Raw genomic sequence first — 56,986 nt, 5'->3', positions numbered from 1 at the left:
GACATCGTCGGCACCTACGATGTCTACGGCCAGTCGCTGGAGGTGCCGTTGAAGGAATCCATCCAGTTGCCGGTCAACGACCCTCTGCTGCTGGTGTCCGCCATGGCCGCCGTTACCCGCAACCTCGGTTTCGGCCTCACGGCCAACCTCACGTATGAAGCGCCTTATCTCTTCGCTCGCCGCCTCTCGACCCTGGATCACCTGAGCAATGGGCGAGTCGGCTGGAACATCGTCACCGGTTATCTGGACAGCGCTGCGCGCGCCATGGGCCTGACCCAGCAGCCCGAGCATGACCGTCGCTACGACCAGGCCGATGAATACCTCAAGGTGCTGTACCAGCTGCTTGAGGGAAGCTGGGCCGATGATGCCGTGCTGGCTGATCGCGGCCAGCGCATCTATGCGCGCCCCGACAAAGTGCGCAAGGTTCGCCACCACGGGGAGTTCTACGATGTAGAGGGCTACCACCTGTGCGAACCGTCGCCACAACGGACACCGGTACTGTTTCAGGCTGGCAGCTCACCGCGCGGGCTGACGTTTGCGGGCAACCATGCCGAGTGCGTGTTCATCAGCGGCCAGGACAAGGCTTCAACCCGCGCCCAGGTGGACAAGGTGCGCGCCGCTGCCAGAGCTGCGGGTCGCGACCCAATGGCAGTCAAGGTCTTCATGGGCATCACGGTGATCGTGGCGCCCACCGAGCAACAAGCCCTGGCCAAGCACGCTGAATACCTGCGCCATGCCAGCCCCGAAGCCGGCGTCGCGCATTTCGCCGCCTCCACCGGCATCGACTTTGCGGCCTTCGATCTGGACGAGCCGATTGCCTTTAGCCAAGGCAACGCCATCCAGTCGGCCACTCGCCAACTTCAGGACAATGCCTGGACCCGACGCCGCCTGCTGCAACAGCACGCCTTGGGTGGTCGCTACGTCACCTTGATCGGCGACCCCGCGCAAGTGGCTGCTGAGCTGATTGCGTGGGCCGATGAAACCGGCCTGGACGGCTTCAACCTGACCCGCACCGTTACACCGGAAAGCTTCGAGGACTTCATCGACCTGGTGATTCCGCAATTACAGGCGCGCGGCTGCTACAAGACCGCCTACGCCGGCGGCACGCTGCGCGAAAAGCTGTTCGCAACCGACCATCCCTACCTGCCAGCCGACCATCCTGGCTCGGCCTACCGCTTTGCGCCTGCCCCCGCTTTCACCGGAGCCCTGCACCATGCTTGAAAAACTAATTCGTCCCGTTGCGGCCGTCGTTATTGCCTTGGGCTTCTCGAGCGCAGCCCTGGCCGATCAGCCGCTGAAGATCGGCACCACGTCAGCCTTCGCCATCCCGCTGGAAGCCGCCGTCGAAGAGGCGCACAAGCAGGGGCTCGAGGTGAAGCTCATCGAGTTCAGCGACTGGATAGCGCCCAATGTCAGCCTCAACAGTGGCGACATCGACGTGAACTACTTCCAGCACATTCCCTTTCTGGAAAACGCCAAGGCTGCTGCCGGTTTCGATCTGGTGCCCTACGCCCCAGGCATCATTAACAACGTGGGCCTGTATTCCAAGCGCTACAAAAGCTTCGCCGACCTGCCCGAAGGGGCGAGCGTCGCAATCGCCAACGACCCGATCAACAGCGGGCGAGGCCTGCAACTGCTGGCCAAGGCCGGCTTGATCACGCTAAAACCTGGCGTGGGCTACAAGGCCACAGAACAGGACATCACGGCCAACCCGAAGAAGCTCAAGATCATTCAGGTCGAAGCGGTCCAGTTGGTACGGGCGTATGACGACGCGGACCTGGTGCAGGGCTACCCCGCCTACATTCGGCTGGCCAACAGTTTTGACGCCACCTCGGCCCTGCTTTTCGATGGTCTGGAGAACAAGGAATACGTGATTCAGTTCGTCATTCGCCCACAGAGCAGGAATGACCTTCGCCTGGCCAAGTTCGTCGACATCTACCAGCACTCGCCGGCCGTGCGCGCGGCCTTGGACAAGGCTCATGGCACGCTCTACCAGGCCGGTTGGGAGTGACAGCGATGAGCCAGTCCACTGCACGAGCACTCGAATCCCCTGCCCCACCGCGTCAGGCTGAACACGTGGACCTGCGCCCCGACGTCAGCCAAGCCCATGTGCGGTTCATCGGGTTGGGCAAGACGTATCCAGGTCAGAGCCAGCCGGCGTTGCAAGGCATCGATCTGAACATCCGGCGCGGTGAAATCTTCGGCATCATCGGCCGCAGCGGGGCGGGTAAGTCTTCGCTGTTGCGCGTCATCAACCGGTTGGAGCAGCCTACGCAGGGCCGGGTGCTGATCGACCAGGCGGACATTGCCCGCTACGACGAGGAGGCACTGGTGGCGTTGCGCCGAAACATCGGCATGATTTTCCAGCACTTCAACCTGATGTCAGCCAAGACCGTGTGGCAGAACGTCGAACTGCCCCTGAAAGTGGCCGGCGTTGCCAAGGCGCAGCGCCAGCGCAAGGTACGCGAGCTGCTGCAACTGGTTGGCCTCGAGGACAAGCACGACGTCTATCCTGCGCAGCTGTCCGGCGGCCAGAAGCAGCGCGTGGGCATTGCCCGCGCCCTGGTGCACGACCCAAGCATCCTGCTGTGCGACGAAGCGACCTCGGCGCTGGACCCCGAGACGACCGCCTCGATTCTGGGGCTGCTACGCGACATCAACCAACGCCTGAGCCTGACCATCGTGCTGATCACCCATGAAATGGCCGTGGTGCGCGACACCTGCCACCGGGTTGCGGTACTGGAGCGTGGCCAATTGGTCGAGCAGGGAGAGGTCTGGCAGGTGCTCGGCGCGGCGCGGCACGCCACTACGCGCACGTTGCTGGCGCCGCTGCAACCCACGTTGCCAGAAGCCCTGACCGCGGACATCAAGGCTGCCCCATCGAGCCCCGACAGCGCTATCGTGCTGAAGCTGACAGCGTTCGGCGAGCCCGATCTGACGGCGTTGTTCGCCGAGTTGGGCGGACGTGTGCGGCTGCTGCAAGGGGGTGTGCAGTCCATCGGCGCGCGTACACTGGCGCAACTGATCGTTTCGGTGCAGCACTCGCCCCATGACGCCAGCCGCCTCCTGGAGCGCACTCGGCGCTGGGCCGAAGACGTGGAGGTGCTGGGCCATGTGGGTTGATCGTCTACTGGAGGGTTTGCTCGACACGCTGTTGATGGTCGGCGTTTCTTCGCTGATCGCCTTGCTGGTGGGCGTACCGATGGCCGTCATGCTGGTGACCAGCGACAGGGGCGGCATCTATGCGGCACCGCTGCTCAACCGGGTGCTGGCCGCCTTCGTCAACCTGTTCCGCTCGGTGCCGTTTCTGATCCTGATGGTTGCCCTGATCCCCTTCACGCGGTGGGTGGTCGGCACTACCTATGGGGTCTGGGCGGCCATCGTGCCCCTTACCATCGCAGCTACGCCCTTTTTCGCTCGCATCGCCGAAGTCAGCCTGCGTGAGGTCGACCATGGCCTGGTGGAGGCAGCCCAAGCCATGGGGTGCCGACGCTGGCACATCGTCTGGCACGTGCTGCTGCCAGAAGCCCTGCCGGGCATCGTCGGCGGCTTCACCATCACCTTGGTGACGCTGATCAATTCATCCGCCATGGCAGGCGCCATCGGTGCCGGAGGGTTGGGTGACATCGCCTACCGCTATGGGTACCAGCGCTTCGACAGCCAGATCATGCTAACGGTGATCGCCATGCTAGTGGCCCTGGTGGCACTGATCCAGCTGGGTGGCGACCGGCTGGCCCGAGGGTTGAACAAGCGATGAGCGCAGGGTGCGGGCTGGCGCCAAGCCAGCCCCTGGCCTCATTCCCAGCGCAGGTGTTCTGCGGCGACCGGCCGGCCGAACCAATAGCCCTGCCCCAGCTGGCACTGCTCCTGCAGCAGGAAGCTGGCCTGCTCCTGCTGCTCGATGCCTTCGGCATGCACTTGCATGCCCATGCTGCGGGCCAGGGCGATGATTACCCGCACGATCGCGACATCATCTTCATCGCACGGCAGCCCGGCCACGAAGCCCTGGTCGATCTTGAGCTTTTGCACGGGCATGCGCTTGAGGCGTAGCAGCGAGGAATAGCCGGTGCCGAAATCATCGATGGCCAAGGTCACACCCAGCTCGCGCAGACGGTGAAGCTGCTCCAGGGCCACTTCCGGGTCTTCCATCACCGCACTTTCCGTCACCTCCAGTTCAAGCAGCGCTGGCGCCAGGCCTGTTTCGTGCAGCACATCGGCCACCTGCCGGTACAGCTCATGCTGGCCAAACAGCCGGCTCGAGATGTTCACGGCCACGAATGCCAGGGGGCGGCCTTCTCGCTGCCAGCGCACCATCTGCAGGCACGCCTGGCGTAGCACCCAGGCATCGATTTCGGCAATCAGCCCGGTGCGTTCGGCAATCGGGATGAACTCACCGGGGGGCACCAGGCCCCGCTGGGGATGCTGCCAGCGGACCAGTGCCTCGACCCCCACCTGACTGCCCGAGGCCAGGTCATGCACGGGCTGGTAGAACACGCGTAGCTCGTCCTGCTCGAGGGCGCGGCGCAGTTCTCCCGCCGTTTCCACACGCAACTGGGCGTGCGCGGTCAGCTCTTCGGTGTACAGGGCATAACAGGCGCGGCCGTTGGTCTTGGCCTTGTACAGCGCCGAATCGGCATTGCGTAGCAACTGCTCGGCACTCAGGGCGTCGCTTGGGAACAGGCTGATGCCTGCGCTGACACTGATGAACAGGCGATGACCCTCGAAGAGGAAGGGCTCGCGCATGCGTTCGATGATGCGCTGGGCCAGTTTTGCCGCCTGCCCCAGATCCTGGCAGTGCTCGGCCAGGACGCCGAACTCGTCGCCGCCCAGGCGCGCCAGGGTAACCCCGCTGCTCACGACTTCACCCAGGCGCACGCCCACCAGCTTGAGCAGCTGATCGCCAATCGTATGGCCGAGCCCGTCGTTGATGCTTTGGAAATGATCGAGGTCCAGAAGCAGCAGCGCACAACCGCGCTTCTTGGTCTGGGCCGCTGCCAACGCCTGCTGGACCCGGTCGGTGAACAACAGGCGATTGGGCAGGTCGGTCAGGGGATCATGGTGGGCCAGATAGGCCAGCTCCTGCTCCGAATGCTTGATGGCACTGATGTCACTGAATACCGCCACGTAATGGCTCAGTTCGCCTTCGTCATCGCAAATGGCGCGGATGGTTTGCCATTGAGGATAGATTTCACCGCTTTTACGGCGGTTCCAGATCTCGCCGCTCCACTCCCCCGTCTCGGTCAGGGCCGCGTAGATTTGCTGGTAGAACGCGGCGCCATGACGCCCCGACTTGAATTTGCTGGGGCGCTGGCCAATGACCTCATCCTGCTGATAGCCGGTGATGCGCATGAACGCGCGGTTGACGTGCACGATCACCCCCTGCCGGTCGGTCACAAGGACGCCTTCCAGGGTGCAGTCGAACACCGCAGCGGCCATGCGCAGGCGCTCACGGTCCTCCCCGCGCAGGCGCGCACCGGCGCCTATGAAGTTCAACAGCCGCACGCGCGAGACGTAGATCAGCAAGGCACTGAGCAACACCCAGACCACGATGTTGATCTGACGCCCCACGGTCAGGGCCAGGGGGTCATCAGTCATGCTCTGCAGCACCACCTCGGCCAGCACCAGCCAGAGGATCGAGAGCACCACATAAAGCGCTGCCATGCGCAAGGCGTCGCGAACGGAAACAGACATGTCGGGTGCAATTGCCCATGAAAAATGTTGGGGGATTATAAAGCTTCTGCTGCCCGACGTGCGGTTAGCGCTTCGCAAAGGCCGCGCGTCAAGGTATGCCGGGCACCGACGCCCGGCTGAAACATGGCGTGGTCAGCTTTGACTGGTTTTATTTCCCGACCCAGGGATAATCGCACCTTTCCCCTGAATCTCGAGGGTATCTCTACCTATGTGGTACAACGGCCTGCTCGACTTGTCGGCCTGGCAACTGGTCGGCATCACTTTGTTGATGACCCATGTGACCATTGTCAGCGTCACGGTCTACCTGCATCGCTATTCCGCGCATCGCGCGCTGGAGCTCAACACCGGGCTCAAGCATTTCTTCCGCTTCTGGCTGTGGCTCACCACGGCGCAGAACACCCGTGAATGGACCGCTGTCCATCGCAAGCACCACGCCAAGTGCGAAACCCCGGAGGACCCGCACAGCCCAGTCTACAAGGGCTTGAGTACGGTGCTGCGCAAAGGGGCCGAGCTCTATCGCGAAGAGGCGCGCAACCCCGAGACCTTGCGCATCTACGGCAAGAACTGCCCGGACGACTGGGTCGAACGCAACCTCTACTCCCGCTACAAGCTGGGCGGTATCGTGCTGATGGCGCTTATCGACCTGCTGCTGTTCGGCACCGCCGGCATCACGATCTGGGCCGTGCAGATGATGTGGATCCCCTTTTGGGCAGCCGGGGTGGTCAATGGCCTGGGCCACGCCGTGGGCTATCGCAATTTCGAATGCCGCGACGCGGCGACCAACCTGGTGCCTTGGGGCATCGTCATTGGGGGCGAAGAGCTGCACAACAATCATCACACCTACCCCAACTCGGCCAAGCTTTCGGTCAGGCGCTGGGAATTCGACATGGGCTGGGCGTGGATTCGCCTGTTCTGCCTGCTGCGCCTGGCCAAGGTCCAGCGCGTGGCCCCCATCGCCCACCGCGTTGCCGGCAAGGCCAGCCTGGACATGGACACCGCCATGGCCATCCTGAACAACCGCTTCCAGATCATGGCCCAGTACCGCAAGCTTGTGATCGGCCCGCTGGTCAAACAGGAGCTGGACCGCGTCGATACCTCGGTCAGCCACCACTTCCGCCGCGCCAAACGCCTGCTGTCCCGTGAAACCAGCTTGCTGGAGGATCGCCACCATGTCCGTATCGAGTCCATGCTGGCGCACAGCCAGGCATTGAAGACCATTTACGAGAAGCGCCTGGCCCTGCAGCAGATCTGGGCGCGGACCAGCGCCAATGGCCACGACATGCTTGCCGCCATGAAGGATTGGGTACACGAGGCCGAGACCAGTGGCATCCACGCCCTGCGCGACTTCGCTTCGCAGTTGAAAACCTATTCCCTGCGCCCGACCGCTGCCTGACCTCCGTTGATCGATACGCCCCGTTCTGGGGCGTAAGCTCAGGAACTTCAACCCTCTGTTTCGACTCGAACTGCCCACATCGGCCGGAAGGTGGCCGCACCTTTACCCGTCGAGCGCGCGCTGTGCACATGGCCAAGAACAATCCCAAGATTCTGACCGGTACTCCTCCCCCCGACGCTGCCCAAACCCTGCTGGCACTGATGCATGCCCAAGGCGAAGTCGCCCGACTCAGCGAACGTGAGCAGCTATTCAGTTCGTTGCTTGAAAGTGTCAACGCCGTACTGTGGGCCTTCGATTGGGAAACGCGGCAAGTGCTGTACGTAAGCCCTGCGTTCGAGCGCATCTTTGGTCGCCCTGTCAGCCGGGTCATGGCCGATTTCAACGTATGGCGCGACAGCATCTATCCGGATGATCTTGAATTTGCCGAACAGAGCCTGGCGCAGGTACTGTCCACAGGCTCCGTGGAACACCGCGAATACCGCATCCTCAACGGCGATGGCGAGCTGCGCTGGCTGAGCGACAAGTGCTACGTCAGCCAGCAGCCAGGTAGCGATCGGGTGACCATCGTCGGCATCGCCGAAGACATCACCGACAAGAAACGCCTCGAAGGCGAGCTTCAGCGTCTGGCCACCACCGATGTCCTGACCCAGAGCAGTAACCGCCGCCACTTCTTCGAATGTGCCAAGCAGGCCTTCGACAAGGCACGGGAGGACGGTACACCGCTGACGTTCCTGCTTCTGGACATCGACGATTTCAAGAACATCAATGACAGCTACGGCCACCAGGAAGGTGACCAAGTGCTGCAGCGCATTGCCCACAGCGGCAGGACGGTACTGCGTCGAGGTGATCTGTTCGGCCGCATCGGGGGCGAAGAATTTGCCGCAGTATTCCCAGGCTGCACGGCCAAAGTGGCAGAACAGATCGCCGAACGGTTGCAGCGGGAGGTGCAGCGGCTGAGTTTCGGCCAGGAGGGCCAGACCTACAGCGTGACGGTGAGCCAGGGCCTGACGGGTTTGATGGAGGACGACGACACCCTGAACAGCTTGTATGCCCGTGCCGACGCAGCCATGTATCAAGCGAAGCGCCAAGGCAAGAATCAGATCGTTCAGGGATGAGCATCGGCGCCCACCGTCGGTAAATTGCTGACATGAAAAAACCCGCCGAAGCGGGTTTTTTTAAAGCCAGCTACATCAAGCGAGTTCAGCGAAGCACTCTTCGATGATGGCCAGGCCCTTGTCCAACAGAGCGTCTTCGGCGGTCAGCGGCACCAGAATACGCAGGACGTTGCCGTAGGTGCCGCAGGACAGCAGGATCAGACCCTTGTCGCGCGCCTTGGCAACGACTTGGGCGACAGCTGCAGCGTTAGGGGTATGAGTGCCTTTCTCGAAAACTTCGACGGCAATCATCGAACCCAGGCCACGCACGTCACCGATGATCGGATGCTTCTGCTGGATCTCACGCAGACCGGCGGTCAGGCGCTCGCCCACGGCCTTGCTGCGGTCCAGCAGGTTCTCTTCTTCGAATACATCGATGACGGCCAGGGCCGCAGCACAGGCGATTGGCGAACCGGCATAGGTGCCGCCCAGACCGCCCGGTGCAATGGCATCCATGTATTCGGCCTTGCCGCACACACCGGCCAGCGGGAAACCGCCGGCGATGGACTTGGCGAAGGTCGTCAGGTCAGGCGCAACGCCCATCTGCTCCATGGCGAAGAAGGTGCCAGTACGGCCTGCACCGGTCTGCACTTCGTCGGCGATCAGCAGGATACCGTGCTGGTCACACAGGGCACGCAGACGCTTCATCAGCTCTCTAGGCGCTGGCAGGAAGCCGCCTTCGCCTTGTACGGGCTCGAGGATGATGGCGGCGATGTCACGTGGCTCGGCGTCGTTCTTGAAGATGCGCTCGACCGAAGCGATGGCATCGTCGACGCTGACACCGTGCAGCTCGCTCGGGAACAGTGCACGGAAGACACCACCTGGCATCAGGCCCATGCCTGCAGAGTACGGCACGACTTTACCAGTCAGGCCCAGGGTCATCATGGTACGGCCGTGGTAGCCGCCGGTGAAGGCGATCACGCCGGCGCGGCCGGTTGCAGCACGGGCGATCTTGACGGCGTTCTCGACCGCTTCGGAGCCAGTGGATACCAGCAGGGTCTTCTTGTCGAAGTCACCTGGCACCAGCTTGTTGATCTTTTCGCACAGCTCTACGTAGGGCTCATACGCCAGTACCTGGAAGCAGGTGTGGCTGACCTTGGTGAGCTGCTCTTGCACCGCTGCAACCACTTTTGGGTGCAGGTGGCCGGTGTTCAGCACGGCGATACCACCAGCGAAGTCGATCAGTTCGCGGCCTTCGACGTCGATGACGGTGGAGTTCTTGGCCGATTCAACGAAAATCGGGTGGATCTGGCCGACGCCACGTGGGACAGCGGCGACACGGCGTTGCATCAAGGATTCGTTGGTCTTGCTCATAATGCCCTCATTGCGCCGTTGAACATGGCGCTTTTATTCGGGGGTAGCTGGGGTTGCCCGCAGTCAGTATTCGTTGATCGACTGCCGCGAACGCCCTGGCCACCAGGTGCTGCAATGTAAAAAAGGCCAGCGGGACGTCGCTCTCGCGCCCCGCTGGCAGAGGTAAAGCCTTTACCGTGCGATCAGACGCTGATGCACAGGTATTTGATTTCGAGGTAATCCTCGATACCGTACTTGGAGCCTTCGCGGCCCAGGCCAGAAGCCTTGATACCGCCAAATGGCGCCACTTCGTTGGAAATCAGGCCGGTGTTGATGCCTACCATGCCGTATTCCAGCGCTTCGGCGACACGGAACACACGGCTCATGTCGCGGGCGTAGAAGTAGGACGCCAGGCCGAACTCGGTGTCGTTGGACATGGCGATGACTTCGGCTTCGTCTTTGAAGCGGAACAGCGGCGCCAACGGGCCAAAGGTTTCTTCCTTGGCAACGGCAGCGGTCTTGGGCACGTCGACCAGAATGGTCGGCTCGAAGAAGTTGCCTTCGATCAGCTTGCCGCCGGACAGGACCTTGGCGCCTTTGCTCACCGCGTCTTCGATGTGCTCCTGCACCTTGGCCACGGCCTTGCCGTCGATCAGTGGGCCAGTGGTGGTGCCGTCTTCGAGGCCGTTACCGATCTTGAGCTTGGCCACAGCGGCGGCCAGCTTCTGCGCGAACGCGTCATAGACGCCGTCTTGCACGTAGATGCGGTTGGCGCAGACGCAGGTCTGGCCGTTGTTACGGTACTTGGAGATGATCGCGCCTTCGACTGCCTTGTCCAGGTCGGCGTCGTCGAACACGATGAACGGGGCGTTACCACCCAGCTCCAGGGATACTTTCTTGATGTCCTTGGCGCATTCCTGCATCAGCTGGCGACCGATTTCGGTAGAGCCGGTGAAGGAGAGTTTGCGCACCAGGGCGTTGCCGGTCAGTTCGCCGCCGACTTCGCCTGCGCTGCCGGTAACCACGCTCAGCACGCCTGCCGGAATACCGGCACGGTTGGCCAGTTCGACCAGCGCCAGGGCGGAGTACGGGGTTTGCGAGGCAGGCTTGAGCACCATGGTGCAGCCAGCGGCCAGGGCCGGGCCAGCTTTACGGGTGATCATGGCAGCCGGGAAGTTCCACGGGGTGATGGCCGCGGTGACGCCAATCGGCTGCTTGATGACGATCAGACGCTTGTCAGGCTGGTGGCCTGGGATGGTGTCGCCATAGACGCGCTTGGCTTCTTCGGCGAACCACTCGATGAAGGAGGCGGCATAGGCGATTTCGCCCTTGGCTTCGGCCAGCGGCTTGCCTTGTTCGGTGGTCATCAGGCGAGCGAGGTCGTCCTGGTTTTCGATCATCAGTTCGAACCAGCGACGCAGCTTGGTCGAGCGCTCCTTGGCGGTCAGGGCACGCCAGGCCGGCAGGGCCTTGTCGGCTGCCTCGATGGCGCGGCGGGTTTCCGCAGTACCCATCTTCGGCACGGTACCAATGACTTCGCCCGTGGCAGGGTTGGTCACATTGATAGTCTGGCCGCTGTCCGCATCCAGCCATTCACCGTTGATGAAGGCTTGCTGGCGGAACAACTGAGCGTCTTTGAGCTGCATGTCGGCTTCCCGAATTGTTGATTGTTGAAAGCGCCCAGCGCAGGGCTCCGAGCGTTTGAAATCTCAAACGAATGCTAAGCGTCTGCTGGGGTGTTGGACAATAGGCTGTTCGAAAAAAAGAACGAGCGGTTGAACACCTTATCTGAAATCGGCTCGCTGGTAGGGCGTGATGGGCCCTGGCTACCCAAGGCGAGCACGAACCGAAAGCGTAGCCCCAGGCAGAACCGCCATGGAGGCGAACATGGCAACTGGTAAAAAGGGCTACAGATCAAGGCGATGGACGCAGACGAACGAGATAGGTATCATGCGTGCGCGTTGCACTCGTAGCTCAGCTGGATAGAGTACTGCCCTCCGAAGGCAGGGGTCGTGGGTTCGAATCCCGCCGAGTGCGCCATACATGAAAAGCCCCAGGCCAACGCCTGGGGCTTTTTCGTTTGTGCGCCATGTCACACGCCTGGTACTGCCGTACCACAGGTCATTGGTGTTAGCGTGAGGGCCTTCCCGCACGACGGGGCCTCATCAATGATTGGCGAAGGAATGCGTACACTCATGCATCTGAAAAAGCTCACCTCTGTTTCCCTGCTGGCAGCCAGCATCGGCTTGTTCGCGTTGCCTGCCCAGGCCAACCTCACCCAGCAGCAGTCTGCGGCGATCGTCAAGGCGTTCGACGGCAGCGATCCGCATGACTTCAAGCAGTTTCTCGGCAAGCTCAAAGGCAGCGAACTGGCCCAGGCCGATGACCTGGGCACCACCTTGGACACCTACCTGGCCGGTAAGCCGCTGGGCGCCGAGCAGCAGAACGAGATCAATCGCCTGCTCGGGCTCTACACCCGCATCAAGTACGGCAAGGCTGCCACCCAGACCCTGCGCGAACTGGTGGCCATTCCCACGGTCACCGTCGAGGGCACGCCTCAGCATGAAAACCCCGAGTTCCTGAAGATCGCCGACAAGATCAAGGCACTGGCCGACGGGTTTGGCCTGGCTTTTCGCAACGTCGACAACCGTGTCTACGAAATCTCCCTGGGAAGCGGCAAGGAAGTGGTCGGTATCCATGCCCATGCCGACGTGGTCCCTGTCACACCGGAAAACTGGAAGCTGGCCGACGGCACGCGCCTGGACCCGTTCAAGGTCACCCTGGTCGGTGATCGCATGTACGGCCGTGGTACCGAGGACGACAAGAATGGCATCGTCGTAGCGCTGTATGCCCTGAAGGTCGCCAAGGATGAAAACCTGCCCCTGGCGCGGCAATTCAAACTGCTGATCGACACCACCGAAGAAACCAGCGGCGATGCCATCCCGTACTACTTCGAGCGCAACCCTACGCCTGACTACAACCTCGCCCTGGATGGCGGCTATCCGGTGGTCATCGCGGAAAAAGGCTACGGCACCGTGATGGCGAATTTTGCCAAGCGTGCGGCCAGCGGCCAGGGTGTCGAAATCGTCAACCTTACCGGTGGGCTTGCTACCAATCAGATCCCGTCCACCTCGGTAGCGACCTTGCTCACCGACGACGCCAGCGCACTGGCGCAGCGGTTGAACACGGCCGGTGCCGAGTACGTGAAGCAAAACGGTGGCGACTTCAGCATTGCCGCCAAACCCGACGGCAAGCAAGTGGTGCTCACCGTGACCGGTGTGTCAGCTCACTCCTCGGAGCCCGAATCGGGCGTGAACCCTGTCGCGCGCATGCTGGACTTCATCAATGGCGTGGGCAAGACGGCGCCGTTGAAGCGGAACCAGTTCACCGATGCTGCCCACTATGCGGCGGACAACTGGGGCCTGGACTACCTGGGCAAGAAGCTGGGCATCGCCTATGACGATGCATTCATGGGGCCGCTTACCGCCTCGCCAACCTTCATCGGTGTGGATGACAAAGGCTTGAAGCTGGCGATCAACCTGCGCATCCCCAAGGGCAAGGCGGTCGCGACGATCAAGGATGAAATCGCCGACAAGCTCGGTAAGTGGTCGCAGCAAAGCCATATCACGCCCGCCTACGACTACAGCCTGGACGAGCCGATGTACCGCAACCCAGAAGGCGAGTGGGTCAAGGCCCTGCTGGCTGTGGCCAGCGAAAACCTGGGCATGAAGCACGCGTTCGGTACGTCCGCCGGAGCCACCTCAGTGCATGACCTGCCCAACGGCGTGCAGTTTGGTCTGGCCATGCCCGGTGTGAAGTACACCGGGCATAACGACAACGAGTTCAAGACCGTGGACCAGTTCATGCTGGACCTGCAGGTGGTCAGCGAAATGGTGGCGCGGATCGGGCAGATGCCGAAGCTCTGAGATCCGCCTCTGCCTTTGGCATCGCTACCCGGCCTGGCAGGCCGGGCTAGCGCGCCCGGTGATCCCTGCACAGCCCTGAATCATGTCAGGCTGTGCATCACCTGCAGGGTCTTTTCAATGTCCTGGGGCGTGTTGGTGATCCCGGCAGAGAAGCGAACCGAGGTATGGCGGTAAGGTGTTGCGCTGGCAATGATGTTCTGCGCTTTCAACTTCGCCACCACGTCCTTGGGCGCCTGACCCTTAACGTCGCAGCACACGATACCCGCCGAAAACTGCGCGTCTTGGGGCGTGAGCAATGAAACATTGGGCAGTTTGGCCAGCCCTTCCTTGAGTTGGCCATTGAGTTCGGCAACGCGCTCGGCAATGCGCTTGCGGCCAATTTGCTCGATGAATCGGAACGCCTCGATCATCGCCCACTGATTCTCGAACGCCAGGAACCCTCCGGGGCTTACCCATGCCGCTTGCGTATCGCCCTGCGGCGCACGTTCCTGGCGCCAGGCATTGGCAGGCTCGGCCGCCATGATGGTGGGAATGGTCGGCATGACGTGGCGCCATTGCCCTTGGCGCCCCCACACCAGACCGGTTCCGTGCGGGCCGAGGATCCACTTGTGCGTACCGGCACTGAAGAAATCGCATCCCAGGCTGGCGACCTGCGCCTCGGAGCAGCCGAAACCATGCACCCCGTCAATCACGTACAGGATTCTCTGCGCCTCGTCACGGCCTTTGTTGAGCCGGGCCACCAGGTCGCCGATCTCCTTGACCGGCAACCGTACGCCGGTGCCTGAATGGACCCAAGTCATTGCCAGAATGCGGGTCGAAGGGCGAATGGCGGCTTCGATACGCGTCACGATGGCATCGACGCTGACGTCCTGCGGACCTTGGTAGAGATCGATGCGCCTGATGCTGCCACCCCACTTGACCACAGCCAGGCGCATCGCTTCGTCATGGGTGTACCACTCATGGTGGGTGGTGAGAATTTCCTGATCGGGATTGAGCTTGATGCCGTTGTAGATCATTGCCAGGCCCTGGGTCGTGCTGGTGGTCAGGGCAATGTCCTCTGCGCGCCCGCCCGTATAGGCGGCCGCGGTTTCGCAGACCTTGCGCCAGACCATGTCTTCGGGTTTGGCGAACATGTGGTCTTCGAGGTAGGTATAGGGGTTCTGGTCGAAGGCCTCCCGGTGCCGCGCCATGGCATCGCGCACCGGCTTGGGGTTGGATGCCAGGAAGAAGTTGGAGATATGCACATACCGTGGCGACAGCTGAAACTGCGCCCGTACCGATGCCCAGTCGGCAGGATCGAATGCCGGGGTTTCTGGCTCGGGCGCCGCAACGGCGCCTGCGCTGGACAGGCTGGCGATCATGCCGCCGCCAACCAGGGTGGCGCCCACAGCGCCCCCCATGAATCCACGTCTTCCCAAACTCATTTCGACTTCCTATCGATTCACAGTGAGGTCCGCGCAGTGCGCGCGGACAAAGCATTGAAGATGCGCTGCCCATACAGGCCGACAGCCAGACCCAGCACGATCAGGACAACGGCCAGTACCTTGCTGGTGGGCACGCTCTCGTTGAACACCAGTACCGAGCCGAGCATGCCGAAAATCGGCACCAGCAGCGAAAGCGGTGCGACGGTCGATACCGGGTACGTCTTGAGCAGCGAATTCCAGATCCAATAGGCAAACAAGGTGTTCGGATAAACCTGGAACAGAATCGACAGAATCGCCGTGCTGTCCACCTGATGGACCAGCGCGGTGTAGCCGGCACTGCCATTGACCGCGTAGTCGAGCACGAACAACGGGATCGGTGCAAAAGCGCTGGACCACACCAGGAACGCGAACACGTCCTTGGTCTTTGCCTTCTTGTTGATGACGTTGGCCACGCTCCATGCGCCAGCGCCCAGGAGTACCAGCAACACACCAGGCAATGTCACCGAGCCGTCGCTGATCGTGATGATGCACAGCAGCCCCGCTAAGGCCACCAGCATGCCCAGCACCTGAAAGCGCGTCAGTGCTTCTTTGAAGACCAACCCGCCCAGCAGGATGGTGAAGAATGCACTGAACTGCAGCACCAGCGAGGCAATGCCGGCAGACAGCCCAGCCTTGATCCCGAGGTTGACCACACCCCATAAGCCGATGCCGAACACCAGGCCGTAGCCAATGATGTAGCGCCAGGCCACATCGGGTTTGCGGATGAAGAAAATCGCCGGCAGCGCGCACAGGCTGAAACGAATCCCGGCGAGGATCAGTGGGTCGACAGTGGCCAGCCCCAGTTTGATGACAGAGAAATTGATGCCCCAGATGGCCGTGATCAGAACGGCCAGCACTACATGCTGTGGTTTCATTGGCAGGCTGCCTTGAAGAAGAAGTTAAGCAACGGATGTCAGGTGCCGGGCCAGTGATACCCGCGAGAAAAGATCAACCATCCAGTCGCGGGTACGCTCGGGCTCGGCGGTCTTGACGATGCCCGCCAGCGGCGCTTCGAATGCCGAGTAGGTCACGTGCCCAGGCAATGGTGCACCCGGTTCGAGCTCGTTCCACTGCACGATACAAGGGCTGTTGCGCAGTTCACCTGCGCCCTCGAGCCCAAGGAACGTGCGATGCGGGTGAGTGTGCCCAGGGAACACGAACCATCCGTAGCCCAGGTCCGCCTGCCGGCCGCTCAGCGTCGAAAGGTCCAGTTCGCCGTCGACATAGATGCGCAGTTCCAGCGAAGGCAAATGAATCCCCGTGGCCATCTCATACGTCGCCACCACGTCAGCCCCGCCGACCCGGTTACCCACTTCGAGGAAGACCGGCCCGTCGGCGTCCATGATGGCTTCCAGGTGGAAGGCGCCGTGGGTGATCCGCACCGCGTTCAGCGCCTGCCCCACCCACTCCCGCATGGATGCGCAGCTGTCCACATGCCAGGAACCCAGCGGCGCACCCCGCTCCATGTAGTCCAGGCAGGTGCCTACGTATTCACTGGCCTGCATCGTGACGATTCGACCGTCGAGCACCAAACCGTCGAAATGGCGGATGGGGCCTGCAACGTACTCCTCGACCTGAAAATCATCGATGTGCAACGACTGTTCATGGATTTTGCGCCGGATTTCGGCGTGGGCCTGGGACGGTAAAAGTACGCTGACGTCCGCGCTCGAAGCGCCGCTGTGGGGTTTCAAGACCGTTTTGCCTGCCCAAGGCACCTGGCCTTGCGCGTCCAGGTAACAGGCCAGCGACATGAACTGCGGTATGCGCAAGCCGTTGGCCTGCACCGCTTGCTTCATCAGCAGCTTGTTGCGCGCCAGGGTCACGGTCTGTAATGAAGCCCCTTCAACGCCCAATGCTTCTCTCAAGCGTGCTGCATCGAGCAGTTCGTATTCGGACATTGAAATGATGCGATCAAAGCGCTGGGGGCGACCAGACAGCCATGCCAATGCTTCCTCACTAGCGCTGGCGGTACCCGCTCGTACCACCCGCTTGCACTGCAAATCGGCAGGCAGCGTGTCGATTGCAGCTTGCTTGCCGAAATAGGTGACTTCGTGCAGCGCATGATCGATGCCACGGTGGTATTCGATTCGGGGGTAAGGCACACGGTGGAGGATCAGAATCTTCATATTATTGTTCTCGAAGCGTGGATGGCGTCGCTCAGCAAGCGGCTTTGAGCAGGGGTTCGGCAGCCAGGCTGCGCGCCATGACCTCCAGCCACTGTTCGCGCAGCGCGCTGACCAGATCACGGATATCGGTCTGGGCATCGTGCAGCGTCACGCAGGCCTGCGCCACGAAATCGCCATTATCCCGGGGCGTGGCATGGACGAGACGGCGCGCACTGGTCACCCAAGCGCATTCGAGCAAGACGACAGCGTCCTGTGCAATGCCCAGCCGCTGTGCTGCGCAGGCAATGGTTTCCACCACCAGGGCATGAACGTCGCCTAGTCGGGCCACATCGACGGTCATGTCCTGAGGCACGCCGAACATGAGGGTGGCCGCGCTACAGCTAGGCTCTGGCAGCTCCTTGGGTATGGCTGCCGAAAATACCGAGTCGATCCAGGCTGCATACAAGTCAAGCCCGTGGACAGCTTGAGCCAGCGTCCAGATTTTCATGCCTGCAGGGCGCCGATTGGGTTCGACCACGGCCGTGTTGCAGTCTTTCTCGCTGAGCTTGATCTCGTTGTGGAACGGCCCGATGCGCTGGCCGACCAATCGGTTGACCTGCTCGCCCACCACACGGATGGCCATGCGTTCCTGATGATCGAGCCGGGCCGGCAGGATCTGCGCCACTTCTACCGGGTAGCGCCCGGTGGCACTCACTTTCTCGGTGATGAACCACAACTCGCCCAGCCCGTCGTAGGAGTATTCACGGTCAAAGGGTATCAAGGCTTCGGCCAGCACGCCGCTCGCCAGGTACGGCTCTACTTCGGCAAACGCCTGGTCGCAGTCTGTACCCGGGGCGACCAGGACTACGCCCCGGTTATTGCCCTCGGTCGTGGGTTTGATGACGAAGCCGTGAGCCTGACGCCGGGCGAAGTTCTGTACGTCTTCAAGGCACCTGATGCGTTCGAAATCCGGCACCATCACGCCGAGCTGTGTAAGCAGCGGCCCGATGCGCTGCTCGCTTATCCGATAGGCCAGCTTGTCGAACGCCCCCAGTGCCAGGCGGGCGTCGTCAACGGGCAAACCAAGGCGCTCAAGCAGCGCAGCGCCACTGGCCACGGCATTGTCGGAAAACACGATGCCAGCACTGACACGCGCGGCCTCGTCGCCTAATTGCTCAAGCACGCGCTGGATGAAGTCCGGCGCCAACGGGTCTGCGTCGATAAGCCGATCGCTGATGCGCAGATCGTGCGCCTGGGGAGCGCTGCGCACCAACCAGGTTTCGGCATTCCAGCGCTCACGGGCATGGTTGCGCATGTGTTGAACGTCGCCGATACGGCTCAAGTTGTAATCCACAACCAGCAAAACGGGTCTTTGCAAGGACATGTCAATTGTCTCCGGTGCCTGGCGGACGTCAGAAGCCTTCGGTCTCGTACTGGATATCGAGCGCGTCTGCGCTGCTACGAGACAGGCGCTTGAGTTCAGCGGGGTGTTCGGTGTGCGGGAATGTCCACAGCAACTGGCCGAGGAACACTTCACGGGCATGGGCAGGAATCACATCGCCTGCCTTGAGCAGGATGTGCGTCACGCTGGGCGCCAGTGGGGTCTCAGCCAGCTCGACGCTACGCAGGGTGCCGGGTTTGGCGAAATAGACGCGAAAGAACGTGGCCGTCGTCTGCTCGGTGGTGCCCTCGGCGTGCCAGCCAAGCCTGTCCAGACGCTGTGCGAAGGCCTCGCGCAGAGGCGCATCGTCCTGGCTTGCGAACAGCAGGTCCAGCCACAGCGAGAGCATGCTGTGCCCGTCAGCGACCGCCTCAACGCTATGGGAAATCAGGCTGCCGCCCACCCGTGGATTGACTTCGATCAGGTCCCAGTGCTCGCCGGTGAACCTGGCTTCGATGTGGTAGCAACCCCATTTCAGCGCCAGGCAGCCAAGCACTTCACTCAGCCATGCCAGGCCGGCTGCGATCTGCGCTTTATCGAGGCTGGCTGGCGGTGTGGTGCAGCTGTCTTCCAGCACCGTTTCGGCTGTCTCGGTGACTTCGTATTTTTCATGAATGGCCACCACGTGGACCTGGCCATCGAGCAGTAAGGTCTCGAAGCTGAATTCTTTACCGGGGATGTAATCCTCGGCCATGAACTCAAGCCCCTCATTGAAGGCCGAGGCATACACGGTGTCGCTTGCCGAAGCCTCTCTCAAGGCTTCCAACGTGGCCCAACGGGTGTCCGGACGCATTGGGAAGGCGGCATAGGAAGCGATGCCATGGATCGGCTTGATGAAGTAAGGCCGGCCATCCATCTGCAATGCCTGCAGGACCGATGCCGACAGAGCATGCGCCTGGACCTGTGAAAGCCCGGCTGCCGCCAGTTGGTTACGCACCCCGAGCTTGTTGCGCAGGGCAAGCGCTTGCTCAGGGCCAATGTCGTAGGTGCCAAGCGACAGGTTGGCCTGCGCCATCAGGTGCCGGTACCCCTCCCACACGCTGATGCAGCAGGTGACCTGTTCGCCTGCTTCATGCAGACGCTGGAGGGTTTGGGTAACCTCATCGCTGCGTAATTGGTGAGCGTCGCCGACATAGAGCCGGTCTGCCCAAGACTCGATTTGCTGCAAACGAGCCGGTACATGTTCAGGAAGCGGCAATGAAGAAAGCACGAAGCAGCGAAGCTGTCGACGATGCAGCTCTAACTTCAAGTCTTCCAGAAATGAAAAGCCGCAATGGCTCAGGATCAGCACACCAGGTCGCGTCGTCTTCATTGCCTGCACCATGGCTTAGGCTACCTTAGCTTGCGGGCTGGCCAGCGTGTCCAGGTACAACTCGTTGAAGTACATGGCCAACACTTTCTGATGCTCGGCCAGGTAGCGCTTGAGCGCAGCGATGTCCTGCTCACCTTTGATCAAGAAGCGCAATGCCGCCCATACCTCGCCTGGATGGTCATCGTTGATGTCGGTGTGGGAGTGGGAGATCTGACCCACGATCTTGGATTCGCCGACCGAACCCTTGAGCGCTTCGAGCTTGCGCGGCTCGAGCTTGACGTTGACGTATTCGACCAGGTACGAGTAGGCGATGACGCCCAGGGGGCCTTCATGGTCGAGCAGGTAGGAGAAGAAGCCTGCCAGCAGCTTGGTGGACAGGTAGGGTTCGGTGGCAAGGAACTCTTCGCGGCTGACGCCTACACGCTGGAGATCCTGGATGAACAAGTCGTCATGCAGCATTTCTTCCTGTTCGTAGTGGGCCCAGATCTGCGCAGCTTCCGGGCTGACTTTCGCCACCTCGACCAAGGCCTTGGCCTCGGCAACGCGCAGCAGGCGGATACGCCACGCCGTCTCGATCAGGTGACGCTTGTAGTAGGCGCTGTTGACATCCTTGCCTTCCAGGTGCGCGGCTTGCGGCACCGTCTTGTACCACTGATCGACCTGTTCATCGATGATGCTGTCGATTTCCCCACGCAGGTTGACCGATGCAGCAGCATTGAGGAACGGAGTGCGATCGCCATAGCCCACATTCTTTACACGGTTCAGCATATTCGAGCCTCTTCTTGGGTTCTGATACAAGACGCCACTCATCATGAGTCGACGTGAACAACGCACTGCCTAGCCAATGACTTCAATGGCCAATTCACCTCTGATCAGGCACTGGCAGGCCAGACGGTAGTCCGCCCCGCTATAGCCCAACAGTTCTATGAATGCTGTTTCCTCATCGTTGCGTGGATTCAACGCGTCCAGCCCTTCCTTGACTTTGATCAGGCACGCCCCGCACGCCCCGACGCGGCAGCCGAGCGGAATGACATTCTTGCCACCGGCCTCCCATTCGATGTCCGTAAGGGGTGAGTTGGAGGGCAGTTCAAAGTCGACGCCGTGGGAAGAAACGGTCAGTTTGTGCAGCGCCATACGTGCCTCGCCTAAGATGAAGTTGCTGTGTCGCGCGCACGGCATCACGTTGCTGTGTCGAAACAATGAGCGCAGCTGTTGAATCGCAAGTACTTATCGGTCGTTGAAGTTCAACCACAGCCAGTAGATCAAGGCGACGGCACTGATCGATGCGCCCAGCATGCACACGGCTACCCAACCCGCCTGGGCATAGGTGTAGGTCGCCGCGATGGCGCCGAGCCCGCTGCCCAGCGAGTAGAAGCACATGTAGGCGCCAACGAGCCTGCTTTGCGCATCCGGTCGTGCAGCGAAGATCAGGCTTTGGTTGGTGACGTGCACGGCCTGCACGGCGAAGTCGAGCATCACCACGCCCAGGACCATTGCCAGCAGCGAGCTATGGACGAACGCCGTCGGAAGCCAGGAAAGGGTCAGCAAGACCAGCGCAATGCCTGTGGTGCGATTGGCCAGGCCACGGTCTGCCAGTCGCCCGGCCCTCGCCGCTGCGAGAGCCCCTGCTACCCCGGCAAGGCCAAAGAGCCCGATTTGGGTATGCGAAAGCGCAAGATCTGGTTCACTGAGCGGCAGGACCATGGATGTCCAGAGCACGCTGAAGGCTGCGAAGATGAGCAACGCAAAGACTCCGCGCACGCGCAGGGTACGTTCGCGCAGAAACAGCTGCAGCACCGAACGCAGCAGGGCAAAGTAGCCGCCGCTGACCGCAGCGCGGGGAGAGGCGGGCAGCGTGCGCCACAACACGAAGGCCATCCCCGCCATCAGCGCGGCCGACACGAAATACACGCTGCGCCACCCGGCCAGATCGGCCATCGCGCCAGACACGAAACGTGCAAGCAGAATCCCCAGGACCACGCCGCTGGTCACAGTCCCCACGGTCTGGCCACGTTGCTCGGGGCTTGCCAGTGCCGCAGCGTAGGCCACCACCACCTGCACCAGTACGGCCATCAACCCCACCAGGACCATGGCACCGAGCAGCACGACCCAGGCCTGCGCCAGCCCTACGGCGCAGAGGGCCAAGGCGCTGAGGAGCATTTGGCAGAGAATGAGCTTCTTCCGGTTGACCAAGTCGCCCAGCGGCACAATGAACAGCAAACCGACCGCATAACCTGCCTGGGTGGCCGTGACGACGATCCCGATGGTGCTGGCAGGCACCGCCAAACTGCTGGCCATGGACTCGAGCAGCGGCTGGGCGAAGTACACATTCGCCACGGCCATAGCGCAGGTAATGGCAAAGAGGAAGGTTTGGGAAGGGCTGAGTGTGGTACTACGCGGTGTGTCGCAGCGCGCCGTGTCGTCACGGTTGGCAGACGCTTCGGCTGTCGCCGCCCGCTTGACCGGGCTATCTGGCCTGTACGGCATGCACTTCCATCCTTGGAATAGGTTTCAAAAGGAAACCACTTGTAGCGATTTTTAACAAATCAGGTTTTTAAATGCAACTACTGACCATGAACGTTTTCTCATATGGTTAGCGCTTTTCATCATCTGCTCATGGACAAACATGGCCAAACAGGAACAGTTAGCGCGCAGTGAATGCCCAGTGGCGCGCACCCTAGAAGCGATTGGGGACCGATGGGTATTGATGATCATCCGCGAAGCGTTCGACGACGTACGGCGGTTCAGTGATTTTCAGAAGCGCCTTGGTGTCGCCAAGAACATCCTCACCGTAAAGCTCAAGGCAATGGTCGAATTGGGCGTGTTCGAGGTCCGGCCTGCTTCCGATGGGAGTGCTTACAAGGAGTATGTGCTGACCGAAATGGGCCGGGCCGCCTTCCCCATCGTCATCAGCATGCGCCAGTGGGGAGAGCGTTTTTTGTACGGTTCAGGTGAATGCCACTCGATCATGCTGGACAACATGACAGACCAGCCCCTCGAGACGATCACCGTTCGATCCCGTACAGGCCAGCAGTTGAGCCCGGAGGATTGTCACCGACGACTGATCACCCGAGGGGGTTGAGGCAAACGCTCCTGCATGCTCATGACGTTTTTCAATCACCTCGATGCCGTTTCCTGCATTGCCGGATGGCGCCGGGTGGTCGATGCTTGCAAGACCGTCGCCAGTGTTTTCCTCCACCCGCAGAGGCCACCATGAAAAACGTCGAACAAATCCTCAAGAGCAAGTCCGAACACCAGACCGTGTACACCATCGGCCCGGACGACTCAGTGCTCGACGCCCTCAGACTGTTGGCCGAGATGAACATCGGCGCGTTGCCTGTCGTTGAAGGCAACGAGGTGGTAGGTATCGTCAGTGAGCGCGATTATGCGCGCAAGCTGGTGCTCAAGGGACGCTCGTCGGCCGCCACGCCGGTGCGCGACATCATGAGCGCACCGGTGGTTACCGTGGAGCCGAAGCACAACCTTGAATACTGCATGAACCTGATGACTAATCGACATTTGCGCCATCTACCGGTGGTGAGCAACGGTGAGTTGTTGGGGCTGTTGTCGATTGGCGACTTGGTCAAGGAGACCATTGCGGAGCAGGCAGGGTTGATCTTGCAGCTCGAGCAGTACATCCGCGGCGAGTGAGGCATTTCAGGGCTCGGCCACCTGCATGCGCCACAGGTAAGACTGGCCGTCAGCCGGTTCCGGAACTGTCTATACCTTGAATGGCAGTATCGACGCGTTGACCGGAACGGCTCACGGCCCCTCACGCTTCACGCTGCAGGTAACTTATTTCTTGGCCGGATGCAGCGCTTCGTTCAACTGGTCGGCCATGGGAACCCAGTCGGCATCGGCGGCGTAGCTTTCCTTGAGAAAGGCACGCTGGCCCTCACTCCAGAACGGTGCATCGACCAATTTCACATCATCATCGAGTGGCGAATGGGTGGTGATGAAGCGCTCGATCTCGACCGGGTCGTCGTCCAGTCCAAGCTGCTTGAACAATTCGGAAAAGTGGTGAGTCGGTTTGTCCATGATTCCTCCGCAGTGCCGGCATGCGCTTTGGTGTAAGCGCCAGTCCTGTTTGAGAGCTTGCGCTCAAGGGTGGGCATCAGCGCCCCAGGCAGGACGACCGCAATCATCCTGCCTGGGGAATAGACAGCGCGCCACAGCAGAAGACTCGATAAATCACCGTAATGACTTGAGCAGAAAGCTCTGAGCCAGAAGGCGCAGCCACCTCTGCCCTGGATTTACAGCGGCGCGCGGCGCAAGGTGGCCAGGAACGTGGCCGCACCGATGAACAGCCCGGCAAAGGTACGGTTGAGGCGCTTTTGCTGCTTGGGTGTGCGCAGCACCCGCAGCACGCGTGCTGCAAGCCCCGTATAACCCGCCATCACCAGCAGATCGACGGCAACCATGGTCGCGGCGATGGCGATGTACTGTGGTAACAAAGGCGCATGAGGATTGATGAACTGCGGCAGCACCGCCAGCATGAACACCAGGGCCTTGGGGTTGCTGACGTTCACAAGAAAACCCCGGAACACCAGGCTCAGCGGTTTGCCGATGGGTCGTATACCGGATTCATCGCTCATGTCCATGGGCAGGGCGCGCCATTGCTTATAGGCCAGGTACACCAGGTAGGCGACGCCGAACCATTTGATCACATGGAATGCGGTGGCCGAGGCAGCCAGGATGGCCCCGACGCCTGCCGCAATGATGGCGATCTGCATCACCAGGCCGATCTGCAAGCCCAGCGCATTCCAGTAGCCGCGCCAGAACCCATATTGCAGCCCGCTAGACATCGAGGCGATAGCGCCCGCACCCGGAGACAGGCTGATAACCCAGCAGGCGGCAAAAAAGCCCAACCACACTTCCATCGACATCCCACACCTCGCTCATGCACATGTTTCAAAACATTAAGCTAAGGTGCCGATGAAAAAATGACCAGCGCAATTTGAGCGATTTTGCAGCGCTGCTTGCGAAGGGTCGGTAGCAGCGCTCGCAAAAAGCGCGTCAGCTGAGCGCTTCGAGTTCGGCCTGCATGGTTTCGAGCGTTTCCAGTGCCTGCATCCAAGCGTCTTCGAGGTCGCCTTCACGCTGCTTGAGCGCGGTTTGCCGGGCCAGCAATTCACGCAGCTCGTCCTTGCGGGCGGCTTCGTAAAGACCACCATCACCCAACGTAGTCTCGATCTCGGCCAACTGCGCATGCACCTGGTTGAGTTCAGCTTCAAGCTTGTCAGCGGTCTTCTTGTGCGGCGCCAGTTGTTGGCGCAATGCTGCCGCAGCCTGGCGCATGGCCTTCTTGTCGGTCTTGTCGGGGTTGGTTACCGCGCTACTGACCGGCGCGTTGCGCTGGCGATATTCCACGAGCCAGCGGCTATAGTCATCGAGGTCCCCGTCGAAGGGCTCGACCTTACCGTCGGCGACCAGCAAGAAGTCATCGGTTGTGCTTTTGAGCAGATGCCGGTCGTGGGACACCACCACCACTGCACCTGCAAACTCCTGCAATGCCATGGTCAGGGCCAGGCGCATTTCCAGGTCCAGGTGGTTGGTGGGTTCGTCGAGCAGCAGCAGGTTTGGCCGCTCCCAGGCGATAAGCGACAGCGCAAGCCGTGCCTTTTCGCCACCCGAGAAGTTCACGACCGGCTCGTCTACGCGATCGCCATGAAAATCGAAACCACCGAGAAAGTCGCGCAGCGTCTGCTCGCGCTCGGTTGGGGCAATGCGCTGCAGGTGCAGCAAGGGGCTGGCCTTGTCGTCCAACGAGTCGAGCTGATGCTGGGCAAAATAGCCGACGGCGAGGTTTTCACCCCGCACCAGGCGCCCGGACAATGGCTCAAGCTCACCGGCAAGGTTCTTGATCAAGGTGGACTTGCCGGCGCCGTTGGGGCCTAGCAGGCCGATGCGTGCACCCGGCACCAGCTGCAGCTTGACCTTCTCGAGAATGGCCTTGTCGCCGTAACCCAACCGCCCTTCGGACAGGCTCAACAGGGGGCTGGAGATTTTCTGCGACTCGCGGAACACGAAATCGAACGGCGAATCCACGTGAGCGGCCGACAGCTCCTCCATGCGCTCCAGGGCCTTTATGCGGCTCTGTGCCTGACGCGCCTTGGTGGCCTGGGCCTTGAAGCGCGCAATGTATTTTTCCATGTGCGCACGCTGCGCCTGCTGCTTCTCGTATGCTTGCTGCTGTTGGGCCAGGCGTTCGGCACGGGTGCGTTCGAATGCACTGTAGCCGCCCTTGTACAGGTTCAGCTTGCGCTGCTCGACATGCAGCACGTGATCGACCACGGCATCGAGAAAATCCCTGTCGTGGGAGATCAGCAACAGCGTGCCCGGGTAGCCCTTGAGCCAGTCTTCCAGCCAGAGGATGGCGTCCAGGTCCAAGTGGTTGGTCGGTTCGTCGAGCAATAACAGATCGGAGGGGCACATCAATGCCTGGGCCAGGTTCAGGCGCATCCGCCATCCACCGGAGAAGTCGCCGACGCGGCGGTCCATCTGCTCGTTGGTAAAGCCTAGCCCCGCCAGCAGCTTGCGCGCTCGCGCATCGGCGGTATAACCGTCCGCACTGTCCAACTCACTGTGCAGCCGGGCCAGTGCCGTACCGTCATGGGCCTGCTCGGCCTCTGCCAACGCAGCCTGCACCCTGCGCAATCGCACATCGCCGTCGAGCACATAGTCCACGGCCACCCGGTCGAGGGTATCGACCTCCTGGCGCATGTGCGCGATCCGCCAGTCTGCCGGCAGGTGGCAATCACCGCCATCGGGCGACAACTCACCGCGCAGCAAAGCGAACAAGCTGGATTTGCCGGCACCGTTGGCACCGATGAGGCCGGCCTTGTGACCGGTGTGCAGGGTCATCTCGGCGCCATCTAGCAAGCGCTGCGGACCACGCTGTAAAGTGAGGTTGGATAGTCTGATCATGATGGTCGCGGAGTCTACCAGCTTCCTCGGCCCATAGCGCGAGTGGAACCATGCAATGCGACTTGTGGGATCACGCCTTGAGCCTGTACGCCAGGCCCGGTGTGGAAGCGGCTTGCCTCGACCTGCAACGGCAAGGGGGCGACGTGTGCCTGCTATTGTGCGCCACCTGGCTGCAGGCCAGGTCAATCGAGGTGCAGCAACAGCGCGCCGAGGCCTTGCAGGGCTGTGCAGGGCCCTGGCAACGGGATGTGGTCTCACCCTTGCGAAGCCTGCGCGAACAATGGCGAGAATCAGCGAAAGGCGACCCACCGTTGGCTGAGCTGCGAGAGCAACTCAAAAGACTGGAGCTTTCAGCTGAAAAAGCGCTGTTGGAACGCTTGCAAGCCTGTGCAGCACAGTGGCCCGCCGGCAGACCGGGACATACTGGCGACTGGCTGGCTTGGCTTGCACCGAGCCAGCTGCGAGATCACCGCGCACTTGAGCAGTTGCGCGCGGCGGCGCTGGCGCATCAGGCGTCGGTGGACGACGACTGAGCAGCACCCACGTCGGATACAGGTGTGACAGGGCTCACCGAGTTGCCGGACGATGGGGCTTTCTCCTCGGCAGCTGTCGCCGGCTTGGCACTTGTGGATCGGCTGCTGGCAGTGCGAGTCGCCGCTCTGGTGGCGGTGCCACGGGTAGAGGGTTTGGCAGGTGCGGGCTTGCTTGCTGCTTTAGCACTCGCTGCCTTGGCTGCAGGCTTGGCTGACGTCGCCTTGGCAGCCTGGGTACTGGATGCAGAAGATTCAGCCGCTGAAGCCTTGGCCGCTGTCGCTTTCGCAGGGGACTTGGCTGCGGCCGGCTTTGTGGCAGCCTTGGCTGCGGTAGGCTTAGAGGCCGATCTGGCAACAGGTTTGGCTGCCACGGATTTTGCGTCGGCGGCCTTGGCTGCAGGCTTGGTAGCGGCGGTTCGCGCAGCCGTTTTGGCCTTGCCAGTGGCTGGGGTAGGCGATTTGACGGCTGTGGTCTTGGCAGCAGAGTTGGCAGTAGATGGGGCGGCAGCCTGGGCTGCACGTTGGTCGAGGGCCTTGGTAGCGGCTTCACGCACCTTGCCGACGCCCTGGGCCAGTTTCAGACTGTCCTGAGCATCGCGCTTTAGCTGCTGGATGTAGCCGCGGGTCTGGGTCTGGCGGTCCTTGAGCGAGTCGAGCAGCTCTTCGAGCTCGGCAACGGCCTTCTTGGCCTTGTTCTGCGACTTGCCTTTGCCCGCCGTTGCTGCGTCTTGCAACTTCAAGCGACCGTTATGCAGTTTTTCCTGGGCCTTGCCGCGCTGCTTTTCCAACTTGGCCAACAGCTTCTCTGCATCAGCCAGCGCTTGCGAGCAGGCCTCTTCCAAATGTTCAAGCAAGCTACCCGAAAGTTGCTGAAGCAGGTGTAACGGCGTGCTGACTGGCTTTTTCTTGGCCGACATGACTTACCTCCTGACTGATGAGAGTGCGACTCATACTATGCTTCCGCTGCGCAGGCCGCTAGGGCATCTTGACCGCAATATCCATACACTGTTGCATATCAACGTCTGAGCACATCTCGCACCGCAAGCACGGCAATCAACAACGCTTCGCCAGCGCTGACCTGCTGCTGCTCAATGCACCGTGTGGTCCGGCACGCCGCGAGCCCGTACCGTCGTGAACACTGGCATACTTCGCCCCCCACCGCCGTAGGAATTGGTCATGCTTCGATCCATTGTTCTAGGTTTTTGCCTACTGCCGATGTTGGCCGTGGCCGACACCGATGATCAGGACCTTGCCTACAGCCTGGGTGCCAGTCTGGGTGAACGGCTGCGACAGGAAATGCCAGGGCTACAGCTCGATGCGCTCGTCGAAGGCTTGCGCCAGTCTTACCAGGAACAGCCCTTGAAGTTGAGCCAGGCCCGCATGCAGGCGCTGCTCGAACAGCACCAACCGCAGCAAGACGCTGCGCCCCAGGCGCCTGAAGCCGCAGAGATACGTTTCATGGCCAATGAGCGGGCACGTGCTGGCGTTCATGAGTTGATGCAAGGTGTGCTGTACAGCGAGCTACAAGCAGGCAATGGACCGCAGCCCAAGGCGGGCGCCAAGGTGCTGGTCAATTACGTGGGACGGTTGCCCAGTGGAGAAGTGTTCGACCAAAGCCGTGAGCCGCAGTGGTTCAGCCTCGACTCGGTTATCGAGGGCTGGCAGATGGCGCTGCCGCAAATGCATGCGGGTGCAAAATGGCGACTGGTGATTCCGTCTGCACTGGCCTACGGCGCCGACGGCGCGGGTGATCTGATTGCACCCTACACGCCGCTGGTTTTTGAAATCCAATTGCTGCAAACCAAGGACTGAATGACCCTCAGACGGGCGCCAGGCCTTCTTCCTTGTGCGCGTTGTGCAGCACTTCGATCAGGCAATCTTCAAGCTCGAAGCGCTCATGCAACAAGCTGCCAAGCTTGCCAAGCTTCTCGGCGAAGCGTTCGGTGTCCCTGCATTCAGCCTTGACGCAGTGATCGTTGAACGCCAGTGCAATCTGGGTAATGTCATCAATGCGTGGGCTGATCTCGCCTGCAAGATCAAGGGCTCGGGTGTCTCCAAATGCCTTGGCCTCGCTGACCAGTTGTTCACAGATTTCGAAATGCCACGCCGAGACATAGTCCACCAGCAGCGCACAGAAGTCGCCGTTGGTGTCTTTGTCTGCAAAGGCCGGTTTGGCATCACGCAACGAACGATAGGCATGAACCAGTTGCTCGCGCTCGCTCAGCCAACGGTCGATCAGCGCGTTGACCCCGCCCCAGCGTTCCTGTGCATTCTGACAACTATCGAGCATGGCGATCTCTTCCCCTGTGGGTAGATGCCGCTGCTCCTCGCGTAGCGCTGCTAAGGCACGAGATTGAATTAGCAGAACAGCATCAAACCTTGGATTTTCGGTAGGCGTGCTCGGAGATTATTCCCACGCAAGCTGCCCTTCAAGGTACGCAGGGTAATAACTTCGTACAAGTGTTTAATACGCCGTCTTACCGCCATTGGTCGTGCTGCGGCTCAGCGTTGTTTGAGGTCATGGGTGAGCAGGGCATGCAGGCGACCTGCAAGTAGATGGCCGAGCGCAAACGCAGCCAGGAGCACAAAGGCCATCAGGCTCCATTCGGGTAACGTCAAGTCCATGAAGCTCCAGGTCAGCGCATTGCAATCAGGGGCACCGGAAAATAGTTGCCGGGCAAGCTCGTTCCAGTACTGCCCAGCGTTGTGGTCGATGGCGACGGGGCAGACCAGGTCATCGGCCGCAACCCCCTGCAGCCAGACATGCCTTGCGGCTACTGCAGCGCCACCCAGTGCAAAGCCAAGCGCTAGCTGGGCATAGCGGCGTTGGCCTTCGAGTGCCGGCCCATGCAGCACTGCGCTTAGACACACCAGTACATACCCTGCCAGCAGCGCCCGTTGTGTCACACACAGTAGGCACGGCAAAAGCCCGAGCGCATCTTGCAGCTTGAATGCAGTGACCAGGGCAGTGAATGCCACCAGGCAGGTTGGGAAGAAGAAAGTACGCAGGCGGGCCGGCAGCATGGGCAGTGAGGGTCCCGGTATCGGTAGTCGTGGCTTGAAACGGTAGAGGAATCACATCCTTTGTTTCAAGGCACAACAGTCGAGACAATTCCCAGCGTTACCTAAGAAATATCCAACTGCTGTGTAAGACGCGCCTTAAGAAAATACGTCAGGATTTCTCTGGCCCGAGCCGAAAGATTACCTCCCCTTGAAGCCCGCGGCTTTGCGCGGGCCAAGGTCAGGTCAAGCGCGAACCGTCTCCGGCAACGGCAGCGCCAGCAGTCGCTCATCGAGCAAACCAAGCCCTTCCTGGAAGAGTTGGTTGCTGCGCTCCGTTTCGCCAAGGCCTGCGAGCAGACGTGCCAGCTCAGCGCAGGCCTCGGGGTTGCGCTCCATGCGCAAGCTGCTTTCCAGATAGTCACGGGCCTTGCCCCACAGCCGATTCTGCAAGCTGAGCCGACCCAGCGTCAGCAGCAGGCTGGCATCCTGAGGATGGTCCTTGAGCCAAGCTTCGGCGGTCTGCAGCTGCTGGGCAGGGTCTTCACCGCGCACCAGACCGTACAGCCGAGCAAGGTGGCTTTCGTAGTTGCGCTTGAGCGCCGTGCGCAATACCTGCTCGGCCTCGCCCTGAGCGCCGAGCTGGCGCAGTTGCTCGGCATAGGCCAGGACCAGTTGCGGCTCCTGACGCTGGGCGGAGGTCAATTGCTGCCAGGCACGCTCCAGGGCTTGGCGGGCCGTTTGCGCATCTTCACCCCGGGTCTGTGCCAGGCTCAGGTTTTGCCCCCAGGCACGACGTTCGAGCGTGGCGAGCTCGGTGGCGGGCAATACCTTGTTCTTGCGCAGGTCCGGCATCAGGCGAATGAGCGCAGACCAGTCGCCGCGCTCAAGCTGCAAGCGTTGCAACAAACGCAGTACCTGAGTGTTCTGTGGATGGCGCTCCTGCATGGCCAGCAACGTCTCCAGCGCCCCGTCGTTGTCGCCACGGTCCATTTGCAGTTGGGCATGGGTCAAGGCCACGGCAAGCTCTGCCTGAGGTTGCCGCTCCAGCGCACGCTCCAGCAGACCGTCGCTTTCCTCGACACGGCCCTGCTCGTTGGCGGCCTTGGCGGCGCCAAGGTAATACATCAGCGGTTGGCGTTCGGCTTCTGCAGCCCTGTGCAGATGACGCTGGGCGCTGGCCCAGCGCCCTTCTGCCAGATCCAGTTGGCCCTGTTCGATGGCAACGCGGTTGCGCCGGCTGCGGTTGCGCCGGGACCAAGGGTTGACCGCCCCGCCGGACGCCAGGAGCAGGCCGACCAGAAAACGCAGCACCAACAGCGCCAGGATGACGGCCAGCAAGCCCAACAGCGCGGCCCAAAGCCCCGACTGATAACGGAAGCTGCCATAGGAAATCATCACGTAGCCGCTGTGCTTGGCCACGGCCACGCCGAGGGCCGCCGCCACCACAATGGCCAGTACCGCCAACAGGTAGACACGCTTCATGGCTTGTCTCCCTTGTCCTCGCCAGGCAGATGCCGGCGCTGGATATAGGCCTGAACGGAGGCAAGGCTTTCACTGAGGTCAGGGGTAACCACCGAAACGGGTTGCTCGGCCAGTGCGTTCAGGCTGTCGAGCATGGCTTTGCTCTGCGGATTGTCGGCGTTGAAGTTGGCCAGCAGCACGCTGCGTGCATCATCCAATGCCTGGGCATAGACCTTTGCATCGCCGTTGAGCGCTGCCCATTGCGCCTGTTCCAGCGTAAGACTCAACGCCAGGCGCAGCTGATTGAGCTGCTGCCCCGCGAGCAGTGGCTTCACATTCTCGTCTGCATTGAATTCAATCTGGAAATACTTGGATATTTCCGACCACCATTTGGACAGGCGACTGGCGCCGTCGCCGTCACTGGTCAGCGCACCCATGGCATTGGCGTCATTGTCGAATTCGGGGGACTGGGCGCTCAGTTGCTGGACGAGCTCACGCTGGGCCGCCAACTTCAGGAACAGACCGGTGCGGTCAGGCTGCTGGGTATTGTTGAGCGTGGCGAGGCTGCGGGCCAGTTGCTCGCGCGCGGCGAAGGCGCCAGGGTCGCTTTGCTCGCGCAAAATCTCGTCGGCCCCTTCGACCAGCGCCTTGGCACTGGTGATGTCCTGCAAAGCCGACAGCCTCAAGGTCGCCAGGCGCAACAAGTGCTCGGCTTCGGCCAGGCGCCATTCCTTGCGGCTTTCACCCAGTACGGTCTCAAGCCGCTGACTCAGACGTTGCTGATCGCCTTGGAGCTGCGCGACCAGACGACGACGGTCTTCAAGCTCACTGGCTGCCGGCAGACCGGCCAACTGTGCGCTGATTTTCTGTTCACGCTGCTGAAGCGCCTCGGCTCGCTGGTTCAGCGCCTCCAGGTGCTGGCCCTGGTCGAACTCGCTGCCTTGCAGTTGGTGCACTTGCCAGGCGCCCCAGCCGCCTACAGCGATGCCGGCAGCGCCCAACAACAGGGCCAGCGCGGCTAAGCCATTGCCGGAGCGCTTGGCGGGCACTGGGGTGACAGGCTCCGTCGGCGCCTGGGCCGACGTTTGATCCTTGTTGGACAAGACAGTCTCGCTCACGTATCCATCCTTTGCATGGGGGCGCGCCGCCTAGAGCTTGGCGCCTGGGTCGGCAGGTGCAGCGCTGCGCTGCACGGCTGCCAGCAAGGCCGCAGCGCTGGCGCCACGGCAATCCACAACGTGTTGGGCACCTGCGGCCCGGGCCTGCTCAGCGACCCGCGGGCTTGGTACGAACACCGGCAAGCGTGCCAGCTGCGGCCATTGGCTACCAGCCTGTTGCTGCAAGTGTTCGAAACCCTGTCCACTGCTGACCACCACGCCATTAAGGCGTTCCGCTTCGATGCGATGCAACAGGTAGCCCGCAGGGTATGACGGCAGGTCGCGGCGATACAGTTCCAGATAATCGACGGTAGCACCTCGCTGAGCAAGACGCTCTGCCAGCAATTCGCGACCTCCGACACCCCGCACGATCAAGATGCGCGGCCCTGCGTTCGCCAGAACCTGTTGGAGCGCAGGCAATTCGAGCAAGGCTTCACTGTCGTCCCCGCATGCGGGGAAGCTGACATCAAGCTGTGCATCCTGCAGCACCGCAGCCGTAGCCGCGCCTACCGTGAACCAACCCTGCATCGGTACGGGCAGTTGCCGCTGCGCCGCTGCCGCGAGCAATAACCTGGCAGCCGGTTTACTGACCACGATGAACCCTTGGTAAGTAGACAGTCCCTTGAGCAACGCCAATTGCGGCGGCTGCAGCATGACAGGTTCGATCGCAAGCAAAGGCATGCAGCTGCTGGCTATGCCAGCTTGGCCCAGTATGTGGGCAAGCGCTGCACACTCCTCAGCGGGTCGGGTCAACAGCAGGCGCCAAGGGCTCACGAATGCCCTGCCTCGCCGTAGACTTCCTTGAGAATGGCCTCAGCACCCTGATTGAGCAGATCTTCGGCCACCTGCACACCGAGTGCTTCAGCTTGCAGGCGAGGCGCCCGAGCCTGGGCGACCAACAGCGTACCGCCATCTGGATGCCCTACCAGGCCCCGAAGCCACAGCTGGTCTTGTTCAAGCACTGCATAACAGGCGATCGGCACCTGACAACCGCCGTTCAGGCGTTTGTTCAAGGCGCGTTCGGCTACCACACGATCGGCCGTATCGAGATGATGCAAAGGCGCGAGGAGCGCGTGGATCTCTGCGTCGGCGCTGCGGCATTCGATGCCAACGGCGCCTTGCCCCCCGGCAGGAAGGCTGTCATCGACGCTGATGCTATCGGTGATTCGCGCTTCGAAGCCCAACCGGATGAGCCCGGCTGCCGCCAGGATGATGGCGTCGTAGTCACCCGCGTCGAGCTTGGCCAGGCGTGTATTGACGTTGCCGCGCAGAAAGCGAATCTGCAGGTCGGGACGGCGGGCCAGCAGTTGGGTCTGTCGACGCAGGCTGGAAGTTCCGACGATGCTGCCGGCAGGCAACGACTGAAGGCTGTCGAACCGGTTGGAAACGAACGCATCGCGCGGGTCTTCACGCTCGCAGATGCAATACAGGCCAAGGCCCTCGGGAAAGTCCATGGGGACGTCTTTCATCGAGTGCACGGCGATGTCGGCTTCGTGCTCGAGCAGAGCGGTTTCCAGTTCCTTGACGAACAGCCCTTTGCCGCCGATCTTGGCCAAAGGTGCATCGAGCAGCTTGTCGCCCCGGCTAACCATGGGCACCAGGGAAACTTTCAGCCCAGGGTGGGCCTGTTCCAGGCGCGCCTTGACGTATTCGGCCTGCCACAGGGCCAGGGCACTTTTACGAGTGGCAATACGGATTTCGCGAGTGGACATGTAACGCCCCGAACCAGAGAAATGCCGCCGATGATAGCAGCATCACTGGCGGCACTAGCAGATACGGATCAACAGCCTGGGCCGAAGCTGCCGATGACAGGCCCGGCGGTGCGCCCCTGTGCGACTGCCATGAGCGCTGGCACGTCCACGGCGTCAAGCGCTCAAAGGGTCTGCATCATCTTGCGCACGCCAGCTACATGACGCCGGCTCACGGTCAGGGCATCGCCGTCGAGCCCTCGAAGGTACAGTTGGAAATGCCCCAGAGGTGTACGTTGCAGGCGTTCGATCCGCTCCCGCGCAACCAGCGCATTGCGGTGGATACGCACAAAACGGTCGCCAAATTCATCCTCGAGTGCCTTGAGCGGCTCGTCGAGCAGCACTTCGCCCGTTTCATGGCGCAGGGTCACGTACTTGTGATCGGCGATGAAGTAGATGATCTGAGCGATAGGGATCAACTCGATGCCCTTGCGGGTTCTGGCACTGATGTGGCTGCGGGGACCACCGCCCTCGTGGCCTGGACGAGTGAGCGCAGCCAGCTGACTGCGGTTTGGCCGGTCGGCCTTGCGCAGTGCCTCACGAAGCGCCTGCCCGTGCACAGGCTTGGTCACGTAGCTGAGGGGAGTTTCCTTGAAGGCGTCTTCCCCGTACTCGTCATCACCGGTACAGAACACGAGCGCAGGTGGCGCCTCACGCTCGCACAGTCGGGCGGCGACCTGCAGACCATCGAGGCCAGGCATGCCGATATCCAACAGGACAATGTCGGGTTTCAAGCTTTCGATCAGCGCAAGGGCCTCTTCACCATTGGTGGCACTTGGCTCCAGCACGGTATAACCCTCGAGTTCACCGAACATTCGGCTTAGGCGCTCGCGGCCTTGGGGTTCGTCATCAACGATCAGGACATTCATAATTGCGCTGGATTCCTGAGTGAGTCTCGCACGGTTAAAAGCGTAGACAGCTGTGTGAAGCGACGCTGCGTGTCACGCTCTAGACCGGTGCGATAGCCAAAGATTCACTGTGGCTGGCAGATTAGCTGCCCGCCTCTGTCAAACTGTAGACGGTCCATGGAACACTGCCGTTCAATCGGTGAAATCTCCGTGGCCTACATCGCGCTACGCCTTTTCCACCCTCACACTCTGCAGGCGCCCTGCGGCACTGGGCCCAACCCTGTTATCATCGCGGCAATTTTTCGTTCACGCCTGCAATGAGTGAAACCATGAGCACTGACAAGACCAATCAGTCCTGGGGCGGCCGCTTCAGTGAACCCGTAGACGCCTTCGTCGCCCGTTTCACGGCCTCGGTCGATTTCGACAAGCGCCTGTACCGCCACGACATCATGGGCTCCATCGCTCATGCCACCATGCTGGCGCAAGTCGGTGTGCTCAGCGATGCCGAGCGTGACACCATCATCGACGGGCTCAAGACCATCCAGGGCGAAATCGAGGCTGGTGCTTTCGACTGGCGCGTCGACCTGGAAGACGTGCACATGAACATCGAAGCGCGTCTGACCGACCGCATTGGTATCACCGGCAAGAAATTGCACACCGGCCGTAGCCGCAACGACCAGGTCGCAACCGACATTCGCCTGTGGCTGCGCGACGAAATCGACCTGATTCTGGCCGAAATCACCCGCCTGCAAAAAGGGCTGCTGGAACAGGCCGAACGCGAAGCCGAAACCATCATGCCTGGCTTCACACACCTGCAGACGGCCCAGCCCGTCACCTTCGGCCACCACCTGCTGGCCTGGTTCGAAATGCTCAGCCGCGATCATGAACGCCTGGTCGACTGCCGCAAGCGCACCAACCGCATGCCATTGGGCAGCGCTGCGCTGGCCGGCACCACCTACCCGATCGACCGTGAGCTGACCTGCAAGCTGCTGGGCTTCGAAGCCGTGGCAGGCAACTCCCTGGACGGCGTGTCGGACCGTGACTTCGCCATTGAATTCTGCGCCGCCGCCAGTGTGGCGATGATGCACCTCTCGCGCTTCTCCGAAGAACTGGTGCTGTGGACCAGTGCACAGTTCCAGTTCATCGACCTGCCCGATCGATTCTGCACCGGCAGCTCGATCATGCCGCAGAAAAAGAACCCGGACGTGCCAGAGCTGGTGCGTGGCAAGAGCGGGCGCGTCTTCGGTGCGCTGACCGGACTGCTGACCCTGATGAAAGGCCAGCCGCTGGCCTACAACAAGGACAACCAGGAAGACAAGGAACCGCTGTTCGATGCCGCAGACACGCTGCGCGATTCGCTGCGTGCCTTCGCCGACATGATCCCGGCCATCAAACCCAAGCATGCCATCATGCGCGAGGCCGCCTTGCGCGGGTTCTCGACCGCAACGGACCTGGCCGACTACCTGGTGCGCCGTGGCCTGCCGTTCCGTGACTGCCACGAAATCGTGGGCCACGCGGTGAAGTACGGGGTCGATAGCGGCAAGGACCTGGCAGAGATGAGCCTGGAAGAGCTGCGTCAGTTCAGTGACCAGATCGAACAGGACGTATTCGCCGTTCTTACGCTGGAAGGCTCGGTAAATGCCCGTGATCACATCGGTGGTACGGCACCGGCACAGGTACGCGCAGCGGTGGCTCGCGGCAAGGCGTTGCTGGCCGCGCGCTAACGGCGCTGAGTGACGGGTTGAGAGCTAACCCTCCCTCGTCGCATGGGCAAAATACTGAGGTTGAAGGGGGCTTTGAAACAAGCCCCCATCTGGCCGGACTCGCCCGCTGTTTCAGCGCTTGTTGCGCATCATTTCAAGGAATGACGGCATTGCCGCTTCCTTGTCTGCCACGATTTTTGCCATGTGGGGGTTCTGCCCCATCTGCTCGAGCAGTGCCTTGGCCTGAGGGAAATCTTCAAGGAAGTCGATGTTGAGCACTTTCTTGCCTACGGCGCATGCCAGGTCGACCGAGAAGCAGAACATCAGGTCGGCCAGGGTCAATTGCTCGCCTGCCACGTAAGGCGCGAAACGCCCGTTGCGCTTGAGCGTGGCGAAACCTGCCAGAAGCTCGGTGCGTGCCTTTTCCTTGACCAATGGTTCCACGGGCATACCGAAGAATGCTTCGGCATAGCAGGTGCGAGCAGGAAGCTCGATGTACAGCTCGATCTCCTTGACCAGTTCACGCACTTTCGCCTGCGCGTACGGGTCAGCGGGAAGCAGCGCCTTGCCGCCTTGGGTCTGCTCGATGTAGTCGAGGATCACCGTGGTTTCGCTGAGAAAGCCGTGCTCGGTCTGCAGTACCGGCACCTTGCCACGTGGGCTGACTTCCAGCACCTGAGGCGTCTGACCGCTGAAGAACAGGACTTCTTCGAAAGGCACGCCCTTTTCCAACAAGGCCAACTTGACCATGTTGTAGTAGTTGCTGACAGGGAATCCGTGGAGCTTGAGCATGGTTCGACAGCCTCCGGGCCGTATGGGGATGGCAGGGCTGTTATAGCCCGTTCGCCGTCGGCTGACCAGCGTCATGCACCCGGTCGATGACCAGGCATTGCCACCACGGACGTGGCAAACTGTAGCGCCCACCACAGGAGTAATCCCATGAGCGAGCCAACCGATATCGACAATGACGATGAAGCGTTTGCCGAAGCCACGCTGACGCAGGCCATCGAAAACCAGATCGAAAGCGGCGAGCCGGCTGCGGCGAAGGCTACGTTCAACAAGCTGACACTGGTCGGGTATGAGCGCGAGGATATCCTCAACCTGATGGCCCACGTATTGGCCTTCGAGATCGACAACATGCTGGCGCAGGATCGAGCCTTCGATAGCCAGTGGTATGAAAACGCCCTGCGCGCGCTGCCTGAACTGCCTCCTGAGATGGATCAAGGCGAGGACGAATAACACGGCTACACTCCAGATTCAGGCACCCCCCGCGGTGCCGCTATCCTCGTCTGGAAGTCAGGAGTCGCCATGTCCTTTTCACCCGAACTGATCGCTGAACTGGAAGTCCTCGCACTGTTCAACCTCGACAGCAGCCAGGAAGGCATCAAGATTCACAACACCGCATCCCCGACCCTCATCGCCGCCGCGCAGCGGCTGCACGAAAAAGGCCTGACCGATCAACCCGACGGTGGCTACCTGACCAGCCTGGGTCACGATGCGGTCGAAAGTGTTCAGTTGCTGCAGAATATTCTGAGGGCGCCCCAGCCGGCTTGACCTTGTGAGTGCGCGGGGCTGTGCTGCAGCCCCTGCCTTGCAGTGGCCTTGGAAGGCTCATTTACAAGCCATAAGCCCGCCACCTGGGCTGCGCTCGCCTCACCTGACCCTGTTCTCAAGACTTTTTACACAGACCCTATTTTCCCATCAGTGCTCGACGGGTCGCTTCCAACCGCCTCCAAGCGCCAGGAACACGCCAACCTGCCCCATTGCAACCTGGCTGTTCGCAGCCGCCAACTGCGCACGCATGTCGGTATAGGTCCGCGTCGCCTGCAAGTCCGCCAGGAACGACTCCCGCCCAGCCTGATAATACCGGTGCGTCTGGTCGGCCGCCTCCCGAGCTGACTTCTCGGCCTCGGCCAGTGCATCGCGCCGGTCCAGCAATGCGCTGTATTGGGCCAGCCGCGTCTGGGTTTCGCGTATGGCATTGAGCACTACGCCATCGAAATTCGCCAAGGCTGCCTGGGTGGACGCTTCGGCCATGCGAATGCGGGCCCGCGTGCCATTGGTGGGGATACTCCAGCTGACCTGCGGGCCGAAGCCCCAACGGTTGGTCGAAGGCTCGCCCAAATTGTCCAGGATGCCGATGGTCCCGACCTGCGCGCCGATGCTGATCTGTGGATAAAGCGCGCCGGTCGCCACACCGATATTGGCGGTAGCAGCAGCCAGTTGTCGCTCTGCCTGACGCACATCGGGGCGACGTTTGAGCAACGCGGCGCCATCGCCCACTGGCACTAGCTGAGTCAGCTGCGGAAGTTCGGCACAATCGGCAACGCCTGCTGGCAACTTCTGCACGGGGACCGCCAGCAATGCGGCCAGGGTATACAGGCCTGTCTCACGTTCGGCCTTGAATCGCGGCAGCTCGGCGCCCAACGACTTGAACTGGGTTTGCGACCGCGTCACCTGGGTTTCATCGCCACGCCCCGCATCGCGCAGGCGCTGGCTGAGCTTGACGCTTTGCGCCTGTAAATCGAGCGACTCACGGGCAATGTGGTATTCCTCGTTGGCCGAGCATACCTGGGTATAGGCCTTGACCACATCTGCCACCAGCGTGATCCGCGCCGTGTCCGCTGCGGCTTGGACTGCATCGGCACTGGCTTTGGCGGCCTCTGTGCCGCGCTTGAAGGTGCCCCACAGGTCGAACTGGTATGACGCGCTGATGATCGCCTCGCCGATGTTGGCCACAGGCACCTTTTCGGGCTGCAAGAAAGCCTCGCCAGACTCCTGCAGGCGCTGGGCGCCTAGCTTCACTCCACCGTCGAAGCCCCCTTGAGACTCAGCGATGTCGACCTGCGCGCGGGCCTTGGCGATGTTCGCTGCCGCAGCCCGCAGTTCGGTATTGGCACTCAAGGCCTGGCGCACCAGCGCGTTCAACCGCGGGTCGTGATACAGCTGCCACCAATCCTCCGGCACCGGTGCCGACACTACGCTGTCGGCATCCTGGCGCAGGGGGCCGTTGAGGTCAGTGCGCTGTATTGCCGCCTCTTTGGGCAGCTCGTAGTCTGGCCCGACCGTCATGCAAGCGCCAAGCGACAGGCATAGCCCTGCGAGCATCAGCCGTTTCATGGGTGCTGGCCCTCGACGATCGAGACAGTGGCGGTTCGCCCGGCAATCATGCGGAAATCCTGCGGGACTTCGTCAAAAGCGATCCGCACCGGAATCCGCTGGGCCAGCCGCACCCAGCTGAAGGCAGGGTTGACGTTGGGCAGCAGGTTGGTGCCGCTGCTGCGGTCGCGGTCCTCGATGCCGGCTGCAAAGCTTTCCACATGCCCGCGCAGGCGGGTGTTGTCGCCCATCACACGAATATCCACCACGTCCCCGATGTGGATGCCCCCCAGCTTGGTTTCCTCGAAGTAGCCATCGACGTGATAAGAGGCACTGTCGACCACCGACAGCACCGGTCGCCCGGCGGTTACGAACTCATGGTTGCGCGGCGCGCGATCGTTGAGGTAACCGTCCACGGGGCTGCGCACCACCGAGCGATCAAGGTTCAACTGGGCACTGTCGACAGCCACCTGCGCCTCACTGACCGCCGAGCGGGCGCGCGCTTGGCGCGACTGGCTTTCTTCGAGCTGTTCGGCCGCCACCAGATTGCCCAACTTGCGATTACGGTTCACCTCCCGCGAGGCCTGGGCCAAGGTTTCCTGGCGCTCGCCAAGCGTGGCCTTGGCCTGACGCAGCGCCAGGCTGAAACGGTCCTGGTCGATGGTGAACAGCACATCGCCGCGCTTGACGGTCTGGTTGTCACGCACCTCGACCTTCTGGATCAACCCGGACACGTCCGGGGCGATCTGGATCACATCGGCGCGAATGTGGCCATCGCGCGTCCAGGGTGCGAACAGGTAGTACACAACCATCTGCCAGACGAGTACGGCGGCAAATGTCACTACCAACAGGGTAAGGACCACACGGCCCAGGGTCAGCAAAGGTTTTTTCATGGCAGCATCAGGCTTCGACAGAAATGGTCCACCGCACCGAGCAGCACGGCGTAGAGGGCAACGTTGAACAATGCCCGGTGCCAGACCAGGCGATAGAAGTGCACACGCACCAGTACGGCGTGGACACCCAGAAACAGCAGGTAGGTTCCAATCATCATTACCAGCAGCGTGGGCAGGAATACCCCACTGATATCCAGTTCACCGATCACAGGGGCGCTCCATCCAGGCCAGACGGCAGTTGCAGTTGTTCCGCAGGCTCGAGCATGACCTCGACACCCGGCAGCAGTGCCAGGCGCAGGCCAGCCAGTGCATGCAACAAATGCGGGCGGGCGTCGAGGCGTTCGCAGGGTTCATCGAGACTGAGCGCCAGTCGGGCCCTTTCCATGTTGCGCAAGAGTGCAGGTGGCGCGTGCAGCCGCTCACCGGCGCGCAGGCAGGCCGCGTAATGGGCACCCACTTCAGCGATCACCAGGGTCAGTCGCTCACGAGCAACCTGACCGGCGCGCGGCATGTACGCCAGCAAGTCGAGCAGGTTCAGCCCCACACGCAAGTCCCGTAGCGCCACGCTGCTGTCCTGGCCGGTTTGCGACAGACGCGGCAAATGCTGCATCAAGCGATCGAGCATTTTTACACCCACCTTGCGATGCTCGGCCAAGGTCGCGTACTCGGTCACCTCGACGATGTCGCGCCAGGCGAAACGAGTCATGCGCTTGGCAGCCAGCTCCACACCAAAGGGGCGCATGACCAAGGTCCAGATGAACGCGAAGAGCAGGCCAACCGGGCCGGCGAGGTTGGAATTGAGGAAGGTGAAGAAATCGGCGTCGTAGGCACCCTGGATGCTGATGAAGGTCGAGGTGTTGACGATGGTCAACAGTGTCCCCAGGTAGAAGCGCGGCTGTACCGTCAACGTGCCGATGCAGATGAAAGGCACGGCGAAGGCCAGTACCAGCATCGGGAAGTCATGCAGGTTGGGCAGCACGAGGAACAGGTACAGGCTCGAGAAAATGACCGACAGCAGGGTCCAGAAGAAGAAGCGGTAGATCTGTGGGGCCGGGTCGTCCATCGCGGCGAAGAAGCTGCATGACACAGCCGCCAGGATCACCGCACTGGCGCCGTCATTCCAGCCCAGGCCGATCCACAGGCCGCAGGCAACGATGATGGCCAGGACGGTGGAGGTGACCGAGTAGAGCATCAGGCCCCGGTCGAAGAATGGCCGCAAGCGCGCCAGGCGCCAGTGGCGGTAAACGGCGCGCCAGGGTGTGGCGTCATCGGTGCGCAGGGCATGCTGCAAGGTACAGCAGTCCTGCCACAGATCTACCCATTCGGTGAGCCGGTAGAGCGCGTTGGACAGCAACAGCTCGGCACGCTGGTCCAGTGCAGCCGCATCCGGCCGCAGCTCGTCGATCCTTTGGTGCAAGGCTGCCCACTGCTGGACAGAAGGGCTTTCTGCCGTGCCCTTGAGCCATTCACGGGCTGCATCGAGCACAGGCAGGATCTGTTCGAATTGCTGCGCAGCGCGCCCTTGCAAGGCCGTCAATGCGTCGTCCAGCGCATCAATGACCGGCAGTAGGTGAATCATGCGCCCACGCAGCTCACGGGCGTTTTTCAAGGTATGAGGCCCGGTCCCTTCATGGCCGAGCTGGCCGATCATCAACTCCAGTGAGTTGAAGGTCGCCACCATCGCCCCACGCATACCACCGACATCGACCGTGCTCTGCTGCCGGACCAGATAGCTGTCGCTATAGCGAATGGCCTCGTTGAACCAGTTACCGGTTGCCCCCACTACCACGGGCGCCAGCCGCCGCGGCCAGAAAATGGCCCCGACCACGGCTGCGCAGACGATCCCCAGGCAAATTTCCTGAGCCCGCGAGGAAGCCACGTCGAACACGGCCAACGGGTTGTCGACCACTGCCAGGGCGATCATCGGCAAGGTGTACCCGGCCAGCATGAACACGTAGTTGTTGGCCGTACGCACGTTCAGAGAAAGGAACAGCAACGTCCCCGTCCACAGGGCCACGGCGATGCTCAGCAGCAGCGGCGACTGCACCAGAGGCGGCACCAACAGCACTGCCCCAGCGGCACCCAGCAAGGTACCCAGGGCGCGGTACAACGCTTTGGAGCTGGTAGGCCCCAGAAAGGGGCTGGAAACGATGTAGACGGTCGCCATGGCCCAGTACGGACGCGGCAACTGCATGAGCAGGGCGATATACAGCGCAATCATCGAGGCGGCGAAGGTGCGCACGCCGTAGAACCAATCGCGAGCCGGCGGTACCGAGCTGAAGAAGCCGTTCATGCGACCCCGCCCGTGCTGCCCAGCCCGGCTGCTTCGAATGCGCGCAGTACACGCAGGGTGGCCTGCAGGTCCTCTGGATCGAGACGACTCAGCACATCACCCCGCACCCTTACCAGCTCCGCCTCGATGGCCTCGGCCAGCGCGCGCCCTTCAACTGTGAGGCTCAGGGCCTTGGCGCGCCTGTCCAGTGGATCCTCGCTACGCAACACCAACCCGGCCTTGCACAGCTGGTCGAGCAAGCGCACCAGGGACGGGCTTTCCAGCCCAGCCGCCTGGGCGACGGCCACCTGGTGCACGCCATCGCCCAGGCGCACGATCATCAGCAGTGGCGCGGCACAGGCTTCGGAGATGCCGTAGCCGGTCAGCGCCACGTGACAGATGCGGCGCCAGTGGCGAGCGGCAACGACCAGGCCGCTGCTGACCTGTAGACGCAGAAGATCAAGGGACATGAAAACCACATATATTCATAGTTTGCTAACTATCAATATACGCCGGGTGCTCCCCCTTCCGTCAACAGGGGGCGACGAAGCGCCTGCATGAAATCTTGTCTACAGTGCAAAGCTCGCAGCTAACTGCACCAACGCTTCAGGGCTGAACCTGGTCTTCCAGCTTCATGGTCAGGGCCAAGGTACTGCCCATCTGCACGGCGCGGTCGCGCCATTGCTGATACCGCTCCTGATCGCGTCGACTGAAGTGCACGGCCAGTTCTTCCGCTGCCTGCACCACACCTGCAGCGGCCGCCAGTTCGAGCCAGTACAACGCCGGCTTGAGCTCCGGTTGCACATGCAGACCGTGAATCAGCCGGTAGCCAACCTCAAAGCGACAGCGTGCCTCACCCTGCTCGGCACCTTGCAGGAACCATCGGTAGGCAAGCTGTGGATCGACTTGCCATTGAATCCGGGCATCACACACTTCTTCTTCGTACAAGTCTCCCAGCGCAGCGGCCGCATGCGCCATGCCCCGCTCGAACGCCTGGCGGTAGCATTCGGCGGCCTGGGTGTAGGAACGGTCGACACCTTTGCCGAAGTAGTGCTGCTGCCCCAGGTTGAACCAGGCCACGGCACTGCCCTGCAACGCCGCCATGCGCAGCAGGTGCCCGGCCAGCACGGTATCAGCACGCCAGTACTTGCCATTGAGCCAGATCCAACCAAGGTCGTTCAGCGCCGCGACGTTCCCTTGCAGGGCTTGCAGGCGCAGATCCTGGTAGACCACTTGCAGGTCACTGGCTTCGTCCAGACGGCTGACCAGCATCGTCCGTTGACTGGGCATGCCGACACCTGCAAACAGCCGCTGGCGTCGGGCAACGGCGGGAGGAACGATCACCTGTGCCGGAAGCAGGCGGGCGAGCAGCGAATGGATATTGCCGACAGCAGACATGTTCATCCTCATTGAACGATGCACAACCTCAACCTTCGGCTGTGATGAGGCGTGATTCTGCGCAACAGGACGTCAAAACCTGTCGCGAACGATTCGGTGGCAGGCAACCAACCGTCACTTACTTGATCTGAGCGGTCCGTGGCCAATTGCCATGCCCCTCGCGTGCCGCCATCCTAGAGCGGCAAGCCTAGACAAGGACGTTACCTTTTGCCGTTCGCCACCACTCGCGCCACCCTCAGCCGTCAGTGGGCGCTGCTGCGCCAGCTACCGGGCCGTTCTCCAGGGCTCACCAGTTCCGAACTGGCTTGTCGGCTACGAGACCTGGGCTTTACCGTCAGCAAGCGCACCGTGGAGCGCGACCTCAATGACCTGTCGCTGATCTTTCCGCTGGAGCGCAATGACAAGAGCATCCCCTATGGTTGGCACTGGGCAGCCGGCGTGGTGAACGAGCTACGCGGCACCACCGATCTGCTGGCACACCTCAAAGGAGAGGCGCTGCAAGCGCCACCGGGCGAAGGCATCGAATTGGTGGCACGCATCAGCGATCCACTGGCGCGCCAGCTCAGGGAGGCCCCACTGAGCAGCGACATGCAGTTGACCGCCCATGACCAAGGGCATCGGCTGCGGGCCACGGTGAGCGATGGGAGCTCGTTGCGCTGGTGGCTATTGAGCCGTGGGGATGAGCTGGTGGTCGAGCAGCCTGCGCAGTTGCGCGAAGAGATCGGCAAGATTCTCAGCAACGCCGCAGCCCAGTATCAAACGCCATGATCAGGGACGCGCTCACTGGCCTTGGCCAATGGCCGGCGTCAGCGCCTGCCTGTTCAGCGCTGCATGCCCCAACGCTTGACCGTCAGGCGCTCCAGCGTGCTGAAGACAATCCCCTCAACCAGCAGCCCGATCAGGATGACCACCGCAAGGCCTGCGAACACCTTGTCGGTATAGAGTTCGTTGCGGTTCTGAAAGATGTACCAACCCAGGCCACCTTTGCCGCTGCTGGCGCCAAAGACCAGTTCCGCGGCGATCAACGTGCGCCAGGCGAACGCCCAGCCGATCTTGAGCCCGGACAGAATCGAAGGCAACGCCGCCGGCACCAGGATGTGCATCACCAGCCGTAGCCCTTTGAGGCCGTAGTTGCGCCCGGCCATGCGCAGGGTGTCGGAAACGCCCTGGAATCCTGCATAGGTATTGAGCGCCAGGGCCCAGAGTACCGAATGCACCAGGACGAAGATCAAGCTGTTTTCGCCTAGCCCGAACCACAGCAATGCCAATGGCAACAGGGCGATGGCAGGCAGGGGGTTGAACATGGAGGTCAAAGTGCCAAGCAAGTCGCGCCCAAGCTGGGTCGAGACAGCCAAGCTGGTGAGACCAAAAGCCAGGATGATGCCCAGCAGGTAGCCCTTGAGCAGGATCACCAGCGACACGCCGACCTTGGCCGGCAACTCTCCACTGACCAGGCCTTCCCAAAACGCGGCAGCGGTCTGGAGGAAGGTCGGTAGCAGCAGGTCGTTGTCCTGGTAACGGGCGACGGCTTCCCACACCACGGCGATGACCACCAGGATGACGGCCTTGCGCAGCCAGCCGTGCTGCCAGAGGCGCTGAGTCAACGACAGGTCGCGTTCCACAGGCACACTGAGCAAGGGCTCTAGCGGCACCTCGTATTCCTGGCGCACAGAGGTTGTGGTCATGGCTCAAACTCCTGATCAGTAGGCAATGCGGATGTCATTGAAACCAATATCGTCGACCTGCGCGGGGCCAGCAGCTTCATCGAACAACAAGCGGTGTATGTGCCGGGCACTGGCCTGGAAATCGCTGCCACCCAGGCTGCCCAAGTCATATTGGTGGCTGTGCACCTCGGCGCGTACCCGGCCGGGGTGAGGTGAGAGCAGCAAGATGCGGTTGCCCACGACCAAGGCCTCCTCGATAGAGTGGGTGACGAACAGCAGGGTGAAGCGCACTTCCTCCCAGAGCAGCAGCAATTCTTCCTGCATCTTGCGCCGGGTAAGTGCATCGAGTGCGGCAAAGGGTTCGTCCATCAGCAATATCTTCGGCTGCGTGGCCAAGGCCCTGGCGATCGCCACGCGCGCCTTCATACCGCCCGACAGCGTATGCGGGTAGGCATCGGCGAAAGCTGCAAGGCCGACTTTATCCAAGTAGTGAAGCGCCCGGTCTTCGGCCTCGGCCCGCTTCAATTGGCCCGATACCAACAGCGGAAACATGACGTTGTGCTTCACCGTCTTCCAAGGTGGCAACTGGTCGAACTCCTGGAACACCACGATTCGGTCCGGCCCCGGGCCGCTGACGGGCTGCCCCTGAAGCAGGATCTGCCCTTCACAGGGTTCGATGAAGCCAGCCACGGCCTTGAGCAAGGTTGACTTGCCGCAACCCGAAGGCCCCAGCAGGACGAAGCGATCAGCCTGATCCACCTCGAAACTGACCTGATGGGTCGCGCGCACCACCCGTTGCCGGGTGCGGTACTCGAGGGTGAGGCCCTGCACGTTCAGCAACGGCGGTGCTGCGGGGTGGATCAAGGTGCTGACCGTGTGGCCTGGCAATGGCGCAGTCATGACTCAGCTCCCCTGCAACGGGCGTTCATCCTGGAAGAAATAATCCTTCCATGACGCTGGCTTATGCTTGATCGCGCCGACCCTGTAGAGGAATTCGGCGAGCTTGTAGGTGTTCTTTGGCGTGACGGTGAATTCGTATCGAGGGTTGTCGATCAGCTTGATGAGGCTTGCGCGGTCGATCTTGGCGTTAGTCACCCGGATGTAGGTATCGGCGGCTGCCGCCTTGTCGTTCTGGGCGAGTGTGGCCGCTTCGGCAATGGCATCGACGAAGGCTTTGTACGTCTTGGGGTTGTCCTTGCGGAATTTTTCGGTGGCGAATAGCAGCGTGGGCGAATTCGGTCCGAGCAGGTCGTAGCTGTCGAGCACGATGTGCACGTTCTTGTTGGCCAGTGCCTGGTCCTGGAACGGCGGGTTGGAGAAATGCCCGTTGAGTTCGGTACCGCCTGCCAGCAAGGCGGCCGTAGCATCGGGATGAGGAACAGCCAGGGTGTACTTGTCCAGCCGGTTGTACTGCTCATCTCCCCATTGCTGCGCCGCAGCGTATTGCAGCAGGCGCGACTGCACCGACACCCCCACTGCCGGCACTGCGATTCGGTCCTTTTCGGACAGATCCGCAATGGTCTTCACAGCCGGATTGCTACTGACCAGGTAATACGGGAAGTTGCCCAACGAAGCCACGGCCTTGACGTTCTGTCGCCCTTGGGTGCGATCCCAGACGGTGAGCAGCGGACCTACGCCAGCGCCTGCGATATCCACGGAGCCGGACAGCAACGCGTCGTTGATGGCCGAGCCACCGGAAAGCTGTGCCCACTCGACGTCGATGTCGATGCCCTGCGCTTTGCCATGCTTTTCGATCAGGTGCTGATCACGCACCACATTGAGCAGCAGGTAGACGATCCCGAACTGTTCGGCGATGCGGATCTTGCCTTCTGCCTGGGCGGCGGAGGGGGCCGTCAGGCTGCCAATGATGAGGCTTGCGCCCAGCCCGATGCTTGCCGCCAGGCGGCTGATGGATTTGCGCATGATGGAATCCTTTTCGTCAGAACGGGGCATCGCCCTGGATGGTGGTGCGGTAGAGCTTGCGCCGCAGGTGTGCAGGGCAACCGGCAGCCAGGTGGATCAGGGAGCGGTTGTCCCAGAACACCAAGTCGTGGGGCTGCCATTGATGGCGGTAGACGTTGTCATCCTGCACGCTCAAGGCATACAGCTGTTGCAGGACATCCCGGCTTTCGTCTTCCGGCAGGCCGACGATGCGGGTGGTGAAACCTTCACTGACGAACAAGGCCTGACGCCCGGTCTCAGGGTGGGTGCGCACGACGGGGTGGACCACTTCCTGCACCTGGGCCAGTTGCTCGGCTGTCAGTGCAGGGCGCCAATTACCTTCGAATCGGGTTTCGGCATAGCGGGCGGTGTAGGAATGAGCGGCATTGCGCCCGGCTACCAGCGTGCGCAGCGCAGCGGGTACTGCGTCCCAGGCCTTGTGCATGTCGGCGAACAACGTGTCCCCGCCTTCGTCAGGGAGTTCCTGGGCGTGTAGCATCGAGCCCAAGCTGGGCAGTGCCTTATAGGAAAGGTCCGAGTGCCAGAATTTGCCAGCATCGCCCAGGCCGATGTTTTGGCCGTTCTCGATGATGTTGGAAACAATCAGGATTTCAGGATGCCCCTCAAGCAGGAACTGCTTGAGCACATGAATCTGCAGTTCGCCAAAACGGCGGCTGAAGGCGATCTGGTGCTCAGGCGTGATGCGCTGATCGCGAAAAACCAGCACATGATGATCGAGGTGGGCACGGTGAATCCGCGCGAAGTCCTGGGCATTGAGCGGCCTGGAAAGGTCGAGGCCGACGATTTCGGCGCCGACGGCGCCGGCGAACGGGTGGACATCAAAATGTTGTGACGGCGCGCTATCGATGAGCGACAGGGCGTTCAAGGCGGCTGGCATGTTTCACTCCCACGCAGTGCGCGACTTCATGACGCGCGACGATCGGAAACGCACGGGGACTCCCGTGTGGGTTCGAGTCGTGCGGCGCATCGATTGGTCGACGGGTACGCAGTGGAGTGAACTATAAGGTCATAAGAACTATATTTTAAATACCTTTAAAGCATAACCATAGTTCGGTCGGTGCCTGAGCTCGGCGTCAGATCAGGCCACCCTCTTCTTCTTCCTCTATCAGGTTATTGAGGCTGCTCAGCGCTTTGCGCGCTGTCGAACGGTTCAGGAGTTTGGCCTGGGCGCCCGGTGGCAGGTCAGTGATCTTGAACACGCCTTTGGCGGTCAGGACATCGATCAAGTCTTCAAGCACCCGGATCATGTCCAAGTCGCTTTGTTTGAGCTGATTGAGGCTATTTTCCACGACGTCATCGGCAAACCATTCCTGAATGTCGGCATGGTCGGCCGGAAGCATTTCGGTAAATTCGTCGAACGCAGCAGCTTCCACTCGCTGTAACTGGCCAGCGGCGTCGCGTTGCACGTAGAACATGGCGATGTCCCTCGTCACATGGATTCCTTCAGGGTAGACAGCAGCATAGGCAAAAAGCGCCGCACGCGTAGGTGCGGCGCGAAAGTATGCGCTGTGGGAGTGCGTGGCGGAAGGCCTGCCCAGGCAGTTGCGCCAGGTCAAGGCACACCGGGACAACCTGTTACGGTTGCCCCGGTCATGGACCGTCAGCTGTCTTTGTTGTGGATGATGATGGTCGGGTCGGCACCGCTGATCAACGAATTGATCGTCTGGTTGGACCAGTTCACGCCTTCCAGCTTGATGGTGACGTCAGCATTGGCCAGCCCGCCATCGGTGTTGAGCTTGCCTTCGCTGCTGACCTGCAACGTCGTGGTGCCCTCCACCGTCGACAGCTTGAGGTAGTTGTCGATGGTGCTGCCTTTCTCGCCTTGCAACAGGTCCTTGAGGTCGATGCGGTCACCTTCGGAGCGGTTGAAGTCCTTGATGACGTCATTGCCATAATCACCGGCCTTCCAGACGAAGGTATCGGCACCGCTGCCGCCGATCAGGATGTCGTTACCCGGGCCGCCGATGAGGGTGTCGTTGCCCGAACCACCCAATAGGATGTCGTTGCCTTTGCCGCCATCGAGGATGTCGTTGCCGCCCTGACCGAACAGGATGTCGTTGCCGTTGCCGCCCGAGAGGATGTCGTTGCCGCCGTTAGGCCCGGAGATATCGAACTCGGTGTAGTGCTCGGAGATGTACTGGTGCATCGCCTTGCTGTCCACCGCGCTGGCATCGACACCGGTTTTCATCGCCACATAGTTCTGCAGCGCTTCGATACCGTTACCCGCTACCGACGGCATGGTGATCACGTCGCCGAACAGGATGTCGTTGCCGTCGCCACCATTGACGGTGTCACTACCAGGCTGGATGGCCTCGGTGTGACCCAGGATGGCGTTTGCCAGGTTGGAGGCATCGATGTTGCTCTGCGGATTGCCATCGGAGTCGTACGGCTTGAGGTCATTGGTGTTGACGCCGCTGCCGATGCCGATCGCCTCGATGGTAGGCGACAACCCTTTGAGCAACCCGAACGCACTCTGGGAGTTGGTAATCGTGTCGGCATCGGCGTAGCTGCCCTGACCTGCCAGGCTAGACAGCTCATAGGTGCCGTCGCCTTGGGCGTGCAGTGTGCCTGCCAACGTCTGGGTCGAGCTCCAGAATCCGTACCGGGTAACCGTCAGGTTCCCCGCGCTGTCGATGTTCAGGACGTTGCTGCTGTCCAGGTAGACGTTCACGGTCTGGCCGAGCTTGTAGTTAATCGACGACAGATACGCATCCATCATGATGCCCTTGCTGCTGAGCAGCGTCGGGTTAACACGCTCACCGGTCTGGTAATACGTTGGCTCGCCGTCGGTGATGAAGAACGTCTGATTGTTGCCGGTAACGCCGGAATCCTTGAGGTTCTGGAACCAGTTGGCCGTCGTCTTGAAGGCGTCCTCGTAGTTGGTGCCACCTTTGGCCGTCATGGCCGTCAGGGCATTCTTCAGCGTCTGCAGGGCATTGCTGTCGGACAGGTTCACCGCCACGGTGGATTTCACCTGGGTAGCGAAGTCCACCAGCAACACGTTGACCGTGCCGGACGTTGCCCCTTTGACGCTGTTGGACAGCGTGGTGAAGACCGACTGCAGTGCTTTCTGCGCAGGGTCCACGGAGTCCTTCATGCTGCCCGAGGTGTCCACGATGAACGCCAGGTTGTAGTTCTGACCTGGGACCACATGCAGGCCGCTGATGTCGGCGACGATGATCTCGTTGGCGCCCGTTCCGGTGAACGTGTCGCTGTCGGCCGTGAGGTTGGTTGCCGAGTAGGTATCGGGGTACACCGTGACCTTGATCGTACCTTCGTTGACTGCCTTGCTGCCGCCCACGCTCTCCGTGGAGGTCGAGGTGACCTTCACGTCGAACTGGCCCTGGTAGTAGGCCGGTGGCTTGACGGTCAGGCTGCCCAACTTCCAACCGGTCACATCGACGCCGCTGGCGCCGACGGTAGCGGTATGGCCAGCGCCGTCACTGACCACCGACCCTGCCGGCATGCCGGACAGCTTGACGTTCAGCGTCTCGGAACCATCGGTATCGGTCAGGGCGGTCGAAATACCGACCAGTTTCACCGTACCGTTCTCTGGGCCTTCGTTGAGCTTGTAGCCATCGTAGTAGGTTTGACCATTGACCGTGTGCGCGTCGGACACGCTCAGGCCAGCGTTGGCCATCTCGGTCACGTTCTGGTACATGCGAATGTTCGCGCTGCTCAGATCCGTCACGCCGCCAGAGCCCACCTGAATGTTCAGGTCATAACTGCCCGGGCCGGACTGGTTGGCGTGGTAAACCTCGATCGGGTAGTAGCCGGTCGCCGTAGGCGTGAACGACCCCGTCACCTGGCCGCCGCCACCCCACGTGGCCGTGACCACGGTCTTGCCACCGATATTGACCAGGAAGCTGTCGTCGGCAGTACCACTGAAGGTGTAGGTCTTGCCTGCTTCCAGGTAGATCAGGCCGGAGGTCTTCGAACCGCTGCCCCCATTCACGCTGCCGTCGGACTGGACGTTGGTGGTAGTGCCGCTGGAGGTGGCGCTGCCGGAGTTGGCAAAGACCGTCTTGAGTGCATCACCGGTGATGCCATTGCCGTTGGTGCCCAGGTCCTTCAGGGTGGTCCACACTTCCTTGGTCAGGCCTTTGGACACCACATCGGCACTGCCGATGGCCAGGGTCGGCATGTCGGCCACCGGGCTGATATCGACCTTCATGGTCGTCTCGGTGCCCAGGTTGGTCCCGTCGTTGGGCTTGTACTTGAACTGCGCGTAGTCGGCCTGTTGGTTGCCCACGCCGGTGCCACCGTAGCCGTCAGCGCCAGACTGGTTTAGCAGCGGCACGAACTTCAGCTTGCTGGCGGCGATATCGGCCTGGCTGATCACCTGGCCGACGGTAACGTTGGTCCAGCTGCTGCCGTTGAAGTACTTGAGGCTGCCTGCAGCCGGCAGCGAGGTGATGGTCACGGCCAGACCGGTGTTGCCATCCGGGTCGGTGACCTTGAAGTCCCCCCAGGCGAATACGTAGTCGGTGTCTTCCACGCCATACACGGCACCGCCTGGGGAAACCGGCAGGTTGTCGTTGTCGAGGATGGCGGTGGTGACGCTGCCTTTGCTGCCGTTTACCTGCAAGTTCTCGAAGTTGCCACCGGTGGCGCTTTCGATCTTGACCGTGAAGTTCTCGGTGCCTTCGACCAATTTGTCGTCGATCGTCGGCACATCGAAGGTCACGCCGGAGCTGTTGGCCGGAATCTTCACGGTAGTGACACCCGTGAAGTCCTCACCGTTCTTGGCCGTGCCCGAGTAGCTGAGGGTGACGGTCACTTCGGACTGGGATGGATTGCTCAACGTCAGGGTGTAATGCGCCGTCTCGCCTTCGGTCAGCGAAGTGGTGCCACTGATGCCTACGGTGGTCACGTCACCCTGGCCACTCGGCTCGTCGGTCACGGTAGTGGTTACGGCAGTATTGCTGCCCACCAGGCTTTCGAACTGCTTGTCACCAGCAACGCTGATGTCGGTGATCGCCTTGGTGATCGCAGGCTGCCCACCGACGTACACGTCGTCCGGCGCATTGATGCTGACCGTACCGCTGGCAGAACCCGCCGCGATGAACACTTGCGTGCCACCGGTCAGGGTCACGGTCACACCGCCGTGGCCTGTCACAGGCAGGCTGGTGTCTTCACTGACCAGCGTCACGGTGTAGGTGATCTTGCCACCCTCGACGACGGTGGTGTTATCCACAGCCAGCACAGCAGTCACCTTGCTGATGGTGTCGGTGATGTTGACCGAGGCAGGCGCGCCCAGCACCAGGTTCTCGAACTTGGCGTTCGGCACTTCGGCCTTGGCGATGCCGATCTCCAGCTTGCCCTCGTCCTTGAACACGTCATCGCCCTGAGCTGGCGCGACATAGGACTTGCTGGTCTCCCCGGCCTTGAACACAACGGTGGCGTTGTTGCTCAGGGTGACGGTGAGGTCCTTGTCCAACACGCGGTTCAAGGTCAGGGTGAACAGAGGCGGCGTGGCTTCATTGACCGAGGTTTGGTTGGCCACGATGTTGACCAGTACCAGGTCACCCTGGCCGGCCGGCTCATCGGTCACCGCCGTGGTGACGGTGGTCTTGCTCGCCACCAGGTTTTCGAACTGCTTGTCACCGGCCACGGTGATGTCCGTAATGGCCTTGGTGATCGCAGGCTGGCCACCGACGTACACGTCGTCCGGCGCATTGATGGTGACGGTGCCGCTGGCAGAACCGGCAGCGATGAACACCTGGGTGCCGCCGGTCAGGGTGACGGTCACGCCACCATGGCCAGTCACTGGCAGGTTGTTGTCTTCGCTGACCAAGGTCACGGTGTAGGTGATCTTGCCGCCTTCAGCCACAGTGGTGTTATCCACAGCCAGCACGGCGGTGACCTTGCTGATGGTGTCGGTGATGTTGACCGAGGCAGGCGCGCCCAGCACCAGGTTTTCGAACTTGGCGTTCGGCACTTCAGCCTTGGCGATGCCGATCTCCAGCTTGCCCTCGTCCTTGAACACGTCGTCGCCCTGCGCAGCAGCCGTGTAGGTCTTGGTCAGCTCGCCAGCCTTGAACACAACGGTGGCGTTGTTGCTCAGGGTGACGGTCAGGTCCTTGTCCAGCGCACGGTTCAGGCTCAGGGTGAAGGTCGGGGCCGTGGCTTCATTGACCGACACTTGGTCTGCAACGATGTTGACCTGTACCAGGTCGCCCTGCCCAGCCGGCTCGTCGGTCACGGTGGTCGTGACTGCCGCCTTGCTGGCCACCAGGTTTTCGAACTGCTTGTCACCGGCGACGGTGATGTCCGTGATGGCCTTGGTGATTGCAGGCTGGCCACCGACGTACACGTCGTCCGGCGCATTGATGCTGACAGTGCCGCTGGCAGAACCTGCCGCGATGAACACTTGCGTGCCGCCGGTCAGGGTGACGGTCACGCCACCATGGCCAGTCACTGGCAGGTTGTTGTCTTCGCTGACCAAGGTCACGGTGTAGGTGATCTTGCCGCCTTCAGCCACAGTGGTGTTATCCACAGCCAGCACGGCGGTGACCTTGCTGATGGTGTCGGTGATGTTGACCGAGGCAGGCGCGCCCAGCACCAGGTTTTCGAACTTGGCGTTCGGCACTTCAGCCTTGGCGATGCCGATCTCCAGCTTGCCCTCGTCCTTGAACACGTCGTCGCCCTGCGCAGCAGCCGTGTAGGTCTTGGTCAGCTCGCCAGCCTTGAACACAACGGTGGCGTTGTTGCTCAGGGTGACGGTCAGGTCCTTGTCCAGCGCACGGTTCAGGCTCAGGGTGAAGGTCGGGGCCGTGGCTTCATTGACCGACACTTGGTCTGCGACGATGTTGACCTGTACCAGGTCGCCCTGCCCAGCAGGTTCGTCCGTTACGGTGGTGGTCACTGGCGACTGGTTGGCCACCAGGTTCTCGAACTGCTTGTCACCCGCCACACTGATATCCGTGATGGCCTTGGTGATGGCAGGCTGGCCGCCGACATACACGTCATCTGGGGCATTGATGCTGACGCTGCCACTGGCGGAGCCGGCTGCGATGAACACCTGGGTGCCGCCGGTCAGGGTGACGGTCACGCCACCATGGCCGGTAACCGGCAGGTTGTTGTCTTCGCTGACCAAGGTCACGGTGTAGGTGATCTTGCCGCCTTCGGTCACGGTGGTGTTATCCACAGCCAACACGGCAGTGACCTTGCTGATCGTGTCGGTGACGTTGACCGAAGCCGGGCCGCCAATGACCAGGTTCTCGAAGGTGGCGTTCGGCACTTCTGCCTTGACGATGCCAACCTCGATCTTGCCCTCGTCCTTGAAGACGTCATCGCCTTGCGCAGCAGCCGTGTAGGTCTTGGTCATCTCGCCAGCCTTGAACACAACGGTGGCGTTGTTGCTCAGGGTAACGGTCAGGTCCTTGTCCAGTGCGCGGTTCAGGCTCAGGGTGAAGGTCGGCGCAGTGGCTTCGTTCACCGACACCTGATTGGCGACGATATTGACCTGCACCAGGTCGCCCTGGCCGGCAGGTTCGTCGTGCACGGTCGTGGTAACCGGCGACTTGTCCGCCACCAGGTTTTCAAATTGCTTGGCGCCTGCGACCGTGATGTCGGTAATCGACTTGGTGACCGCAGGCTGGCCGCCGACGTACACGTCATCTGGCGCATTGATGGTGACGGTGCCAGTAGCAGAGCCGGCGGCGATGAATACCTGGGTGCCACCGGTCAAGGTGACGGTCACGCCACCGTGGCCAGTGACCGGCAGGTCGCTGTCTTCGCTGATCAAGGTTACGGTGTAGGTGATCTTCCCGCCTTCGACGACCGAGGTGTTATCCACAGCCAGCACCGCAGTGACTTTGCTGATGGTGTCGGTGACATCGACCGATGCAGGCGCGCCCAGCACCAGATTCTCGAAGGTAGCATTCGGCACTTGGGCCTTGACGATACCGATCTGGATCTTGCCTTCGTCCTTGAAGACGTCATCGCCCTGGGCAGGTGCGACATAGGACTTGCTGGTCTCGCCGGCCTTGAACACAACAGTGGCGTTGTTGCTCAGGGTGACCGTGAGGTCCTTGTCCAGCACGCGGTTCAGGGTCAGCGTGAACAGGGGTGGCGTGGCTTCGTTGACCGAGACCTGGTTGGCCACGATGTTCACCAGTACCAGGTCACCCTGGTTGTCATTGCCTGGCGTACCCGAACCTGGCTCGTCGGTGACTGCGGTGCTGACCGGGGTCTTGTCCAGGGTGAGCTGTTCGAACTTCCAGACATCCGGGCCGCTGACCGCCGCGATCGATTTGACGACCGGGTCGTTGGCGCCGATGTAGACGTTGTCAGGTGCGGCGACGGTGACCGAGCCGGTCGTGCCGTTGGCCGGGATGGTGATGGTGGTTTTGCCATCGTCCAGGGTGAAGGTCAGCGCGCCATGCTTGTCAATTGGCAAGCCGTCCTTGTTGGTCAGGGTCACGGTGTAGGTGATCTGACCACCTTCGGCCACAGAATCGGTCGCAGTCAGCTTCGCCACAACTTCGTCGATGGTATCGGTGACTTTGACCGATGCATCGTTGCCCAACTGCAGG

The 56,986-nt window shown here is 61.4% G+C and carries 50 protein-coding genes and 1 tRNA gene (1 of these 51 only partly in view); 16 read left to right on the top strand and 35 right to left on the bottom strand.

All coding sequences use genetic code 11. From position 1 onward, the window contains the following. The 4 genes in view from B2S33_RS05620 to B2S33_RS05605 are tightly spaced (at most 5 nt apart) and all read left to right on the top strand, a layout consistent with a single transcriptional unit that may run on beyond the window. Positions 1–1,221, top strand: partial view of an LLM class flavin-dependent oxidoreductase gene (locus B2S33_RS05620; RefSeq protein ID WP_145279319.1) — the 3' portion only. 171 nt of this gene lie to the left of the window's left edge; 1,221 of the gene's 1,392 nt are visible here — the last part of the coding sequence; its start codon lies off the left edge, out of view; its stop codon occupies positions 1,219–1,221. After that, a complete protein-coding gene (locus B2S33_RS05615; protein WP_027914144.1) occupies positions 1,214–2,011 on the top strand; it encodes a MetQ/NlpA family ABC transporter substrate-binding protein in 798 nt (265 codons plus the stop codon). Before B2S33_RS05620 ends, B2S33_RS05615 begins: the two co-directional genes overlap by 8 nt. 5 nt (positions 2,012–2,016) lie before the next feature. Further along, on the top strand, positions 2,017–3,123 hold the full coding sequence (locus B2S33_RS05610) for a methionine ABC transporter ATP-binding protein (protein WP_197874613.1): 1,107 nt from the start codon (positions 2,017–2,019) through the stop codon (positions 3,121–3,123). Further along, positions 3,113–3,757, top strand: a complete 645-nt coding sequence (locus B2S33_RS05605) for a methionine ABC transporter permease (protein ID WP_027914146.1) — start codon at positions 3,113–3,115, stop codon at positions 3,755–3,757. The genes B2S33_RS05610 and B2S33_RS05605 overlap by 11 nt, the downstream gene beginning before the upstream one ends. A 38-nt stretch (positions 3,758–3,795) precedes the next feature. Here the strand turns inward: B2S33_RS05605 and dibA are convergent, their stop codons facing one another. Further along, positions 3,796–5,691 carry a phosphodiesterase DibA gene (gene dibA, locus B2S33_RS05600; RefSeq protein WP_280078092.1) on the bottom strand — a complete coding sequence of 632 codons (1,896 nt, stop codon included), beginning with the start codon at positions 5,689–5,691 and terminating at the stop codon, positions 3,796–3,798. A 208-nt stretch (positions 5,692–5,899) separates the two neighbouring features. Here dibA and desA point away from each other — a divergent pair, with 208 nt between their 5' ends. Next, a complete protein-coding gene (gene desA / locus B2S33_RS05595) occupies positions 5,900–7,084 on the top strand; it encodes a delta-9 fatty acid desaturase DesA (protein WP_027914148.1) in 1,185 nt (394 codons plus the stop codon). Between the two features lie 128 nt (positions 7,085–7,212). After that, positions 7,213–8,199, top strand: a complete 987-nt coding sequence (locus B2S33_RS05590) for a GGDEF domain-containing protein (RefSeq protein WP_027914149.1) — start codon at positions 7,213–7,215, stop codon at positions 8,197–8,199. Between the two features lie 75 nt (positions 8,200–8,274). Here the strand turns inward: B2S33_RS05590 and gabT are convergent, their stop codons facing one another. Next, entirely contained in the window at positions 8,275–9,552 is a 1,278-nt protein-coding gene (gabT, locus tag B2S33_RS05585) for a 4-aminobutyrate--2-oxoglutarate transaminase (protein WP_288650044.1), read from the bottom strand. Positions 9,553–9,734: 182 nt separating this feature from the next. Continuing rightward, entirely contained in the window at positions 9,735–11,177 is a 1,443-nt protein-coding gene (gene gabD / locus B2S33_RS05580) for an NADP-dependent succinate-semialdehyde dehydrogenase (protein WP_023535744.1), read from the bottom strand. A gap of 317 nt (positions 11,178–11,494) precedes the next feature. Between gabD and B2S33_RS05575 the strand changes: the two genes are divergently transcribed. Together B2S33_RS05575 and B2S33_RS05570 are read left to right on the top strand one after the other, a co-directional pair. Further along, positions 11,495–11,571 (top strand) — tRNA-Arg (locus B2S33_RS05575). A gap of 155 nt (positions 11,572–11,726) precedes the next feature. Then, positions 11,727–13,457 (top strand): dipeptidase, encoded by a 1,731-nt coding sequence (locus B2S33_RS05570; protein WP_288650042.1) that lies wholly within the window; start codon positions 11,727–11,729, stop codon positions 13,455–13,457. A gap of 80 nt (positions 13,458–13,537) precedes the next feature. On the opposite strand, the gene B2S33_RS05565 is transcribed toward B2S33_RS05570, so the two are convergent. From B2S33_RS05565 to B2S33_RS05530, 8 genes are all read right to left on the bottom strand, one after another. After that, the gene (locus B2S33_RS05565) at positions 13,538–14,881 is read right to left on the bottom strand and encodes an aminotransferase class V-fold PLP-dependent enzyme (protein ID WP_230395997.1); all 1,344 of its coding nucleotides are present in this window, start codon (positions 14,879–14,881) and stop codon (positions 13,538–13,540) included. Positions 14,882–14,898: 17 nt separating this feature from the next. Further along, the gene (locus B2S33_RS05560; RefSeq protein WP_027914153.1) at positions 14,899–15,795 is read right to left on the bottom strand and encodes an EamA family transporter; all 897 of its coding nucleotides are present in this window, start codon (positions 15,793–15,795) and stop codon (positions 14,899–14,901) included. Positions 15,796–15,819: 24 nt separating this feature from the next. After that, the gene (locus B2S33_RS05555) at positions 15,820–17,046 is read right to left on the bottom strand and encodes an ATP-grasp domain-containing protein (protein WP_288650041.1); all 1,227 of its coding nucleotides are present in this window, start codon (positions 17,044–17,046) and stop codon (positions 15,820–15,822) included. Between the two features lie 31 nt (positions 17,047–17,077). Continuing rightward, a complete protein-coding gene (locus B2S33_RS05550) occupies positions 17,078–18,409 on the bottom strand; it encodes an ATP-grasp domain-containing protein (protein ID WP_288650040.1) in 1,332 nt (443 codons plus the stop codon). 28 nt (positions 18,410–18,437) lie between these two features. After that, positions 18,438–19,778, bottom strand: a complete 1,341-nt coding sequence (locus B2S33_RS05545) for an ATP-grasp domain-containing protein (RefSeq protein WP_028688197.1) — start codon at positions 19,776–19,778, stop codon at positions 18,438–18,440. A gap of 15 nt (positions 19,779–19,793) precedes the next feature. Further along, complete coding sequence (locus B2S33_RS05540) at positions 19,794–20,546, bottom strand: hypothetical protein (RefSeq protein ID WP_023535779.1); 753 nt, start codon at positions 20,544–20,546, stop codon at positions 19,794–19,796. A gap of 69 nt (positions 20,547–20,615) precedes the next feature. Further along, complete coding sequence (locus B2S33_RS05535) at positions 20,616–20,912, bottom strand: 2Fe-2S iron-sulfur cluster-binding protein (RefSeq protein WP_023535766.1); 297 nt, start codon at positions 20,910–20,912, stop codon at positions 20,616–20,618. Between the two features lie 93 nt (positions 20,913–21,005). After that, entirely contained in the window at positions 21,006–22,265 is a 1,260-nt protein-coding gene (locus B2S33_RS05530; RefSeq protein WP_028688199.1) for an MFS transporter, read from the bottom strand. Between the two features lie 139 nt (positions 22,266–22,404). Between B2S33_RS05530 and B2S33_RS05525 the strand changes: the two genes are divergently transcribed. After that, positions 22,405–22,860 (top strand): winged helix-turn-helix transcriptional regulator, encoded by a 456-nt coding sequence (locus B2S33_RS05525; RefSeq protein WP_027914158.1) that lies wholly within the window; start codon positions 22,405–22,407, stop codon positions 22,858–22,860. Between the two features lie 131 nt (positions 22,861–22,991). Continuing rightward, positions 22,992–23,429, top strand: a complete 438-nt coding sequence (locus B2S33_RS05520) for a CBS domain-containing protein (protein WP_023535729.1) — start codon at positions 22,992–22,994, stop codon at positions 23,427–23,429. A 144-nt stretch (positions 23,430–23,573) separates the two neighbouring features. Here B2S33_RS05520 and B2S33_RS05515 read toward each other — a convergent pair whose 3' ends face one another. The 3 genes from B2S33_RS05515 to B2S33_RS05505 all read right to left on the bottom strand — a co-directional run bounded on the left by B2S33_RS05515 (position 23,574) and on the right by B2S33_RS05505 (position 26,705). Further along, a complete protein-coding gene (locus B2S33_RS05515) occupies positions 23,574–23,816 on the bottom strand; it encodes a DUF2789 domain-containing protein (protein WP_027914160.1) in 243 nt (80 codons plus the stop codon). 215 nt (positions 23,817–24,031) lie between these two features. After that, positions 24,032–24,664: a LysE family transporter gene (locus tag B2S33_RS05510; RefSeq protein ID WP_027914161.1), complete on the bottom strand. Its 633-nt coding sequence runs from the start codon at positions 24,662–24,664 to the stop codon at positions 24,032–24,034. Between the two features lie 130 nt (positions 24,665–24,794). Further along, complete coding sequence (locus tag B2S33_RS05505) at positions 24,795–26,705, bottom strand: ATP-binding cassette domain-containing protein (RefSeq protein ID WP_132579143.1); 1,911 nt, start codon at positions 26,703–26,705, stop codon at positions 24,795–24,797. Between the two features lie 50 nt (positions 26,706–26,755). On the opposite strand from B2S33_RS05505, the gene B2S33_RS05500 reads away from it, so the two are divergent. Then, positions 26,756–27,238, top strand: a complete 483-nt coding sequence (locus B2S33_RS05500) for a TIGR02444 family protein (RefSeq protein ID WP_288650039.1) — start codon at positions 26,756–26,758, stop codon at positions 27,236–27,238. Here the strand turns inward: B2S33_RS05500 and B2S33_RS05495 are convergent. Beyond that, the gene (locus B2S33_RS05495; RefSeq protein ID WP_288650037.1) at positions 27,214–28,155 is read right to left on the bottom strand and encodes an AlgP family protein; all 942 of its coding nucleotides are present in this window, start codon (positions 28,153–28,155) and stop codon (positions 27,214–27,216) included. The two genes, B2S33_RS05500 and B2S33_RS05495, sit on opposite strands and share 25 nt — an antisense overlap. Positions 28,156–28,414: 259 nt before the next feature. Between B2S33_RS05495 and B2S33_RS05490 the strand changes: the two genes are divergently transcribed. After that, on the top strand, positions 28,415–29,050 hold the full coding sequence (locus B2S33_RS05490) for an FKBP-type peptidyl-prolyl cis-trans isomerase (RefSeq protein WP_027914165.1): 636 nt from the start codon (positions 28,415–28,417) through the stop codon (positions 29,048–29,050). A 7-nt stretch (positions 29,051–29,057) separates the two neighbouring features. On the opposite strand, the gene B2S33_RS05485 is transcribed toward B2S33_RS05490, so the two are convergent. The 7 genes from B2S33_RS05485 to B2S33_RS05455 form a co-directional block, all read right to left on the bottom strand. Further along, complete coding sequence (locus tag B2S33_RS05485; RefSeq protein WP_023535822.1) at positions 29,058–29,528, bottom strand: Rsd/AlgQ family anti-sigma factor; 471 nt, start codon at positions 29,526–29,528, stop codon at positions 29,058–29,060. A gap of 212 nt (positions 29,529–29,740) precedes the next feature. Further along, complete coding sequence (locus B2S33_RS05480; RefSeq protein ID WP_028688203.1) at positions 29,741–30,262, bottom strand: disulfide bond formation protein B; 522 nt, start codon at positions 30,260–30,262, stop codon at positions 29,741–29,743. Positions 30,263–30,484: 222 nt separating this feature from the next. Next, positions 30,485–31,723 carry a heme biosynthesis HemY N-terminal domain-containing protein gene (locus tag B2S33_RS05475; protein WP_027914167.1) on the bottom strand — a complete coding sequence of 413 codons (1,239 nt, stop codon included), beginning with the start codon at positions 31,721–31,723 and terminating at the stop codon, positions 30,485–30,487. Beyond that, the gene (locus B2S33_RS05470; protein ID WP_059183471.1) at positions 31,720–32,820 is read right to left on the bottom strand and encodes a uroporphyrinogen-III C-methyltransferase; all 1,101 of its coding nucleotides are present in this window, start codon (positions 32,818–32,820) and stop codon (positions 31,720–31,722) included. The genes B2S33_RS05475 and B2S33_RS05470 overlap by 4 nt, the downstream gene beginning before the upstream one ends. A 30-nt stretch (positions 32,821–32,850) precedes the next feature. Continuing rightward, positions 32,851–33,633: a uroporphyrinogen-III synthase gene (locus B2S33_RS05465; RefSeq protein WP_258371961.1), complete on the bottom strand. Its 783-nt coding sequence runs from the start codon at positions 33,631–33,633 to the stop codon at positions 32,851–32,853. After that, positions 33,630–34,571, bottom strand: coding sequence for a hydroxymethylbilane synthase (gene hemC, locus B2S33_RS05460; protein WP_125922448.1), 942 nt, complete (start codon positions 34,569–34,571; stop codon positions 33,630–33,632). The genes B2S33_RS05465 and hemC overlap by 4 nt, the downstream gene beginning before the upstream one ends. A gap of 161 nt (positions 34,572–34,732) precedes the next feature. Beyond that, positions 34,733–35,476: a LytR/AlgR family response regulator transcription factor gene (locus B2S33_RS05455; RefSeq protein ID WP_027914171.1), complete on the bottom strand. Its 744-nt coding sequence runs from the start codon at positions 35,474–35,476 to the stop codon at positions 34,733–34,735. Positions 35,477–35,784: 308 nt separating this feature from the next. Between B2S33_RS05455 and argH the strand changes: the two genes are divergently transcribed. After that, the gene (gene argH / locus B2S33_RS05450; protein WP_027914172.1) at positions 35,785–37,179 is read left to right on the top strand and encodes an argininosuccinate lyase; all 1,395 of its coding nucleotides are present in this window, start codon (positions 35,785–35,787) and stop codon (positions 37,177–37,179) included. Positions 37,180–37,290: 111 nt separating this feature from the next. Here argH and B2S33_RS05445 read toward each other — a convergent pair whose 3' ends face one another. Further along, positions 37,291–37,950, bottom strand: coding sequence for a glutathione S-transferase (locus tag B2S33_RS05445; protein WP_027914173.1), 660 nt, complete (start codon positions 37,948–37,950; stop codon positions 37,291–37,293). Between the two features lie 147 nt (positions 37,951–38,097). Here B2S33_RS05445 and B2S33_RS05440 point away from each other — a divergent pair, with 147 nt between their 5' ends. Then, on the top strand, positions 38,098–38,397 hold the full coding sequence (locus B2S33_RS05440; protein ID WP_023535746.1) for a hypothetical protein: 300 nt from the start codon (positions 38,098–38,100) through the stop codon (positions 38,395–38,397). Between the two features lie 69 nt (positions 38,398–38,466). Then, positions 38,467–38,712, top strand: a complete 246-nt coding sequence (locus B2S33_RS05435; RefSeq protein WP_023535777.1) for a TIGR02647 family protein — start codon at positions 38,467–38,469, stop codon at positions 38,710–38,712. 147 nt (positions 38,713–38,859) lie between these two features. Here B2S33_RS05435 and B2S33_RS05430 read toward each other — a convergent pair whose 3' ends face one another. The 6 genes from B2S33_RS05430 to B2S33_RS05405 all read right to left on the bottom strand — a co-directional run bounded on the left by B2S33_RS05430 (position 38,860) and on the right by B2S33_RS05405 (position 44,820). Further along, complete coding sequence (locus tag B2S33_RS05430; protein WP_145279300.1) at positions 38,860–40,278, bottom strand: efflux transporter outer membrane subunit; 1,419 nt, start codon at positions 40,276–40,278, stop codon at positions 38,860–38,862. Further along, positions 40,275–41,150, bottom strand: a complete 876-nt coding sequence (locus B2S33_RS05425; protein ID WP_027914175.1) for an HlyD family secretion protein — start codon at positions 41,148–41,150, stop codon at positions 40,275–40,277. Before B2S33_RS05425 ends, B2S33_RS05430 begins: the two co-directional genes overlap by 4 nt. Then, the gene (locus tag B2S33_RS05420; protein WP_023535833.1) at positions 41,147–41,359 is read right to left on the bottom strand and encodes a DUF1656 domain-containing protein; all 213 of its coding nucleotides are present in this window, start codon (positions 41,357–41,359) and stop codon (positions 41,147–41,149) included. The genes B2S33_RS05425 and B2S33_RS05420 overlap by 4 nt, the downstream gene beginning before the upstream one ends. Continuing rightward, the gene (locus tag B2S33_RS05415) at positions 41,356–43,443 is read right to left on the bottom strand and encodes an FUSC family protein (RefSeq protein WP_027914176.1); all 2,088 of its coding nucleotides are present in this window, start codon (positions 43,441–43,443) and stop codon (positions 41,356–41,358) included. Before B2S33_RS05415 ends, B2S33_RS05420 begins: the two co-directional genes overlap by 4 nt. Beyond that, a complete protein-coding gene (locus B2S33_RS05410) occupies positions 43,440–43,892 on the bottom strand; it encodes a MarR family winged helix-turn-helix transcriptional regulator (protein ID WP_027914177.1) in 453 nt (150 codons plus the stop codon). The genes B2S33_RS05415 and B2S33_RS05410 overlap by 4 nt, the downstream gene beginning before the upstream one ends. A gap of 136 nt (positions 43,893–44,028) precedes the next feature. Further along, positions 44,029–44,820 carry a tetratricopeptide repeat protein gene (locus tag B2S33_RS05405; RefSeq protein WP_104925689.1) on the bottom strand — a complete coding sequence of 264 codons (792 nt, stop codon included), beginning with the start codon at positions 44,818–44,820 and terminating at the stop codon, positions 44,029–44,031. 207 nt (positions 44,821–45,027) lie between these two features. Here B2S33_RS05405 and B2S33_RS05400 point away from each other — a divergent pair, with 207 nt between their 5' ends. Beyond that, entirely contained in the window at positions 45,028–45,588 is a 561-nt protein-coding gene (locus tag B2S33_RS05400) for a WYL domain-containing protein (protein ID WP_027914179.1), read from the top strand. A gap of 53 nt (positions 45,589–45,641) precedes the next feature. On the opposite strand, the gene B2S33_RS05395 is transcribed toward B2S33_RS05400, so the two are convergent. The 6 genes from B2S33_RS05395 to B2S33_RS05370 all read right to left on the bottom strand — a co-directional run. Then, the gene (locus B2S33_RS05395) at positions 45,642–46,505 is read right to left on the bottom strand and encodes an ABC transporter permease (protein ID WP_288650036.1); all 864 of its coding nucleotides are present in this window, start codon (positions 46,503–46,505) and stop codon (positions 45,642–45,644) included. Between the two features lie 15 nt (positions 46,506–46,520). Next, entirely contained in the window at positions 46,521–47,384 is an 864-nt protein-coding gene (locus B2S33_RS05390; protein ID WP_088523685.1) for an ABC transporter ATP-binding protein, read from the bottom strand. 3 nt (positions 47,385–47,387) lie between these two features. Further along, positions 47,388–48,407, bottom strand: a complete 1,020-nt coding sequence (locus tag B2S33_RS05385) for an ABC transporter substrate-binding protein (protein WP_288650035.1) — start codon at positions 48,405–48,407, stop codon at positions 47,388–47,390. Positions 48,408–48,423: 16 nt separating this feature from the next. Then, entirely contained in the window at positions 48,424–49,323 is a 900-nt protein-coding gene (locus B2S33_RS05380) for a TauD/TfdA dioxygenase family protein (protein ID WP_110607277.1), read from the bottom strand. Between the two features lie 196 nt (positions 49,324–49,519). After that, the gene (locus B2S33_RS05375) at positions 49,520–49,861 is read right to left on the bottom strand and encodes a hypothetical protein (protein WP_023535786.1); all 342 of its coding nucleotides are present in this window, start codon (positions 49,859–49,861) and stop codon (positions 49,520–49,522) included. 185 nt (positions 49,862–50,046) lie between these two features. Then, positions 50,047–56,986, bottom strand: a 6,940-nt coding sequence (locus tag B2S33_RS05370) for an immunoglobulin-like domain-containing protein (RefSeq protein WP_288650034.1), incomplete at its 5' end; no start/stop codon positions are given.

This window comes from Pseudomonas sp. UBA5568 (genome assembly GCF_002425525.1).
Taxonomy (GTDB): Bacteria; Pseudomonadota; Gammaproteobacteria; order Pseudomonadales; family Pseudomonadaceae; genus Aquipseudomonas; species Aquipseudomonas fulva.
Note: the sequence above shows the minus strand (reverse complement) of the source record. Positions and strands in the feature narration are given on the sequence as shown.

Excerpts from the sequence above, each read along its gene's own strand:
- B2S33_RS05615 (WP_027914144.1), top strand. The coding sequence starts at position 1,214 with ATGCTTGAAAAACTAATTCGTCCCGTTGCGGCCGTCGTTATTGCCTTG.
- B2S33_RS05610 (WP_197874613.1), top strand. The coding sequence starts at position 2,017 with ATGAGCCAGTCCACTGCACGAGCACTCGAATCCCCTGCCCCACCGCGT.
- B2S33_RS05605 (WP_027914146.1), top strand. The coding sequence starts at position 3,113 with ATGTGGGTTGATCGTCTACTGGAGGGTTTGCTCGACACGCTGTTGATG.
- dibA (WP_280078092.1), bottom strand. The coding sequence starts at position 5,691 with ATGTCTGTTTCCGTTCGCGACGCCTTGCGCATGGCAGCGCTTTATGTG.
- desA (WP_027914148.1), top strand. The coding sequence starts at position 5,900 with ATGTGGTACAACGGCCTGCTCGACTTGTCGGCCTGGCAACTGGTCGGC.
- B2S33_RS05590 (WP_027914149.1), top strand. The coding sequence starts at position 7,213 with ATGGCCAAGAACAATCCCAAGATTCTGACCGGTACTCCTCCCCCCGAC.
- gabT (WP_288650044.1), bottom strand. The coding sequence starts at position 9,552 with ATGAGCAAGACCAACGAATCCTTGATGCAACGCCGTGTCGCCGCTGTC.
- gabD (WP_023535744.1), bottom strand. The coding sequence starts at position 11,177 with ATGCAGCTCAAAGACGCTCAGTTGTTCCGCCAGCAAGCCTTCATCAAC.
- B2S33_RS05570 (WP_288650042.1), top strand. The coding sequence starts at position 11,727 with ATGCATCTGAAAAAGCTCACCTCTGTTTCCCTGCTGGCAGCCAGCATC.
- B2S33_RS05565 (WP_230395997.1), bottom strand. The coding sequence starts at position 14,881 with ATGAGTTTGGGAAGACGTGGATTCATGGGGGGCGCTGTGGGCGCCACC.
- B2S33_RS05560 (WP_027914153.1), bottom strand. The coding sequence starts at position 15,795 with ATGAAACCACAGCATGTAGTGCTGGCCGTTCTGATCACGGCCATCTGG.
- B2S33_RS05555 (WP_288650041.1), bottom strand. The coding sequence starts at position 17,046 with ATGAAGATTCTGATCCTCCACCGTGTGCCTTACCCCCGAATCGAATAC.
- B2S33_RS05550 (WP_288650040.1), bottom strand. The coding sequence starts at position 18,409 with ATGTCCTTGCAAAGACCCGTTTTGCTGGTTGTGGATTACAACTTGAGC.
- B2S33_RS05545 (WP_028688197.1), bottom strand. The coding sequence starts at position 19,778 with ATGAAGACGACGCGACCTGGTGTGCTGATCCTGAGCCATTGCGGCTTT.
- B2S33_RS05540 (WP_023535779.1), bottom strand. The coding sequence starts at position 20,546 with ATGCTGAACCGTGTAAAGAATGTGGGCTATGGCGATCGCACTCCGTTC.
- B2S33_RS05535 (WP_023535766.1), bottom strand. The coding sequence starts at position 20,912 with ATGGCGCTGCACAAACTGACCGTTTCTTCCCACGGCGTCGACTTTGAA.
- B2S33_RS05530 (WP_028688199.1), bottom strand. The coding sequence starts at position 22,265 with ATGCCGTACAGGCCAGATAGCCCGGTCAAGCGGGCGGCGACAGCCGAA.
- B2S33_RS05525 (WP_027914158.1), top strand. The coding sequence starts at position 22,405 with ATGGCCAAACAGGAACAGTTAGCGCGCAGTGAATGCCCAGTGGCGCGC.
- B2S33_RS05520 (WP_023535729.1), top strand. The coding sequence starts at position 22,992 with ATGAAAAACGTCGAACAAATCCTCAAGAGCAAGTCCGAACACCAGACC.
- B2S33_RS05515 (WP_027914160.1), bottom strand. The coding sequence starts at position 23,816 with ATGGACAAACCGACTCACCACTTTTCCGAATTGTTCAAGCAGCTTGGA.
- B2S33_RS05510 (WP_027914161.1), bottom strand. The coding sequence starts at position 24,664 with ATGTCGATGGAAGTGTGGTTGGGCTTTTTTGCCGCCTGCTGGGTTATC.
- B2S33_RS05505 (WP_132579143.1), bottom strand. The coding sequence starts at position 26,705 with ATGATCAGACTATCCAACCTCACTTTACAGCGTGGTCCGCAGCGCTTG.
- B2S33_RS05500 (WP_288650039.1), top strand. The coding sequence starts at position 26,756 with ATGCAATGCGACTTGTGGGATCACGCCTTGAGCCTGTACGCCAGGCCC.
- B2S33_RS05495 (WP_288650037.1), bottom strand. The coding sequence starts at position 28,155 with ATGTCGGCCAAGAAAAAGCCAGTCAGCACGCCGTTACACCTGCTTCAG.
- B2S33_RS05490 (WP_027914165.1), top strand. The coding sequence starts at position 28,415 with ATGCTTCGATCCATTGTTCTAGGTTTTTGCCTACTGCCGATGTTGGCC.
- B2S33_RS05485 (WP_023535822.1), bottom strand. The coding sequence starts at position 29,528 with ATGCTCGATAGTTGTCAGAATGCACAGGAACGCTGGGGCGGGGTCAAC.
- B2S33_RS05480 (WP_028688203.1), bottom strand. The coding sequence starts at position 30,262 with ATGCTGCCGGCCCGCCTGCGTACTTTCTTCTTCCCAACCTGCCTGGTG.
- B2S33_RS05475 (WP_027914167.1), bottom strand. The coding sequence starts at position 31,723 with ATGAAGCGTGTCTACCTGTTGGCGGTACTGGCCATTGTGGTGGCGGCG.
- hemC (WP_125922448.1), bottom strand. The coding sequence starts at position 34,571 with ATGTCCACTCGCGAAATCCGTATTGCCACTCGTAAAAGTGCCCTGGCC.
- B2S33_RS05455 (WP_027914171.1), bottom strand. The coding sequence starts at position 35,476 with ATGAATGTCCTGATCGTTGATGACGAACCCCAAGGCCGCGAGCGCCTA.
- argH (WP_027914172.1), top strand. The coding sequence starts at position 35,785 with ATGAGCACTGACAAGACCAATCAGTCCTGGGGCGGCCGCTTCAGTGAA.
- B2S33_RS05445 (WP_027914173.1), bottom strand. The coding sequence starts at position 37,950 with ATGCTCAAGCTCCACGGATTCCCTGTCAGCAACTACTACAACATGGTC.
- B2S33_RS05440 (WP_023535746.1), top strand. The coding sequence starts at position 38,098 with ATGAGCGAGCCAACCGATATCGACAATGACGATGAAGCGTTTGCCGAA.
- B2S33_RS05435 (WP_023535777.1), top strand. The coding sequence starts at position 38,467 with ATGTCCTTTTCACCCGAACTGATCGCTGAACTGGAAGTCCTCGCACTG.
- B2S33_RS05430 (WP_145279300.1), bottom strand. The coding sequence starts at position 40,278 with ATGAAACGGCTGATGCTCGCAGGGCTATGCCTGTCGCTTGGCGCTTGC.
- B2S33_RS05425 (WP_027914175.1), bottom strand. The coding sequence starts at position 41,150 with ATGAAAAAACCTTTGCTGACCCTGGGCCGTGTGGTCCTTACCCTGTTG.
- B2S33_RS05415 (WP_027914176.1), bottom strand. The coding sequence starts at position 43,443 with ATGAACGGCTTCTTCAGCTCGGTACCGCCGGCTCGCGATTGGTTCTAC.
- B2S33_RS05410 (WP_027914177.1), bottom strand. The coding sequence starts at position 43,892 with ATGTCCCTTGATCTTCTGCGTCTACAGGTCAGCAGCGGCCTGGTCGTT.
- B2S33_RS05405 (WP_104925689.1), bottom strand. The coding sequence starts at position 44,820 with ATGTCTGCTGTCGGCAATATCCATTCGCTGCTCGCCCGCCTGCTTCCG.
- B2S33_RS05395 (WP_288650036.1), bottom strand. The coding sequence starts at position 46,505 with ATGACCACAACCTCTGTGCGCCAGGAATACGAGGTGCCGCTAGAGCCC.
- B2S33_RS05390 (WP_088523685.1), bottom strand. The coding sequence starts at position 47,384 with ATGACTGCGCCATTGCCAGGCCACACGGTCAGCACCTTGATCCACCCC.
- B2S33_RS05385 (WP_288650035.1), bottom strand. The coding sequence starts at position 48,407 with ATGCGCAAATCCATCAGCCGCCTGGCGGCAAGCATCGGGCTGGGCGCA.
- B2S33_RS05380 (WP_110607277.1), bottom strand. The coding sequence starts at position 49,323 with ATGCCAGCCGCCTTGAACGCCCTGTCGCTCATCGATAGCGCGCCGTCA.
- B2S33_RS05375 (WP_023535786.1), bottom strand. The coding sequence starts at position 49,861 with ATGTTCTACGTGCAACGCGACGCCGCTGGCCAGTTACAGCGAGTGGAA.